Below are 57,671 nucleotides of genomic sequence, written 5' to 3'. Positions count from 1 at the left end.
CGCGAGCTCGGCGATCGCCTCGACGTGGCGCTCGCCGACGCGGGCGCGGACGCGGCGACCGCGGTGCGGGCCCTCGCGGAGGTGGCGCGGCGTTTCGCCCACGAGCATCCGCAGGGGTACGCGCTCGTGTTCGGCCCGCTGCCGGGGTCGGCGAGCCCCGATCGTGCGGCGCTCGACCACGGCGCCGCGGCGCTGCTCGAAGCCGCACGCCGCCTCGTGGGCGAGGAGCACGCCCTGAAGGCCGCTCGCACCCTCACCGCATGGATGCACGGCTTCACGAGCATGGAACTCGTGGGGGCGTTCCGACTCGGCGGCGAGGTCGATGCGGCGTGGTCGTACGGACTCGAGCGGATCGTCGCGGGCCTCGCCGCCGACGGCCGCGGACGCGCCGGCTGACCCGGTTGCGGATCTCGGTGAATCGCGGCTAACATGAATCCCGGTTAGCGAGCGTTCACCGAAGCGCTCGCGTGCACGCCACGACGGAGAGGCGGACGGGAGCGGATGCACATCCTCACGAGCGCGGTCGACGCGGCATCCGACGCCGCGCGCACCAACGCCGACGCGCACGCCGCGCTGGCCGACGAGTTGCGCGCGAAGCTCGCCCGAGCCGCCCTCGGCGGCCCCGAGGCATCCCGCGACCGGCATGTCGCGCGAGGCAAGCTGCTGCCGCGCGACCGCGTCGAGCGGGTGCTCGACGAAGGCAGTCCGTTCCTCGAGCTCTCGCCGCTCGCGGCCGACGACCTCTACGACGACGACACGCCCGCCGCGGGAGTGATCGCCGGCATCGGGCTCGTGCACGGCCGGCCCGTGATGGTCGTCTGCAACGACGCGACCGTCAAGGGCGGCACGTACTACCCGATGACGGTCAAGAAGCACCTGCGCGCACAGGACGTCGCGCTCGAGAACCGCCTGCCGTGCGTGTACCTCGTCGACTCCGGCGGCGCGTTCCTGCCCAAGCAGGACGAGGTCTTCCCCGACCGCGACCACTTCGGGCGGATCTTCTACAACCAGGCCAACCTCTCCGCACGGCGGATCCCGCAGATCGCCGCCGTCATGGGCTCGTGCACCGCGGGCGGCGCGTACGTGCCGGCGATGAGCGACGAGACCGTGATCGTCCGCAACCAGGGCACGATCTTCCTCGGCGGCCCGCCGCTCGTGAAGGCCGCCATCGGCGAGGTCGTCACGCCCGAGGAATTGGGCGGCGGCGACCTGCATGCGCGCCAGTCGGGCGTGACCGACCACCTCGCCGAGGGCGACGAGCACGCGCTCGAGATCGTGCGCGACATCGTCGCGACGCTGCCCGCGCCGACGGAACGCGCCTGGGCGGTTCGCGAACCGCGCGAGCCGGCCGTCGACCCGTCGACGCTGACCGCGGTCGTGCCCGTCGACGTGCAGCAGCCGTACGACGTGCGCGAGGTCATCGCTCGGCTCGTCGACGGCAGCGAGTTCCACGAGTTCAAGCGCGAGTACGGCGACACGCTCGTGACCGGGTTCGCGTGGATCGACGGCCACCCCGTCGGCATCGTCGCCAACAACGGCGTGCTCTTCAGCGAGTCGGCCATGAAGGGCGCGCACTTCATCGAGCTGTGCGACCAGCGCGGCATCCCACTGCTGTTCCTGCAGAACATCTCGGGCTTCATGGTGGGCCGCGATGCCGAGGCCGGCGGCATCGCCAAGCACGGCGCCAAGATGGTGACCGCCGTGGCCACGACGCGCGTCCCGAAGTTCACGGTCGTCATCGGCGGCTCGTTCGGCGCCGGCAATTACTCGATGTGCGGCCGGGCGTACTCGCCGCGGTTCCTCTGGATGTGGCCGAACGCGCGCATCTCGGTGATGGGCGGCGAGCAGGCGGCATCCGTGCTCTCGACCGTCAAGCGCGACCAGCTTGCCGTGCGCGGCGAGCAGTGGTCGCCCGATGACGAGGAGGCGTTCAAGGCACCCGTGCGCGAGCAGTACGAGTCGCAGGGCAGCCCCTACCACTCCACGTCCCGCCTCTGGGACGACGGCATCATCGAGCCGGGCGACACGCGCACCGTGCTCGCGCTGGCGCTCGAGCTCGCCAGCCGAACGCCCCTGCCCGAGCCCCGCTTCGGCCTCTTCAGGATGTGACCCGGATGACGCAGCCCCTCCACTCCACCGGCCGGAAGCCGTTCGATCGCGTGCTCGTGGCCAACCGCGGCGAGATCGCCGTGCGCGTCATCCGCACCCTCAAGCGCCTCGGGATCCACGCCATCGCCGTGTACTCCGATGCCGACGCTGCGGCACCGCACGTCGCCCTCGCCGACGAAGCCGTGCGCATCGGCCCGGCGCCGGCCGCCCAGAGCTACCTCGATCCGGCCCGGATCGTGCGCGCCGCGCTCGACACCGGTGCGCAGGCCATCCATCCCGGCTACGGGTTCCTCAGCGAGAACGCCGCATTCGCCCGTGCGTGCGCCGATGCGGGCATCGTGTTCGTCGGGCCGGGCGAACTCGCGCTCGAGGTCATGGGCGACAAGATCCGTGCCAAGCGCCACGTCGAGGCGTCAGCGGTGCCGGTGGTGCCCGGGGTGAGCGATCCCGACGCGACCGACGACGAGCTGCTCGACGCCGCACCGCTCATCGGCTTCCCGATCCTCGTGAAGCCGTCCGCCGGCGGCGGTGGCAAGGGCATGCAGGTCGCGCGCGACCAGGCCGAACTCGAGCATGCACTGCCCGCCGCGCGCCGCGTCGCACGGGCCGCGTTCGGCGACGACACCCTGCTGCTCGAGCGGTTCGTGGAACGACCGCGCCACATCGAGGTGCAGGTGCTGGCCGACGCGCACGGCAACGTCATCCACCTCGGCGAGCGCGAGTGCTCGCTGCAGCGACGGCACCAGAAGGTCGTCGAGGAGGCCCCCTCGCCGTTGCTCGACGCCGCGACGCGCGAGCGCATCGGGCGCGCGGCGTGCGACGCCGCGCGGAGCGTCGAGTACCTCGGTGCCGGCACGGTCGAGTTCCTGGTCTCGGATGCCGCTCCCGACGAGTTCTTCTTCATCGAGATGAACACGCGTCTCCAGGTCGAGCACCCGGTGACCGAGTTCGTCACCGGCGTCGACCTCGTCGAGCAGCAGCTCCGCGTCGCCGCCGGCGAGCCGCTCGCGATCGCCCAGGCGGACGTGAGCCTCGAGGGCCACGCCATCGAGGCCCGCCTGTACGCCGAGAGCCCCGAGCGCGGCTTCCTGCCCTCGACCGGCGACGTGCTGGCGTGGCGTCCGGCCGCGGGCGAGGGCGTGCGCATCGATGCGGGAATCCGCGAAGGCCAGCGGATCACCGCCGACTACGACCCCATGATCGCAAAGGTCATCGCGCACGGGCGCGACCGGGCCGAGGCCCTCGATCGCCTCGACGCCGCGCTCGCCGACACGGTCGTGCTCGGCGTCGAGACGAACACCGCGTTCCTGCGCGAGCTCCTCGCGCGCGACGACGTCAGGGCGGGTCGGCTCGACACCGGGCTCATCGACCGACTGCAGGATCCGGCCGCCGGCACGGCGATCGCGTCCGACGGCGAGCCCGACGAGACGGCGGATGGCGCGGCCACCCGCCTCGCCGAGGTCGCACGTCTCGCGCGCGACCATGCGGCACGTTCCGGGTCGGCGCACGGACACGCCTGGCAGCGCGAGCGCGGCTGGCGGCTCGGCGGCGTGGCAGCCGCCGCCGAGCGGGATGCCCGGGCGACCGCCGACCTCGAGCGCGCGACCGTCCGGATCGCCGACGACGGCACCACGTGGGTGCACCTCGACGGCCGCACGGCCGCCGTCCCGCGCGTCGACCGCCGGCAGGCGGTCGAAGCCCACCTCGCACAGCTCGAGCGCGGCGGCAGCGTCGATCCCGACCTGCGCGCTCCCATGCCGGGCAGCGTCACGACGCTGCTCCTGTCCGACGGCGACCACGTCGAGGCCGGGCAGGCGGTGCTCGCCATCGAGGCCATGAAGATGGAGCACCGCGTCATCGCGACCGTCGCCGGCGTCGTCCGCCTGCGCGTCGCCGCGGGCGAGCAGGTCGCGCGCGACCAGGTCGTCGCGCGCATCGAGCCCGCTGCGGAGCCCGCCGACGCCGGCCCCGCGGCATCCGACCACGAAGCCCCGGCCGGCGCCCACGAGGCCGCCGTCCCGAACGCATCCCACCAGGAATGAGGAGACCATGCACGACCTGACCGATGAGGAACAACAGCTCTACGACATGGTCTGCGAGTTCGCCGACACCGTCGTCGCCCCGCAGGCCTATGAGGCCGACCGCACGCACGAGCTCTCGATGGACGTCGTCGCGCAGATGGGCGAGCTCGGTCTCTTCGGACTGCCCTTCCCCGAGGAGGTCGGCGGTCAGGGCGGCGACTACATGGCGCTGTGCCTCGCGATCGAGGCGCTCGCGCGCGTCGACCAGTCGATCGCGATCACTCTCGAGGCCGGGGTCGGCCTGGGCGCGATGCCCGTCTTCCGTCACGGCACCGAGGAGCAGAAGGCCCGGTTCCTTCCCGACTTGGTGGCGGGGCGCGCGCTCGCCGGCTTCGGCCTCACCGAGCCCGAGGCGGGGTCCGACGCCGGCGCCACCCGCACGACGGCCGTGCTCGACGGCGACGAGTGGGTCGTGAACGGATCGAAACAGTTCATCACGAACTCGGGCACGCCGATCACGTCGTTCGTCACCGTCACGGCGGTGACCGGGGAACGGACGCGCCCCGACGGCTCCGTCTCGAAGGAGCTCTCGACGATCATCGTGCCGAACGGCACGCCGGGGTTCACGGTCGGGCCGGGTTACGACAAGTCCGGCTGGCGCGCCTCGGACACCCACCCGCTGACCTTCGACGACGTCCGGGTGCCGGCCGACAACCTGCTCGGCGCGCGTGGCCGGGGCTTCGCCAACTTCCTCCAGGCGCTCGACGAGGGCCGCATCGCGATCGCCGCCCTCGCGACGGGCGCGGCGCAGGGATGCCTCGACGAGGCCTTGGCCTACGCGAAGACGCGCAACGTCTTCGGCGTGCCCATCGCGAGCCACCAGTACATCGCCTTCACGATCGCCGGGATGCAGGCACGGGTGCACACCGCCCGCCTGGCCTGGCACGACGCGGCGCGGCGTGCCGACGCCGGCCTCCCCTTCAAGAAGGAGGCCGCGATCGCGAAGCTCGTGTCGAGCGACGCCGCCATGCTGAACGCGCGCGACGCGACCCAGATCTTCGGCGGCATGGGCTTCATGAACGAGACGACCGTGGCTCGGCACTACCGTGATTCGAAGATCCTGGAGATCGGCGAGGGCACCAACGAGGTGCAGCTCATGGTCATCGCGCGCGAGCTCGGGCTCGCCGGCTAGGGCGGCTCGACCGCCGGGGAGGAGGAGCGTCATGACGGATGCCCCCATGCGCGAGGTCGTTCAGCGCGGACTCTGGTTCGAGGAGTTCGAGGGGGGCGTGCGCTACCTGCACCGTCCGGGGCGCACGGTGACGGAGGCCGACAACGTGCTCTTCACCACGCTCACCATGAACCCGCAGCCGCTGCACCTCGATGCGGCGTGGTCCGCGCGGCAGCCGTTCGGCCGGGTCCTCGTGAATTCGCTCTTCACGCTCTCGACGCTCGTCGGCCAGTCCGTGGGCCAGCTCACCCAGGGCACCCTGGTCGCGAACCTCGGGTTCGGGGCCGTCGCGTTCCCGAACCCCGTGTTCGTGGGCGACACGCTCTACGGTGAGAGCGTCGTGGAGTCGAAGCGCCTGTCGTCGTCGCGCCCCGGGGAAGGCATCGTGGTCCTCGCGCACACCGCGCGCAACCAGGACGGCGTTGTGGTCGCCACCGCGTCGCGCACCATGCTCGTCTGGACGCGCGAGGCGGGGGAGCGGCACTCGAACGCGGTCGCGGCGGAAGGGGGCGACGGATGACGCATCCGCCGTTCCCCTTCGGGCCCGCGCTGCTCTTCTGCCCGGCCGACCGGCCCGACCGCTACGCCAAGGCGGTCGAGCGCGCCGACGCGGTGATCCTCGACCTCGAGGACGCCGTGGCCGACGTCGCGAAGTCGGCGGCGCGCGAGTCCCTCGTGGCGAACCCGCTCGACCCCGCGCGCGTCATCGTGCGCGTGAACCCCGCCTCCACGCCGCATCTCGCCGACGACCTCGCGGCGCTGCGGCGCACCTCGTACCGCACGGTCATGCTCGCCAAGTGCGAGGGCACCGCAGACCTGGTCGCGCTCGAGGACTTCGCGGTCATCGCGCTGTGCGAGACCGCTCGCGGCGTGCTCGCCGCGTCCGACATCGCGTCGGTGCCGATCGTGTCCGCGCTCATGTGGGGCGCGGAGGACCTCGTCGCCTCGGTCGGCGGTTCCTCCAGCCGGTACCCCGACGGGCGATACCGAGATCTCGCGCGACACGCCCGGTCGCAGGTGCTGCTCGCGGCGGGGGCGCACGGCGTGGCGGCGATCGACGCGGTGCACCTCGATCTCGCCGATGCCGCTGGCCTCCGCGACGAGGCCGAGGATGCGGCCGCGCTCGGCTTCGCGGCCACCGCGTGCGTGCACCCCGGCCAGGTCGAGGTCGTCCGGGCGGCGTACGCACCGAGCGACGAGCGACTGGAATGGGCGCAGGCGCTGCTCGCCGAGGCGGCCGTGCGCGAGCGCGACGGCGTGTTCGCCTTCCGCGGGCAGATGGTCGACGCGCCGCTCATGCACCAGGCCGAGGCGGTCGTGCGACGGGCACGCCTCGACTGACAGGATTCCGGTGAGCCCCTCGGCTCGCCGAACATGGGAAAGGACTCGGGCCCGATGAAGATCATCGTCCTCGTGAAGGAGGTCCCCGACACGTACGGGGAGCGCAAGCTCGACCTCGATACCGGGCTCGCCGATCGCGCCGCGAGCGAGGCGGTGCTCGACGAGATCGGCGAGCGGGCCCTCGAGGTCGCGCTCTCCTATTCAGACGCGCACGACGGAACCGAGGTGGTCGTCATGTCGATGGCAGCCGACGGCGCCGCGACGACGATCCGCAAGGGACTGGCCATGGGAGCCGCGTCGGCCGTGCACATCGCCGACCCGGGCCTCGCCGCCGCCGACCTGGGCCTCACCGCGCGCACCCTCGCCGCAGCCATCCGACGCACCGGATTCGACCTCGTCATCACCGGCAACCTCTCGACCGACGGCAGCGGCGGCGTGATGCCCGCCATGCTCGCCGAGCTGCTCGAGGTGCCGAACGCGACCGCCCTCGCATCCGTCGAGATCGCAGAGGGTTCGGTGGCGGGAACCCGCAGCATCGACGGCGGCACCATGCGCGTGAGTGCGCCGCTGCCGGCGGTGATCTCGATCACCGAGTCGCTTCCCGACGCCCGCTTCCCCAACTTCAAGGGCATCATGGCCGCGAAGAAGAAGCCGTTCGAGACCGTGAGCGCCGCCGACCTCGGCATCGACCCCGAGGACCTCTCGGTACCGTGGTCGATCATGACCGCCATCGCCGAGAAGCCCCCGCGGTCGGCCGGCGTCAAGATCACCGACGACGGCGACGGCGGCACGAGGATCGCCGAGTTCCTGATCGAGAACCGGCTGGTCTGAGAGGACGACGATGACCGACTACCCTGCAGACCCCATCCTCGTCGTGCTCGAGGCGACGCCGAGCGGCGAGCTTGCGACGAGCGCCGGCGGCCTTCTCGCGGCCGCCTCCGGGATCGGCACTCCCGTGGCGCTCGCCGTCACCGCGCCCGGACAGTCGCGGTCGCTCGCCGAGCAGGCGGCTGCGCTCGGAGCCGAGCGCGTGTTCGCCGTCGAGACGACCGCCGCGCAGTCCGAACTCACCGTGCCGCACGTCGACGCGCTCGCCGCGGCTGCGGCGCTCGTCGCGCCCGACGCGGTCCTCGTCTCGAACTCGATCGATGGTCGCGACATCGCCGGTCGATTCGCCGCTCGCACCGGCGCGCCCATCGCGGTCGACGCGATCGGCGTCTCGCGCGATGAGGAGGGCGTCGTCGCGCACCACTCCGTGTACGGCGGCGCGTACAACGTCGACTCGGCGGCCACCTTCGGACCGCTCGTCGTCACCGTGCGGCAGGGCGCCATCGACGCGCGCGTCGAAGCGCGGCCCGTCGCGCTCGAGTTGCTCGACGTGCCGGCCTCGGGTGCGGCGTCGGCCGCCATCGAGTCCGTCGAGGCCGTGACCGAGACGTCCAGCCGGCCCGAGCTGCGGGGAGCCAAGCGGGTCGTCTCGGGCGGTCGCGGCCTCGGCTCGGCCGAGAAGTTCGCGCTCGTCGAGGAGCTCGCCGACGTGCTGGGCGCTGCCGTCGGCGCGTCGCGCGCGGCGGTCGACGCCGGCTACGTTCCGGCGAACCACCAGGTCGGCCAGACCGGCGTCTCCGTCTCGCCGCAGCTCTACGTCGCCCTCGGCATCTCGGGTGCGATCCAGCACAAGGCCGGGATGCAGACGGCCAAGAACATCGTCGCGATCAACAAGGACCCCGACGCGCCGATCTTCGAGGTCGCCGACTTCGGCGTCGTCGGCGACGTCTTCACCGTGGTCCCGCAACTGATCAGCGCGCTCGTCGAACGGAAGCGCTGACCCGTGGCTGCGGTGCGGAACCTGCGCAGGGGACTGCCTCGACGGCGCGGCGGCGAACCCTGGCCGCCGGCGGTCGAAGCGCCCGGCGACTTCGTCGCCCCGTCGGGCGAAGCGCCGGCCGAGCCGGCGGCGCGAGTGTCGGCGAGCCCCTCAGGATCCGCCTCGTCGGCGCCGACGGGTTCGGCGCCGGCCGCTGCAGCATCGGCGGCTTCGGTGGTGACGGCGGAGACGCCGGGCGCGTCGTCCACGGTGGCCTCCGACGTGGTGCCCGCCGCGTCGGCGTCCGTTCGCCGGCTCCGCAGCGGACTCCCGCGCGTCCGGGGCGGCCGCTCGTGGCCCGAGGTCATGGACGCGAACGCTGGTGCGAGCGTTGCGGCCACGGATGTTGCGACCGCTGCACCGCCCGCCGCTCCCACTTGGCCGGCGGCTGCGCCGGCGTCCCCGGTCGTGGAGCGGGCGCCGGCCCCGGCCCCGGCCAACGCAGCACCCGCCGCGGCGTCGGCGACGGCGACCGGTAGCGGACTTCGCCGGGGGCTCCCGCGGGTCGCCGGGGGAGACCCGTGGCCGCCGGCGTCGGCGGTCGCACCAGCCGCCGAGACCGCCGTGCCGGCGTCGCCGCCGCCGGCATCCGCGCCGCGGGTCGAGCCCGTGCCCGCGGCGCCGGTCGCGGCATCCGTACCGCCTGCCGAGGCCCTCGTTTCGCCGCCGGCGGCAGGGGCGCCCGCAACCCTGCCCGCGGCACCGGCGCCCGCGACCCCGCCTGCCGCAGCCGAGCCGACGGCGGCGGAAGCGCCGATTCGACCCGCCGCACCCTCGGAGCCGGTGGCGCGGACCGCCTCACCCAGCGCACCCTCCAGCGAAGGCCCGAGGCGGTACGGGCCGCTCACGGCGAGGCAGTGGGTCGGCGCCACCGTCGTCGGCGTGCTCGCGATCATCGGCGCCGCCACTATCGTCGTCCAGCTCACGAGATGGTTCCTCGGGCTGGACTTCATGCAGGACTTCATGGCGACCTACCCCGGCCAGACGCCCCTGCCCGAGGGTGCGCCCGTGGGCCTGCCGGCGTGGCTCGGCTGGCAGCACTTCTTCAACGTCTTCCTCATCGTGCTGATCATCCGCTCGGGCCTGCAGGTGCGCACCGAGCGGCGGCCACCGGCGTACTGGACCGCGCGCTGGTCGAAGGGCGGAGGGCGGAGGATCAGCCTCACCCTGTGGTTCCACCAGTCGCTCGACATCCTCTGGTTGGCGAACGGCCTCGTCTTCGTCGTGCTGCTGTTCGCGACCGGGCAGTGGATGCGCGTCGTGCCGACGAGCTGGGAGGTCGTGCCGAACGCGATCTCGGCCGGCCTGCAGTACCTCTCGCTCGACTGGCCGCTCGAAGACGCCTGGGTCAACTACAACAGCCTCCAGGTGCTCGCGTACTTCGCGACGATCTTCATCGCGGCGCCGCTCGCCGCGATCACCGGGGTTCGGATGTCGGGGTTGTGGCCGAAGGACGCCCCGACGCTCAACCGGATCTACCCAGTCGAGTGGGCCCGTGCGGTGCACTTCCCGGTCATGCTGTACTTCGTGGCGTTCATCGTCGTGCACGTCGCCCTCGTCTTCACGACCGGCGCGCTCCGCAACCTGAACGCGATGTTCGCCGCGCAGGACGCCGACACGTGGCTCGGCTTCTGGATCTTCGTCGCCTCGATGGTCGTCATCGCGGCCGCATGGATCGCCGCCCGCCCGACGGTGCTCGCGCCGATCGCGGGACTGTTCGGCAAGGTCGGTCGATAGACCGGGCCACACCCTTCGCCGAGGATTGTTCACCAACGATTCGGTAACGCTTCACCGGATCCGGCACGAGCCGGTTCCCGCGCGCGCATACGCTCGATGCCAATCCTGGGGAGGAGGAGGCGTGGCACGGAAGCACGCACAGTACGGTGCACGGCGCGCCGCGGAGGCCACGGCGGCCCCGCGAACCGCGACCGTGGAGATCGAGCTGCCCGCGCAGGCCGAGGCGGCCGAGTCGTTCGGCGCGCGCACGCCGACGACCGAGGAGATCGAGACCAACACGTTCTCCGGCCCGATCACCGTGCCGCGACGCGAGCCGCTCGGCGATGCCGGCTTCGGCGTGCACCCGCTGGCGCTCGGCACCGGCGCGTTCGGGTGGACCCTCGGCCGCGAGGCCGCTGCCGAGATCCTCGACCGATTCGCCGGCGTCGGCGGCAACCTCGTCGACACGGCCGACAGCTACGCCGCCGGCCGCAGCGAATCCATCCTCGGCGACTGGATGGCCTCACGCGGTGCCCGCGACCGCATGCGCGTGATCACCAGGATCGGCCGGCACCCCGACCACCGCGGCCTCGCACCGCGCACGATCGCGGCCGCGGTCGACGACTCGCTCGCGCGGCTCGGAACCGACCGGATCGACCTGCTGTGCTTCCACGGCGACGACCCGACCGTGCCGCTCGAAGAGAGCCTCGGGGCGGTCGACGCGCTCATCGGCGCGGGCAAGGTGCTCGCGATCGGCGCGTCGGACTTCTCACCCGAGCGGCTCATCGAGGCGCGCGTGCTCGCCGCGAACGGGCTGCCCCGGTTCCAGGCGCTCACCACGCGGTACAACCTCCTCGAGCGGCGCGCCTTCGAGGGTGCGCCCGAGCTCGTCGCGCACGCGCAGGGCCTCGCCGTGCTGCCCCACGTCGCGCTCGCGAACGGATTCCTCGGCGGCGGCGTGCGCCGACGCAGCGACATCCGCCGCGATGCTCGGGGCGAGCGCCAGGCGCGTCACCTCGGCCGTCGCGGGCTCAGGGTGCTGCGAGCGCTCGACGAGGTGGCCGCCGCGCACGGCTCGGTCCCGGCCGCGGTCGCCATCGCGTGGCTGCTGGCGCGGCCGACGGTCGTCGCGCCGGTCGCGAGCGCGAGCCGTCCCGAGCAGGTCGACGCCCTCGTCACCGCCGCCAACCTCGTGCTGCACCGCTCCGAGATCGTCGAGCTCGACCGCGCCTCCGCGTGACCGACGTCCCCCGGGCGGGTGGCATAGGCTGGAGCGCGTGAACGGCGCCGTCGAACTGCCCTTGGGCCAACCCGAGCTGGAGTTCCGAGCCGCCGGCGACACCCTCGTCCGTCGATCCGTGCTGCCGTCCGGCATCCGCGTGCTCACCGAGCGCGTCCCGGGCAGCCGGAGCGCGACGATCGGGTTCTGGGTCGCCGTCGGCTCACGCGACGAACATGCGGCCGGAAGCGGTCATCCGGCCACGCACGGCTCCACGCACTTCCTCGAGCACCTGCTCTTCAAGGGCACCGAGACGCGCAGCGCCCTCGACATCGCGGTCTCCTTCGACGCGGTGGGCGGCGAGCACAACGCCGTCACGGCCAAGGAGTACACCTGCTACTACGCCAAGGTCCAGGACCGCGACCTCGCGATGGCGGTCGAGGTCCTCGCCGACATGTTCACCTCCTCGGTGCTCGATCCCGAGGAGTTCGAGAGCGAGCGCCGCGTCATCCTCGAGGAGCTGGCCATGGCCGGCGACGACCCGGCGGATGTCGCGAACGAGCGCTTCTTCGAAGCCGTGCTGGGGAGCCATCCGCTCGCCCGGCCCATCGGCGGCGACCCGGCCGCGATCGACGCCGCGACGCGTGACGCGGTATGGGAGCACTACCGTGCGAACTACCGGCCCAACGACCTCGTCGTCACGGCAGCCGGCGCCGTCGACCACGACGACCTCGTCGCGGGGCTGACCGCCGCGCTCGGCGGGGCCGGATGGCAGCTCGACCAGCCCGCCGCACCCGTGGAACGGCGTCCGACGGAGACCCCGCTCCTCGACGGCACGTCCCCGCTGACCGTCGTCGAGCGGCCGGGGGAGCAGGTGAACCTCGTGCTCGGCGTGCCCGGGCTCGTGGCGACCGACGAGCGCCGCGCGGTGCTGAGCGTGCTCAACACCGTCTTCGGCGCCGGGATGTCGTCGCGCCTGTTCCAGCAGATCCGCGAGCGCCGCGGCCTGGCCTATTCCGTGTACTCCTTCGCTCCCGGCTACTCCGACGCGGGCGTGTTCGGCATGTACGCCGGATGCGCCCCCAAGAACGCGCCCACCGTCGCCGCGCTCCTGCGCACCGAGCTCGAACGCCTCGCCCACCACGGCGTGACCGCCGACGAGCTCGCGCGAGCGGCGGGCTACCTCGGCGGCGCGTCCGCGCTGGCGCTCGAGGACAGTGACACGCGGATGTCGCGACTCGGCCGCGCCGAACTCGCGCTCGGCGAGTTCGCCGACCTCGACGAGGCGCTCCGCCGCGTCGCACGCGTCACCGTCGACGACGTGCAGGCGCTCGCCGCCGACCTCGCGGACCGGCCCTTCTCGCTCGTGGCCGTCGGCCCGGTCGAGCAGAGCGCGTTCCGCTCGGTCGTCGACGCATCCGAACCCCGCACCGACGTCGCCTGAGCGACGCCCGACCCCGAACCAGGACACGACGTGCCCCACCACCTGTACCTCGTCCGCCATGGCGAGCAGATCGATGCCGAGCACGGGATGCGCGACGGCGGGCTCTCACCGCGCGGCCGGCGCCAGGCCGAGCTGCTCGGCGAGCGCCTCGGCGGAATCCCCTTCGACGCGGCCTACCACTCGCCGCTGCAGCGTGCGGCCGAGACGGCCGACATCATCGCGACGAAGATGCCGGCGCTCGAGCCCGAGCCGTCCGCCCTGCTCTTCGACTGCGTGCCCTCCGGTCCGGCCCCCGAGACCCCCTCGGCCTACGCGCCGTTCTTCGGGTCGTTCACCGAGCTCGACTTCGAGGCCGGCCGCGCGCAGATGGCCGACGCCAACGCCGAGTTCCTGCGCTCGCATCGCGAGGACCGGCACGACCTGCTCATCACGCACAACTTCGTGATCGGATGGTTCGTGCGCGAGGTACTGGGCGCGCCGGAGTGGCGGTGGGCGACCATCAACCAGGCGAACTGCGGCCTCACCGTGCTGACGCAGCGCGCCCCCGGACGACCGTGGACGCTGCTCGTGCACAACGACCTCGCGCACCTTCCGCCCGAGCTGCGCACGGGCCTGCCCGAGCCGTTCGCGTTCTGAGTCGAGCGGCCGCCCACCGGCTCTCACATCTGCTTGCCGTACCAGTGCGTCGCGTTCGGGTTCGCGTTGTACGGCTCGATCTCGACGTAGCCGCTCGACCGGTAGAGCCCGCCTGCGGCCTCGAGGCTCGCGTTCGTGTCCAGCACGACCTCCTCGGCGCCGAACTCGGCCGCGCGCCGCTCGAGCTCCTGGAGCAGTCGGCGTCCCTCGCCGTGCCCGCGGCCCTCTGGCGCGAGCCACAGGTGCTTGACCTCGAACCTGATGCGATGCTCGGGGGAACGCTGGATGCGCCGGACGCCGCCGCAGCCGACCGCACGCCCCTCGTCGTCCTCGAGCACCAGGAACACGCCGGCCGGCGGCGTGAACTGGGCAGCGTCGGGCCACGTCGGCCGGTACTCGCCCTGTTCCGCGGGGAACCCGGCGGCGCGCTCGGCGAAGTAGTCGTCGAGCAGGCGGTGCGCGTCGGGGTCGGTCACGGAGGCATCGCGGAAGCGCAGCATGCGTTCCAGCGTAGAGGGGACGGCGCGGGGCGCCATCCGGCCCGGTTGCTAGGGTTGGCGTCGTGACGATCAGGGTCGCGGTGGCCGGAGCCACGGGGAAGATGGGGCGCCTCGCCGCGCGGTTGATCGACGAGGCCGACGACCTCGAACTCCACGCAGGGCTCGACTCGAGGTCGAACCTCGACGAACTCGAAGGCGCCGACGTCGTGCTCGACGTGACGCATCCGGCGGCGAGCCCGGCGATCGTCGAGGCCGCGATCGACGCGGGCATGGCGGTGGTCGTCGGCACGTCGGGATGGTCGCGCGAACGCATCGCCGACGTCGAGCGGCGACTGCGCGACCTCGACGATGCGCCCGGCGTGATCTTCGTCCCCAACTTCTCCGTCGGGAGCGTGCTCGGCTCGGCGTTCGCGGCGCTCGCGGCCGACCACTTCGACTCCATCGAGATCGTCGAGGCCCATCACGCCGGCAAGGTCGACTCGCCTTCCGGTACCGCGGTGCGCACCGCCGAGCTCATCGCCGCCGCACGCGGCGAGGACGGCCCGGTGGCGGCTCCGCACGCCGACCAGCGTGCGCGCGGTCAGCTCGTGTCGGGCGTTCCCGTGCACAGCATGCGGATGGCAGGACTGCTCGCCGACCAGCGCGTCGTGCTCGGCGGGGAGGGCGAGACCCTCACCATCCAGCACACGACCATCGCGCCCACCGCGTATGAGAAGGGCATCCTCCTCGCGCTGCGACGGGCGGCGACCGCCGAAGGCGTGACCGTCGGACTCGACGCCCTCCTCGGTCTCCACCTGCCCGGGACGCGATGAGCGGCGCCAAGGTCGGCGCCGTCGTCATGGCGGTGCTGCTCGCGCTCTACCTCGTGCTCGTGGGATGGCGCGCGGTGCAATTCGTCCAGACGGGCGAGCCGATCGCGGTCGTGCTGGGCGTGGCGCTGATCGTCCTGCCCCTGCTGGCGGCCTGGGGCATCTGGCGCGAACTGCAGTTCGGGATGCGGTCGCAGCTCCTGGTCGAACGACTCGGCGCCGAGGGCGCGCTCGATCTCGGGCTCCCCGTGCGTCCGAGCGGCCGAGCCGATCGGGCGGCGGCTGATGCCGCGTTCCCCCGGTTCCGTGAGGCCGTCGAAGCCGAGCCCGAGTCGTGGCGCGCATGGATGCGGCTCGGCCTGGCGTACGACGCGGCGGGCGACCGACGTCGCGCCCGACGCGCGGTGCGGACGGCTATCGAACTGGAGCGGACTCGACGTTGAACATCGCGTCGAGCGCCGCCTCGACCGTCGGGTGCGCGAAGCGGTAGCCGTCGTCGATGAGCCGCTGCGGGCGGACCTTCTGGCTCGACAGCAGCAGGTCCTCGGCGGCCGCGCCGAGACCGAGCTTGAGCAGCGGCGCGGGGACCTGGAACGCGTACGGGCGATGCAGGCGCTCGGCGACGGCGGACATGATGCGGTCGGCGGTCGCCGGTGTGGGGCCGACGAGATTGACGGGGCCCGAGATCGACGAGCCGAGCAGGTGCACGATCGCGCCGACCTCGTCGTCGAGCGCGATCCAGGGCCAGTGCTGCCCGCCCGTGGAGAGACGCCCTGAGGCCCCGGTCCTGGTCAGCCGCGTGATGGGCTTGAACGCGCCGCCGGGGCCGACGATGATGCCCGTTCGCAGCAGGACGGTGCGGGTCTCGTGGGGTGCGAGCTGCGCGGCGGCCTCCCATCGCCCGACCACGTCGGCGAGGAATCCCCGTCCGGGCACCGAGTGCTCGGTGAGCAGCTCACCCGGCCGGTCGCCGTAGATGCCCACAGCCGAACCGCTCAGGAACGCCTCCGGTGGCGACGAGGCCTTCCGCATCGCGTCGGCGAGCGTTCGCGTTGCCGCCACGCGCGATTCGAGGATCTCGTCGCGGTAGCGGCGAGTCCACGGCAACCGGGTGAGCGAGGCGCCGGAGAGGTTGAGGACCGCGTCGACGCGGTCCATGACGGTGAAGTCGATGATGCCGGACGCTGGTGACCAGCTCACCTCGTCGTGCGCGTGCGCGCGACGCCGCACGAGGCGCAGCACCTCGTGGCCCTCCTCGACGAGTCGCGAGGTGACCGCGGTGCCGATGAAGCCGGAGGCGCCGGCGACGAGGACGCGCACTGCTAGGCGAGCTCGGCTTCGATGGTGATGGGGGTGCCGCCGAGCGCCTTCGAGATCGGGCAGTTCGTCTTCGCCTCGTCGGCGAGGCGCTCGAACTCCGCCTCGCTGATCCCCGGGACGCGGCCGCTCACGAGCAGGTGGCTGCCGGTCACGCCCTCACCCGGCTGGAACGTCACGGCGGCCGTGGCCTGGATGCTCTCGGGCGGATACCCGGCCTCGGCCAGCGCGAGCGAGAAGGCCATCGAGAAGCACGCGGAATGGGCGGCGGCGAGCAGTTCCTCGGGGTTCGTGACCCCGGCCTCGCCCTCGGCGCGTGCCTTCCAGTCGAGGTCGAACTCCGCGACCTTGGACGAGTCCAGGCGCGTGTGGCCCGATCCTTCGAACAGGGTGCCGGTCCAGACGGTGGTCGATTCGCTCGTCAGTGCCATTCGGCTTCTCCTCCTCGAGTCGGGGCCTTCAGCCTAGCGAGCGGATGTCGCGCGCGGGAGGCGTCGGAAGTGCGCGTCTGGCCGGGCGGAGGCGGCGCCTCGGTACCTCCGGTCAGGCGGCGCGGATGACGCGCGCCCTGACGAGCAGCAGGTAGAGCTGGCAGCCGAGGCAGAAGCCGAACGCGGCGTTGAGGAACGCGGCGACGAACGCGAGCGCGGCCGCGATCGGCACCGCGGCGGTGACGCCGACGAGCCCCAGCACCACGCCCGTTCCGGTGACGAGGAAACCCACCAGCTGCGCGAACGTCGGAGGGCGGGGGTCCTCGAGCTCGGACGGCGGCGCGAGCCGCGGACGGATGAGCGCGCGGAAGACCAGCCCGAACGGATTGCGGGCCACGCCGGCGACCGCGCTCCACGCGAAGACGGCCGTGATCGCCGTGAGCAGGAGGAGGGCGGCGAGATCGAGCCCGCCGAAGCCGAGGACGGCCGTCGCGAGGAGCAGCACGGCGGTGATCGCCGCCGTGAAGCGCGGACCACGCGCGTCGATCCCCGAGCGCGCGCGTTCAGGCGTGGTGGGCGACACGGTTCCTCCCGGTCAGGTCGTCGATGAGTCGGCGGAGCTCCGCGGTGCGCGGGACGCCGGCGATGCGCCCCGCGGCACGGCCGTCGGCGTCGAGCACGAGGACGGTCGGCGTCTGCGTCACGCGGAACCGATCTGCGAGCGCAGGGTCGCGCGTGAGGTCGACCTCCACATGGCGCACGCCCTCGTACCCGCGGGCCAGGTCCTCGAGGGCCTTGGCCGTCGAGGGGCACCGGCTGCAGAATTCGGTGGAGAACTGCACGAGCGTCGCCTCGGCGCCGAGCCGATCGCCGCCGAGGCCCAGGTCCGCGGCGTCCCGGCGTGCGACGGACGCGGTCGACGGCGGCTCGCCGGTGACCCGGCGAACGCGCCCGTCGCGCGACTTCCACGCGAACCCGGCTGCGAGCGCCGCGAGCGGCAGCCCCACTCCGGCCACGAGCGCGGCAAGGACATCCATGCTGCGGATGCTACGCGCGCCCCGGATCCGCCCGCCCCGTTGTGACGCCGGGTGACGGGGCGCGCCTGTCGTCGACGCCGTCGGCCGGGCGTAGCCTTGACGCCGTGGCCAGCGCGATCCCCACCCCGTACGAAGACCTGCTCCGCGACGTGCTCGAGCACGGCACGCCGAAGTCCGACCGCACCGGGACCGGCACCCGCAGCGTGTTCGGCCGGCAGATCCGGTTCGACCTGTCACAGGGCTTCCCGCTCATCACGACGAAGCGCGTGCATTTCAAGTCCATCGCGTACGAGCTGCTGTGGTTCCTGCGCGGCGAGTCGAACGTGCGCTGGCTGCAGGAGCACGGCGTGACCATCTGGGACGAGTGGGCCGACGCCAAGGGCGAACTCGGCCCCGTCTACGGCGTGCAATGGCGGTCGTGGCCCACGCCGTCGGGCGAGCAGATCGACCAGATCGCTCAGGTCATCGAGCAGATCCGCACGAATCCCGACTCGCGTCGGCTCATCGTGTCGGCGTGGAACCCGGCCGACATCCCCGACATGGCGCTCGCCCCGTGCCACGCGCTGTTCCAGTTCCATGTCGCCGACGGGCGGCTGTCGTGCCAGCTGTACCAGCGCAGCGCCGACCTGTTCCTCGGCGTCCCGTTCAACATCGCCTCGTACGCCCTGCTCACGCACCTGATCGCCCAGCAGGCCGGGCTCGAGGTCGGCGACTTCGTCTGGACCGGCGGCGACTGCCACATCTACGACAACCACGTCGAGCAGGTGACCGAGCAGCTGTCGCGCGAGCCGTACGCGTACCCGACCCTGCGCCTGGCGCGCCGCCCCGACTCGATCGACGACTACCGGTTCGAGGACTTCGAGGTCGTCGGCTACGAGCACCACCCCGCCATCCGCGCGGCCGTCGCCGTATGAGCCCCGACCGGGCCGATGACGCGGCGCCCCGAATCGGGCTGATCTGGGCCGAGGCGCGCGGCGGCGTGATCGGGGCAGGCGGCACCATGCCCTGGCACGTCCCCGAGGACCTCGCGCACTTCAAGCGCACGACGCATGGTGCACCCGTCGTGATGGGTCGCCGCACGTGGGAGTCGCTTCCGCCGCGATTCCGCCCGCTGCCCGGCCGCGCCAACATCGTCGTGACACGCCAGGCCGTTTGGGCGGGGGAGGGCGCGGTGCGTGCCGGGTCCGTCGACGAGGCGCTCGCGCTCGCGGCATCCGATGCCGATGACTGGATCTGGGTCATCGGCGGCGCCGAGCTCTTCGCGCGGACGATCGACCGGGCCGATCGCCTCGTCATCACCGAACTCGACCTCGACGTCGAGGGCGACACCTTCGCGCCCGAGCACGGCTCCGACTGGCGCGTCGTCGCCGTCGATCCGCCCGAGGGATGGCACGCGTCCCGTACCGGAATCCGCTACCGCACCGTCGTCTTCTCCCGTCACTCATCCTGATCGCCGCCCGACCCGGGACGATCCTCCGGCGAACCGCGTGGTCTCGGTCGCGAGCTCATGCTTCCCAGTTGCGCCACTCCTGAAAACAAGGACGCTGTCTCCACACCGAGCCCTCGCATTCGCTCGGCTCGGTGGTCGGCGCACCGTGCGGCGTCCCGTCCTTCGTTTCAGGAGGTTGGGGAGTGGGGCGTCGGGGGCCTGTGGGCTCGCCTGGCGTCCGTTCTTCGTTTCAGGAGGTTCGGGGAGTGGGGGCGTCGGAGGCCTGTGGGCTCGCCTGGCGTCCGTTCTTCGTTTCAGGAGGTTCGGGGAGTGGGGCGTCGGGGGCCTGTGGGCTCGCCCGGGCGTCCGTTCTTCGTTTCAGGAGGTTCGGGGAGTGGGGGCGTCGGGGGCCTGTGGGCTCGCCTGGCGTCCGTTCTTCGTTTCAGGAGGTTCGGGGAGTGGGGCGTCGGGGGCCTGTGGGCTCGCCCGGGCGTCCGTTCTTCGTTTCAGGAGGTTCGGGGAGTGGGGCGTCGGGGGCCTGTGGGCTCGCCCGGGCGTCCGTTCTTCGTTTCAGGAGGTTCGGGGAGTGGGGCGTCGGGGGCCTGTGGGCTCGCCTGGCGTCCGTTCTTCGTTTCAGGAGGTTCGGGGAGTGGGGCGTCGGGGGCCTGTGGGCTCGCCCGGGCGTCCGTTCTTCGTTTCAGGAGGTTCGGGGAGTGGGGCGTCGGGGGCCTGTGGGCTCGCCCGGGCGTCCGTTCTTCGTTTCAGGAGGTTCGGGGAGTGGGGCGTCGGGGGCCTGTGGGCTCGCCCGGGCGTCCGTTCTTCGTTTCAGGAGGTTCGGGGAGTGGGGCGTCGGGGGCCTGTGGGCTCGCCCGGGCGTCCGTCCTTCGTTTCAGGAGGTTCGGGGAGTGGGGCGTCGGGGGCCTGTGGGCTCGCCCGGGCGTCCTGTCCTTCGTTTCAGGAGGTGCGGCGAGGGGACGGGGCGATGGGGCTCGTGTGGCGTCCTTGGATTCAGGAGGCCGGCTGAGGATCACGATGATCCGGTGAGCGGGTGATCGATCTCGGGCGGGGCCTGTCCTCCACAGATGGCGCACCGCGTCGGAACCTGCGGAATCGTTCGCGCGCGCATCCCTTCGGGATCGCATCGGTGAGGCTCGTCCCATGAAGTATGCGCGGGACGTCGCCGCCCTCGGCGGGATCGCACGACGCTCCGACCTGCGGCGAATGGGGCTCGACGACCAGATGGTACGCATCCTCGTCGCATACGGCGATCTGATCCGGGTCCGGCAGGCCTGGTACGCCCTGCCGGGCACGCAGATCGACGCCATGCAGGCGTGCCGCATCGGCGGCCGTCTCGCATGTGCCAGCGCACTCCGCTTCCATGGCGAACCCATCGCGGACGACGGCGTCCTCCACGTCGAGATGCCGGCGAATGCGACGGCCCGGGAGCTCGAGCGCGGGTTGGGGACCGTTCGGCTGCATTGGTCGCGGCATCCTTCGGCGGGCAATCGGGCAGTGGTCGACGTGCGGGCCGCGAGGCGCCAGTGGGAGCGATGCGATCCGCGGAGCGGTGCGGCATCCGCCCATACCGATACCCTGTAGTGCGTGAGTGCTGAGAACCCCTTCGGACAGGTGCTGGTCGCGCTCGTCACGCCCATGACGGCGGACGGCGAGGTCGATTGGCCCGGGGTCGAGAAGCACATCGACGACGTCATCGACGCAGGCGCCGACGGCATCGTCGTGACGGGCACGACGGGCGAGACGTCGACGCTCACCGACCCCGAGAAGATCCGGCTCGTCGAGGTCGGCAAGGATGTCGCGGGCGGCCGCGCGAAGATCATCACGGGCGGCGGTTCGAACGAGACCGCGCACGCGATCGAGCTGTACAAGCACAGCGAGCAGGCCGGTGCCGACGGCATCATGATCGTCACGCCGTACTACAACAAGCCCACGCAGGCGGGCATCCTCACGCACTTCAGGCTGGTGGCGGATGCCACGGACCTGCCGGTCATCCTCTACGACATCCCGGGGCGCACGGGCGTGCCGATCATGTACGAGACGATCCTGCGCCTCGCGAAGCACCCCAACATCCTCGCGGTCAAGGACGCCAAGGGCGACTTCTCCGAGGTCAGCCGCGTGCTCAACCAGACCGACCTCATGTACTTCTCGGGCGACGACGCGAACGTGCTGCCGCACCTCGCCATCGGCGCGACCGGTCTCATCGGCGTCACCGCGAACATCGCCCCGGCGCCGTACCGCACGATCGTCGACGCCGTGAACGCGGGCGACCTGACCACGGCCACGGCCGAGCACCAGCGGCTCGAGCCGCTGGTCCGCGCGGTCATGACGCACGTGCCGGGTACGGTGGCGGCGAAGTACATCCTGCACGGCCTCGGCCGGATCGGGAGCCCGCGGGTGCGTCTGCCGCTCGTCGGCCCCGAGGAATGGGAGGCTGCTCGCATCGAGGACGAGATCGACCTCGTGCAGGGCATCCCCGGCGTCGACTTCCACAACTTCCGCCCCGACCGCAACGCCGCCGCGGGCGGCGCGCTGCCGAAGGTGGCCGGCACGACGCGCTGATCGCGACGCACCGGGGCGCCGTGAAGGGCGCCACGCGGGCCCCCGCCGGGCGGCCCGCCCCGAGACATCCGCGGCCATGAGGGTCGCACCGAACTGAACACTGAACGTGAGGAGGGCGCATGCCCGACGAAGTCATCGACCCCGCACCGCTGGAACCCGGCACGCTCCGGGTCATCCCCATCGGCGGCCTCGGCGAGGTCGGCCGCAACATGACGAGCTTCGAGATCGACGGCAAGCTGCTCATCGTCGACTGCGGCGTGCTCTTCCCCGAGGAGCACCAACCGGGCGTCGACCTGATCCTGCCCGACTTCGGGTTCCTGCGCGACCGCCTCGACGACATCGTCGCGGTCGTGCTCACGCACGGCCACGAGGACCACATCGGCGCCGTGCCGTACCTCCTGAAGCTTCGGGCCGACATCCCGCTCGTGGGCTCGCAGCTCACGCTCGCGCTCGTCGAGGCGAAGCTCAAGGAGCACCGCATCCAGCCGTACAGCCTCACCGTCAAGGAGGGGCAGCGCGAGAAGCTCGGGCCGTTCGAACTCGAGTTCGTCGCGGTCAACCACTCGATCCCCGACGCCCTGGCGGTCGCCATCCGGACGAGCGCGGGCACCGTGCTCGCCACGGGCGACTTCAAGATGGACCAGCTGCCGCTCGACGGGCGCCTGACCGACCTGCGCGAGTTCGCGCGACTCGGCAAGGAGGGCGTCGACCTGTTCCTCGTCGACTCCACGAACGCGGATGTGCCGGGCTTCACGCCGCTCGAGCGGTCGATCGGCCCCGTGCTCGACGAGGTCATCGCGCGCTCGCCGCGTCGGGTCATCGTCGCGAGCTTCTCGAGCCACGTGCATCGCGTGCAGCAGGTGCTGCACGCGGCGCACCAGAACGGGCGTCGCGTGGCGCTGCTCGGCCGCAGCATGGTGCGCAACATGACCATCGCGGCCGACCTCGGGTACCTCGACGTGCCGTCGGGCGTGCTGGTCGACTTCAAGAAGGCCGGCGACATCCCCGACGACCGCATCGTCTACATGTCGACCGGGTCCCAGGGCGAGCCGATGGCCGTCCTGAGCCGCATGGCCAACCGCGACCACCAGATCGAGATCGGCGAGGGCGACACGGTCATCCTGGCCTCGAGCCTGATCCCGGGCAACGAGAACGCGGTGTACCGCGTCATCGACGGCCTCACCAAGCTCGGCGCCAACGTCGTGCACAAGGGCAACGCGAAGGTGCACGTCTCGGGCCACGCCGCCGCGGGCGAGCTGCTCTACTGCTACAACATCCTGCAGCCGCGCAATGTCCTGCCGGTGCACGGCGAGTTCCGCCACCTCGTCGCCAACGCCCGTCTCGCGCAGGACACGGGCATCGCGCCCGAGCGCACGTTCCTCGCCGAGAACGGCACGGTGCTCGACCTGAAGGACGGCCGAGTCGACGTCGTCGGCCAGCTCGACCTCGGATTCGTCTACGTCGACGGCTCGACCGTCGGCGAGATCACCGACGCCGACCTGAAGGACCGCCGCATCCTCTCGGAGGAGGGCTTCATCTCGGTGATCATCGTGGTCGACGCCACGACGGGCAAGGTCATCGTCGGCCCCGAGATCCACGCGCGCGGCTTCGCCGAGGATGACGCCGTCTTCGAGGACGTCAAGCCCAAGATCGTCGCCGCGCTCGCGGATGCCGCCCACCACGGCGTGCGCGACCCGCGCGCGCTGCAGCAGACGGTGCGCCGCACGCTCGGCAGCTGGGTGAACCGGCGCCTCCGCCGCCGGCCCATGCTGGTGCCGCTCGTCATCGAGGCGTAGCGGCCGGCTTCGCGGGCGAGCGGATGGCGCGCCATCCGCTCGCCCGAAACACCGCCGTAACACCGCGCGCGTACCCTCCGCGCATGGCGGACTTCTCCATCCGACCCGCCCACCCGGCGGACGGCGGCTTCCTCGCCGACATGGTCGTCGAGGCCGCGAACTGGCGCGCGGGAAGCACCCGCCCGCGTCCGGCGATCCTCGCCGACGCCCGCCACGGCGGCTACGTGGCCGGTTGGCAGCGCCCGGCCGACCGCGGCGTCGTCGCGGTCGACCCCGACGGCCGTTCGATCGGGGCCACCTGGTTCCGCCTGTTCGGCGCCGACCGTCCCTCGATGGGGTTCGTCGCCGCAGGGGTGCCCGAGCTCATCATCGGCGTGCGCCCGATCTGGCGCGCGCAGGGCGTCGGCCGCGCGCTGCTGCGGGCGCTCGCCGATCGCGCGCGCCTCGAGGGATACGCGCGGCTCGCCCTCTCGGTCGAGCACGGGAACTTCGCCCACGAGCTCTACCGCTCGGAGGGATTCACGGTCGTCGCGTCGTCGGGCGACCGCGACACGATGGTCCGCGCGCTGCGCTGACGGGCGGATGTCGCGACCACCGTCGCAACCGCCGTCGTGACGCGTGCGCCGACACTCGCCCGGCCTGCGGCCCCGTGCGGGTGGTGAGCCGTAACGTGGGACGCATGGCTACGGGCACCAGGTCGAACGGGCGCGCCTCGGGCGCGTCCGGGCGCGGCTCGTCCACGCGGACCGCACCCACCAAGAAGCTGCCGGCGCAGCGCGGATCGACGCGCACGTCGAAGGCCGCGCCCGCGTCGAAGCAGGGACCCGGACTCCTGGTCCGCGCATGGATGGGGCTCGCGCACCTCACGGGCGGCGCCGCGCGAGCGCTCGGCCCCGAGACGCTGGCGAAGGAGGAGCGGCGCGACGGACTGCCGTTCTTCCTCGTGCTCATGGCGATCACGGGCGCCGTGGTCGAGTGGTTCCTCATCAACGACCCCGTGGCCCAGACGCTCGACGCCTACACGTTCGGTGGGCTCTTCGGCCGAGTCGCCTTCGCGCTCCCGGTCGTCATGCTGATGTTCGCGGTCTGGCTGTTCCGCCATCCGAGCTCGGTGCACGACAACACGCGCATCGGCATCGGGCTCGGGATGCTGCTGCTCACGATCTCGGCGTTGTGCCACCTCTTCGGCGGCCAGCCGTCCCCGAGCGAGGGCATGACCGTGCTCGCGCAGGCGGGCGGCATCCTCGGCTGGATGCTGGCGCAGCCGCTCATCCTCCTCATCACCGAGGTCGGCGCGGCGGTCGTGCTCGTCCTCCTCGGCCTGCTGTCGCTGCTCATCCTCACGAAGACGCCGCCGAACCGGATCCCGCAGCGGTTCCGGGAGCTGTACGCGTGGCTGTTCGGCGCGCTCGAACCCGCCGACGACGATGCGGCCGGTGCGGACGGTGCCGCCGACGCGAAATCCAAGCGCCGGTCGCGTCGCGAACGCGCCGAGCAGGTCGAACTCGACGGCGTCGACGACGATGCGCAGGGCGGCGGGCTGCTGCCGTGGTGGCGGCGCAACGCGTCGAGCCGCGAGGAGGACCCCGAGTACACCGCAGGGGGTGCCGAGGGCATCACCGAAGTGTTCGGCCCGGGTTCGGCCGCCGGCAGCTTCGAGACGCCGCTCGAGGGCGCGCGTCCCGCCGACGCGTACGGGGCCGGCGTCATCAGCGAACTCGAGCGCGCCGAGTCGGCGCTGCAGCGCTTCACGGGCGAGGTGCCGCACGGCGGTACAGGCCTCCAGGGCGACGACCCGGATGCCACGACCGTGCTCGGCGCGGCCGGTGCCGGTGGGGCGGCGGGCGCGGCCGGCTCGACCGGGGTCGCGGCGGGCGCGCCATCCGTCGACGGCGACGCACCCGCCGAGCCCGAGCGCCCGTACCACCTGCCCGCGTCGTCGACGCTCGCGGCCGGCGCGCCCGCGAAGACCCGCTCGGCCGTGAACGACGACGTCGTGCGCCAGATCACGGGAGTGCTCGAGCAGTTCGGCGTCGACGCGAAGGTCACGGGGTTCTCGCGCGGTCCGACCGTGACGCAGTACGAGATCGAGCTCGGTCCCGGCGTCAAGGTCGAGCGGGTGACGGCGCTGTCGAAGAATCTCGCGTACGCCGTCGCCTCCAACGAGGTGCGCATCCTCTCGCCGATCCCGGGCAAGAGCGCGATCGGCATCGAGATCCCGAACGCCGACCGCGAGATCGTGACGCTCGGCGACGTGCTTCGCTCGGGCGCCGCGGTGAACGCCAAGCACCCCATGACGATCGGCGTCGGCAAGGACGTCGGGGGCGGCCACGTCGTCGCGAACCTCGCGAAGATGCCGCACCTGCTCGTGGCCGGATCGACCGGCTCGGGCAAGTCGAGCTTCGTGAACTCGATGATCACGAGCCTGCTCATGCGCGCCAGGCCGTCCGACGTGCGGATGGTGCTCATCGACCCGAAGCGCGTCGAGCTCGCGCCGTACGCCGGCGTGCCGCACCTCATCACGCCCATCATCACGAATCCCAAGAAGGCGGCCGAGGCGCTGCAGTGGGTCGTGAAGGAGATGGACATGCGGTACGACGACCTCGCGTCGTTCGGGTTCCGCCACATCGACGACTTCAACAAGGCGGTCGTGGGCGACGAGATCGTGCTGCCGTCGGGGAGCGAGCGCAAGCTGAAGCCGTACCCGTACCTCCTGGTCGTGGTCGACGAGCTCGCCGACCTCATGATGGTCGCGCCGCGCGACGTCGAGGACTCGATCGTGCGGATCACGCAGCTGGCGCGCGCCTCCGGGATCCACCTCGTGCTCGCCACGCAGCGCCCGTCGGTCGACGTCGTCACCGGCCTCATCAAGGCGAACGTGCCGTCGCGCCTCGCGTTCGCGGTCACGAGCGTCACGGACTCCCGGGTCATCCTCGACCAGCCCGGCGCCGACAAGCTCATCGGCCAGGGCGACGCACTGTTCCTGCCGATGGGCGCGTCGAAGCCGATCCGCGTGCAGGGCGCGTGGGTCAGCGAGGGCGAGATCGAGAAGGTCGTCAAGCACGTCACCCGACAGGCGCGGCCCGAGTACCGGCAGGACGTCGCGGCCGCCGTCGAGAAGAAGGAGATCGACTCCGACATCGGCGACGACCTCGAGCTGCTGCTCGCTGCGGCCGAGCTGGTCGTCTCGACCCAGTTCGGATCGACCTCGATGCTCCAGCGCAAGCTGCGCGTCGGCTTCGCGAAGGCGGGCCGCCTGATGGACCTGCTCGAGTCGCGCGAGATCGTGGGTCCCTCCGAGGGGTCGAAGGCACGCGACGTGCTCGTCACGCCCGAGCAGCTTCCGGGCGTGCTCGCGAAGCTGCGCGGCGAGGAGCCGGCGGGCACGTCCGCGCCGACGGCTGCGGCGGCATCCGGCGCCCCGTCGCACCCCGCGCCCGCCACGACTGCGCCCCCCGCCGACGACCGCTACGACGACCCGGTCGGTCGCATCCCCGACGACCTCGAAGAGGTCGAGGCCGACTCCGACGAGGACGCCTGGGGGCTCACCGGCCGCGACTGACGGCGGGACCATCGACCGCTGCGGGCGACCGGCCCGTCGATAGGCTGTGGCCATGACCTCACCCGCGGGCCGCACGCACTCGGCGAACAACTGGAACCTGCCGAACGCGATCACGGTCGTGCGGATCATCATGGCGCCGGTGTTCTTCTGGCTGCTCCTCGCCGACGCCGGCGCCGACGGCCCGATGCGCTGGTGGGCGGCGGTCATCTTCATCGTCGCGATCTCGACCGACTGGGTCGACGGGTGGCTGGCGCGCTCGCGCGGTCTCGTGACCGATGTCGGCAAGATCCTCGACCCCATCGCCGACAAGCTGCTCACGAGCGGCGCGCTCGTGTGCCTGTCGATCCTCGGCGAACTGCCGTGGTGGATCACGATCGTCATCGTCGTGCGCGAGGTCGGCATCACCGCGTGGCGGTTCGTCGAGCTGGGCCGCGGCACGGTCGTTCCCGCCTCGTCGGGTGGCAAGCTCAAGACGCTCACGCAGGCGATCGCGATCTCGCTGTTCCTGACGCCGCTCTGGACGATCGTCGGCGACTGGATCGTCTGGGTGAACTGGGCGTTCATGATCCTGGCCCTCGTGCTCACCGTCTGGTCGGGCCTGCTCTACGTGCGCGACGCGTTCCGGCTCGCGCGCGAGCACCGCAGCGAGGCCGCGTGAGCGACGAGCGGATGGCGCCGGCCGACGGCCCCGGCACCGATCCGACAGCCGAGCTGATCGCCGAGCTGACCCGCCGCGGCCTGCGCATCGCGGTCGCCGAATCCCTCACGGGTGGGCTCGTGGTCGGCGAGCTGACCCGGATCCCCGGCGCCTCGCTCGCGGTGAACGGCGGCGTCGTGGCGTACGACACCGGCGTGAAGCACTCGGTGCTCGGAGTGCCGGCCGACCTGCTCGCCGCCGAGGGCGCCGTGCATCCCGACGTCGCGCGGCACATGGCCGACGGCGCCCGCCGCGCGCTCTCGGTCGACGGTCGCCCGGCCGACCTCGGCCTCGCGACCACGGGGGTCGCGGGCCCCGATCCGCAGGACGGCCGGCCCGTCGGGACCGTCTTCGTCGGTCTCGCGGACGCCGAGGGCACGGAGGCCGTCGCGCTCGAGCTCGCGGGCGATCGCGACGCGATCCGGCGCGCGACGGTACGCGCCGCGGTCGATGCGGCGCTCTCGCGCCTGCGCCGGCACGCGACCGCCTGACGCGGCCGGCCGACGCCCGGGCGTGCGCGGCCCTCAGCGCCGCGGCATCCGGTATCGATGCTCGGGTCGGCCCGCACTGCCGTACCGGGGAGCGACCTCGGCGGCGCCGGTCGCGACGAGGTGCTCGAGGTAGCGGCGCGCGCTCACGCGCGACATGCCGAGCGCCTCGGCGATCTCGGCCGCCGACGCATCGGCGGGGCAGTCGGCGAGCCCGGCGGCGACCCGCTCGAGGGAGACCGGCGACAGGCCCTTCGGCAGCGCGACGCGGCGGGCGGTGATCGTGCCCGCGCTCGCGCCGAGCACGCGATCGATACCGCGCTGGTCGAGCGCGGCTCGGGGCGCGGCGCGCTCGGCGGCGATGCCGCGGCGTACGTCGTCGAGCCGCTCGACGAGGCTCGCGCCGGAGAACGGCTTCACGAGGTAGTGGCGCACGCCGAGCTGGCGTGCCCGTCGCACGGTGTCGAGGTCGCGCGCGGCGGTCACCGCGATCACCTCGACGTCGTCGCCCTCGGCGCGCAGGCGCCGCAGCACGTCGAGACCGCCGAGGTCCGGCAGGTACACGTCGAGCAGTACGAGTTGGGGCCGGTGGCGTTCGATCGCCGCGAGTGCGGCCTCGCCGGTGTGGGCCTCGGCCACGACGGCGAAGCCGGGCTGGGCGTCGACGAACGCCCGGTTGACCTGGGCGACGGCGAAGTCGTCGTCCACGATGACGACGCGGATGTCGCTCATGCGCGCCCTCCGGACCCGGAGGCCGCGGTCGCGGCATCGGTGCGCGGAACCCCCGCGCCGTGCCAGGGCAGGTTCACCACGAACCGGGCCCCGCCCGCGGGCGACTCGGCGACGAGGACGCTGCCGCCGAGGCGGTCGGCGACCCGCTGCACGATCGTCAGGCCGATGCCGCGCCGCGCCTTGCCCGGCGCGGGCGCCTTGCCGCTGACGTCGGGCTCGAAGATGGCCGCACGCCGCTCCGGCACGATGCCGGGCCCATCGTCGTCGACGCGCACGACGACCCGACCCGTCTCGAGGTCGTCGCGGATGGACACCACCACGCGCCCGCCCAGGATGCACGCCTCGATCGCGTTGTCGACGAGGTTGCCGACCACGGTGACCAGGTCGGTTCGCTCGCGCGCGTCGGCCGCCTGGTCGAGGTGCGACTCGGGTTCGAGCTCGAGCGAGACGCCGAGCTCCTGGGCGCGCGAGCGCTTGGCGAGCACGAGCGCCGCCGTCTCGACGTCGGCGATGCCGTCGTGCTCGTCGAGCGACGAGAGCGCGCCGCCGCTGCCGACCCGCTGGATGAACGCGATGGCCGCGTCGACGTGGCCGAGCTCGAGCAGGCCGCTCACGACGTGCAGCTTGTTGGAGAACTCGTGCGACTGTGCGCGCAGCCCCTCGGCGAGGCCCTGCGCGCCCTCGAGTTCGCGCAGCGTCGTCTCGAGCTCGGTGCGGTCCCGGAGGATCGCGATGGAGCCGACCTCCCGCCCCTCGACGCGCACGCGGTCGCCGTGCACGAGGAGCACGCGTTCGCCCGAGAGCACGGGCGTCTCCCGGTCCTCGCCGGACGCGATGAACCGTGCGAGCTCGGGGTCGAGCACGTCCTCGACGGGCAGCCCGAGCATGCGCCCGGGCTCCTCGACGTCGAGCAGCCGTGCGGCCGCGTCGTTCATGAGGACGATCCGGCCACGGTCGTCGACCGCCACGAGTCCCTCGCGGATGCCGTGCAGCATCGCCTCGCGCGTCTCGAGCATCGCGCGGATCTCGTCGGGCTCGAGCCCGTAGATGCGGCGCCGGATGAGCCGGCCGATCCATGCCGACCCGACGACGCCGACGAGCGCCGCGACCGCGAGCGCCGCGAGCAGCCCGCCGAGGCCGCCGAGGAAGTCGGCGCGCAGCTCGGACTCGAGGATACCCACCGAGACCTGGCCCATCACCTCGCCGCGCTTGTCGAAGATCGGCACCTTGACGCGCCAGGACTCGCCGAGCGTGCCGGTCTGCGTGCCGACGTAGACCTCGCCCGACAGGGGGATGGCCGGATCGGTCGACACCCGCTCGCCGATGCGGTCGGGGTTCGGGTGCGAGTAGCGCATGCCCTCGTCGTTCGCCACGACCACGTACGTCACGTCGGACGCGTGCCGGATGACCTCGGCGACCGGCTGGATCGTCTCGGAGGGATCAGGATCGTCGAACGCCTCGAGGATCACGGGCAGCCCGGCCACGGACTGGGCGACCGCGATCATGCGGTCCTGGTAGCCCTCGCGCAGCTGGCGCTCCTGGATGAGCATCGCCGTGACGCCGGTGCCGACGACGGTCGTGAGCACGATGGCGACCTGCAGCAGCAGCAGCTGCATGCCCAGCGTCATCCTCGACCGGCTCACCCGTCAAGTGTGCCCCACGCGCGGGGGGCGGTCGGCCGGACGGTCGTGACCAATACGACCGAATCGACCGAAACGACCAGTACGACCCTTGCGACCGCAACGTTCCGGTGCGGCGCGACGGCGACCTAGCGTCATCCGAACCGACGATCGTCGGCCCGGCGCTGGTGCCGGGCACTCAAGGAGGAGCATTGCGATCACACAGCCGGCCGACCCCCTCGGCCACCCCTGACCGGATGCGGGCCGCCGCCGTGCGCGCCGCGCTCGCGGGCCTCGGCGTCACCGCCCTGGTCGGACTCGCGGGGTGCAGCACGTCCGCCACCGCGGGCGGCGACGCGGATGACGCGACCGCCGCGGCATCCCTCGACGCCGTCAGCCTCATCGCCCCCGCCGACCCGGGCGGCGGCTGGGACCAGACCGCGCGGGCCATCTCGCAGGTGCTGACCGACGAGGACCTCGTCGGCTCGGCACCCGTCGAGAACATCGGCGGGGCGGGCGGCACCGTGGGCCTCGCGGCGCTGGCCAACGAGAAGGACCCCGCGACGCTCATGGTCACGGGCCTCGTCATGGTCGGCGCCGTCGAGACCAACGCGTCGCCCGTGCGCATCGAGGACATGACGCCCATCGCCAAGCTGACCGAGGAGGCGCTGGTCCTGGTCGTCCCGGCGGACTCGCCGTACGAGACGGCCGAGGACCTCGTGGACGCCATCGTCGACGAGGGCGCGGCGATCTCGGTCACGGGCGGCTCGGCCGGCGGCGCCGACCACATCCTGGCGGGCATGCTGCTGACCGAGGCCGGCGTCGACCCCGCCGACATCCCGTCGACACTCAACTACATCCCGAACTCGGGCGGCGGCGAGGCCGTGACCATGCTGCTCGGCAACACCGTGCAGGCCGGCATCTCGGGCGTCGGCGAGTTCGTCGAGCAGATCGAGGCGGGCGAGCTGCGCGCGCTCGCGGTCTCGTCGCCCGAGCCGGTCGAGCTGCTGCCCGACACGCCCACCCTGGTCGACGAGGGCTACGACGTCACGCTCACCAACTGGCGTGGCCTCCTCGCCCCGGCCGACGTGGACGAGGCCGACGCCGAGGCGCTGCGAACGCTCGTGACCGACCTGCACGACTCGGGTGCGTGGGCCGACACGCTCGAGGAGAAGGGCTGGGCCGATGCGTTCCTCACGGGCGAGGACTTCGAGTCCTTCCTCGACGGCAACATCGACGAGGTCGCCCGGACGCTGCAGTCGATCGGCCTGGTCGCACCGTGACCGAGCCCACCCCGGTTCCCCTCGACGCTGCGGCGTCGGGGGGAACCCCCGCCCCGGGCCCAGCGCGCGCGGGCGCCCGCGCGCCGATCGGCGAGTACGCGTTCGCGGCGGTCTGCGCCGCGCTCGGCGCGTACGCGATCGTGGGCGCCGGCTTCATCCGGGTCCCGCCCGGCTCGGCGAGCGTGCTCGGGCCCCGCGTGTTCCCGTACGCCGTCGGGGTGCTGCTCGTCGCGGCATCCGTCGCCGTCATCGTGCAGATCGCACGCGGCCACCGCGGCGTGCCCGATGACGGCGAGGACGTCGACCCCGACGCCCCGACCGACTGGCTCACCGTCGCCAAGCTCATCGCGATCCTCCTCTCGCAACTCCTGCTCATCGAATGGGCCGGCTGGCCGATCGCCGTCGCGGTCGTGTTCGGCGGCGCTGCGATCATCCTGGGGGCCAAGCGGTGGTGGACGGCGCTGCTCGTCGGGCTCGGCCTCGGGCTCGTCACCCAACTCGTCTTCGGCGCCTGGCTCGGGCTCTCGCTGCCAGCCGGCCCGCTCCTCGACTGGATCCCGATCTTCCATGGATAGCCTCACCGCACTCCTCGAGGGCTTCGCCACCGCGCTGCAGCCCCAGTACCTGCTCTACGCGCTCTTCGGCGTGTTCATCGGCACGGCCGTCGGCGTGCTGCCCGGCATCGGCCCGGCCATGACCGTCGCGCTCCTGCTGCCCCTGACGTACTCGCTCGACCCGACCGGCGCGCTCATCCTGTTCGCCGGCATCTATTACGGCGGCATGTACGGCGGCTCGACGACCTCGATCCTGCTGAACACGCCGGGCGAGTCGTCCTCGATCGTGACGGCGCTCGAGGGCAACCGGATGGCGAAGGCGGGCCGGGGCGCGGCCGCGCTCGCGACCGCGGCCATCGGCTCCTTCGTCGCGGGCACCGTGGCGACCGTGCTGCTGACCTTCCTGGCGCCCGGCATCGCGAAGCTCGCGGTGCAGCTCGGGCCCGCCGACTACTTCGCGCTCATCGTCGTGGCGTTCCTCACCGTGGGCGCGCTGCTCGGCTCGAGCGTGCCGCGCGGGCTCGTGTCGCTCGGCCTCGGACTGCTGCTCGGGCTCGTGGGCACCGAGGTGCTCTCGGGCCAGCAGCGCTACACGCTCGGCGTCCCGAGCCTGGCCGACGGCATCGACGTCGTGCTCATCGCCGTCGGCCTCTTCGCGCTCGGCGAGACCCTGTACGTGGCCGCGCGACTGCGCCATGGCCCGGTCCGGGTGATCCCGGTGTCGAGCGGATGGCGCAGCTGGCTCACGCGCGAGGACCTGCGCCGCTCGTGGAAGCCGTGGCTCCGCGGCACCGCGATCGGCTTCCCGATCGGCACGATCCCGGCGGGCGGGGCGGATGTCGCGACCTTCCTGTCGTACGCGAGCGAGCGCCGGCTCGCGAGGGGACCGGCCCGCGCGCAGTTCGGGCGCGGCGCGATCGAGGGCGTCGCGGGACCCGAGGCGGCCAACAACGCCGCAGCGGCCGGCGTGCTCGTGCCGCTGCTCACGCTCGGCCTCCCGACGACCGCGACGGCCGCGATCATCATCTCCGCGTTCCAGTCGTACGGCATCCGGCCGGGACCGCTGCTCTTCGAGAACCAGTCCGGACTGGTGTGGGCGCTCATCGCGAGCCTCTACATCGGCAACGTGCTGCTGCTCGTGCTCAACCTGCCGCTCGTGGGCATGTGGGTGAAGGTCCTGCGGATCCCGCGGCCCTACCTCTACGCCGGAATCCTCGCGTTCGCGGGGCTCGGGGCGTACGCACTGCACTTCAACGTGTTCGACACGCTGACGCTGCTCGTCGTCGGCGTCGTCGGGTTCCTCATGCGCCGCTACGGCTACCCGGTCGCGCCGATGGTCGTCGGCGGGATCCTCGGGCCGATGGCCGAGGAGCAGCTGCGCAAGTCGATGGCCATCAGCCAGGGCGACCTCGCCTACCTCGTGCACAGCCCGTTCGCGATCGCCGCGTACGGCACGCTCGCGGTGATCGTGGTGACCGGCATCTGGCTGAAGCGGCGCAAGGCGCGGCTCGAGGCGTCGCCGACGCTCGTGCCGACGGCTGCGATCGCCGCGATCGACGTGCCCGAGCCGGAGCCGGCGGAGCCGCCGGCGTCTGGCGCACGCGGCGGGGAATAGCCCACGTGAACACCCTGTTACAGGTGTCGGGTTCACAAGAAAACTCCAGTGACCACCGATAGGCTCGGTGAACGGGACGAGGCGCTAGACTGACCTCCCCGAACCGGCCGCCGCAAGGTGGTCGCAGGCAGAGAGGGAGGTTCCGATGGTTCTGGTTCGACAGGAGATCGGCGACGTGCTGAGGGACTTCCGCCTGCAGAAGGGTCGCACGCTCCGTCAGGTCGCGAGCAAGGCCAGCGTCGCGCTGGGCTACCTCAGCGAGGTCGAGCGCGGTCAGAAGGAGGCCTCGAGCGAGATCCTCGCCTCGGTGGCCGACGCCCTCGACACGCCCATCTCGGTGATCATGCACGAGGTCGGCGACCGCATCGCGGTCCTCGAGGGGCTCTCGGCGCCGTCGGTGCCCGACAGCCTTCCCGACGAGCTCGTGGCGGAGTTCGACGCGGACATGATGGTTCGCTGACCCACCCACGTCGCAGCGCTCGGCCGGTCCTCGGACCGGCCGTTCGCATGTCCGGAGGATTGCCGTGAAGCGCAGTGAGTTCGACCTCGCGGTCGAGGAGGAGTTCGGCGCGGGATACGCGAGCGTCGTCGTCGACGACCTCGTGCTCGGCGCGCTCGACGGACGGACCGCCCGCCAGGCGCTCGCCGCCGGCGTGGCGCCGCGCACGGTCTGGCTCGCGATCTGCGAGGCGACCGACGTGCCGGCGTCGCGACGGCACGGCGCCGGTCTGCGGGCGCCGCGCGACGACGCGTGAACCCGCCGAAGATCCGTTCGACACGCCGCGTGTCGCGTCGAACATCCGTTCGGGTCGCGGAGTAGGCTCCTCAACAGCGGGAGGGATGTCGCATCCATCCACATGCGCGGGTCGCTCGGCCCCGGATGTCGGTGGCCGATCATACGGTCGGAGCGTCGGAACACACCGCCACCGCCTTGTCGCGAGACGTGCCGGGTCACGGCCTGGCACGCGGAACGACAGCCTAGAGGCAGCCGAACCCACCACGAAGGAGCACCGATGCCATCACCCGCAGACCGCGAGAAGGCCCTCGAGACCGCACTCGCGCAGATCGACCGACAGTTCGGCAAGGGATCGGTGATGCGCCTCGGCAGCGAGGAACGCGCCCCGGTCGAGATCATCCCCACCGGTTCCATCGCGCTCGACGTGGCGCTCGGCGTCGGCGGCCTGCCCCGTGGCCGCATCATCGAGATCTACGGTCCCGAGTCCTCCGGCAAGACCACGCTGACCCTGCACGCGATCGCCAACGTGCAGCGCGCCGGCGGCATCGCGGCGTTCATCGACGCCGAGCACGCGCTCGACCCCGACTACGCCAAGAAGCTCGGCGTCGACATCGACTCGCTGCTCGTGTCGCAGCCCGACACGGGCGAGCAGGCGCTCGAGATCGCCGACATGCTGATCCGATCGGGCTCCATCGACCTCGTCGTCATCGACTCCGTCGCGGCGCTCGTGCCGCGTGCCGAGATCGAGGGCGAGATGGGCGACTCGCACGTCGGCCTGCAGGCGCGCCTCATGTCGCAGGCGCTCCGCAAGCTCACCGGTGGCCTGAACCAGACCAAGACCACGGCGATCTTCATCAACCAGCTCCGCGAGAAGATCGGCGTGTTCTTCGGCAGCCCCGAGACCACGGCGGGTGGCAAGGCGCTCAAGTTCTACGCCTCGGTCCGCCTCGACATCCGTCGCATCGAGACGCTGAAAGACGGCACCGAGGCGGTCGGCAACCGCACGCGCGTCAAGGTGGTCAAGAACAAGATGGCGCCGCCGTTCAAGCAGGCCGAGTTCGACATCCTCTACGGCGTCGGCATCTCGCGCGAGGGCAGCCTCATCGACTACGGCGTCGACCAGGGCATCGTGAAGAAGTCGGGCGCCTGGTACACGTACGACGGCGACCAGCTCGGCCAGGGCAAAGAGAACGCACGCAACTTCCTCATCCAGAATCCCGACATCGCGGCCGACATCGAGCAGAAGATCCTCTCGAAGCTCGGCATCGGGCAGCCGGTCGGCGGTGCGACCGCCGCGCCGGGCGTGGCGCCGGTCGAGTCCCTCGCCGCGAAGCGCAAGGGCGCCTGAGCCGGCGGCACGCCAGATGAGCGACCAGCCCAGCGAGCGCCTCGCGCCCGTCGCCTACTTGCCGTGGGTGGCGCCGTCGTCCGAGCAGGCCGACGACGGCGCGGCCCCGGCGCCGCAGTCCAGCCGGCACCCCGCCGGGCGCGGGCTCCGAGCAGGACGGCCGGCGCGGCTGGTCGCAGTGGGCCGCGAGCGCGATCACGACGACGAGCCGGTCGAGACCGGAGTCGAGCGCGATGAGCGCATCGATCGACTCATCGTGTCGCGGTTGCGGCGCTCCTCCCTGTCGATCGCCGAGGTTCGCGGTGCCCTCGTCGAGCACGGGCTCGACGACCACGAGGTCGAGGAGTGGATCGAGCGGTACGAGCGGCTCGGATACCTCGACGACCGCCGGCTCGCCGATCAGCTCGTGCACAGTCACGGAGTGCGGCGCGGGCGGGGGAGCGGTGCGCTCCTGCACGAGCTCGGTCGTCGCGGCATCGACGCCCAGCTCGCGCGCGACGCGCTCGACGCGCTCGACCCCGAGCTCGAGCTCGAGCACGCCACCGAGGTGGCGTCTCGCCGCGCACGTCAGCTCGCCGGACTCGACCGGACGACGGCAGAACGGCGGCTGAGCGCCTTCCTCCTGCGTCGGGGATACGGCAGCGACCTCGTCCGGCGTGCCGTGGCGAGCGCGCTGGCGAGCGATCCCGCCGAGTGAGCCGGGCGGCAGCCCGCGCATCGTTTCGTAGACTGGTCGGATCATGACCATCATCCACGAGGCGACCGCCGTGCCAGTCGGCGACGCCGCCGAACCGGCCGCGCCCCGCACCTACGAGGTGCGCACCTTCGGGTGCCAGATGAACGTGCACGATTCCGAGCGGCTGAGCGGCTCGCTCGAGGCCGCCGGGTACGTGCCGGCCGACGGCGCCGAGCCCGACGTCGTCGTCATCAACACGTGCGCCGTGCGCGAGAACGCCGACAACAAGCTCTACGGCAACCTCGGCCACCTCGCCGGAGTCAAGCGGCGCCACGCGGGCATGCAGATCGCCGTCGGCGGCTGTCTCGCCCAGAAGGACAAGAACGTCATCCTCGAGAAGGCCCCGTGGGTCGACGTCGTCTTCGGCACCCACAACATGGGATCGCTCCCGAGCCTGCTCGACCGCGCCCGGCACAATGACGAGGCGCAGCTCGAGATCCTCGACGCGCTCGAGGTCTTCCCGTCCACGCTGCCCACCAAGCGAGACTCGACCTACTCGGGCTGGGTGTCGATCTCGGTCGGCTGCAACAACACCTGCACCTTCTGCATCGTTCCCGCGCTGCGCGGCAAGGAGAAGGACCGCCGGCCCGGCGAGATCCTCGCCGAGATCCAGGCCCTCGTCGACGACGGCGCCGTCGAGGTCACCCTGCTCGGCCAGAACGTCAACTCCTACGGCGTCGAGTTCGGCGACCGTCAGGCATTCGGCAAGCTGCTCCGCGCCGCCGGGCAGATCGACGGGCTCGAACGGATCCGGTTCACGAGCCCGCACCCCGCCGCCTTCACCGATGACGTCATCGATGCGATGGCCGAGACGCCGAGCGTCATGCCGCAGCTGCACATGCCGCTGCAGTCCGGCTCCGACCGCATCCTCAAGGCCATGCGCCGGTCGTACCGGTCGGCGAAGTTCCTCGGCATCCTCGACCGCGTGCGCGCGCGCATCCCGAATGCGGCGATCTCGACCGACATCATCGTCGGCTTCCCGGGCGAGACCGAGGCCGACTTCCAGGAGACGCTCCGCGTCGTCGAGGCCGCGCGTTTCGCATCCGCGTTCACGTTCCAGTACTCCATCCGCCCCGGCACGCCCGCGGCCACGATGGAGGAGCAGGTGCCGAAGGAGGTCGTGCAGGATCGGTACGACCGTCTCATCGCCCTCCAGGAGCGCATCTCGTGGGAGGAGAACCAGAAGCTCGTCGGCACCGCCGTCGAGGTGCTCGTCTCCACCGGCGAGGGCAAGAAGGACGCCGAGACCCATCGCCTGAGCGGCCGCGCCGAGGACAGCCGCCTCGTGCACTTCGAGGTCCCCGCCGGGTCCGAGCTGCCCCGTCCGGGCGACGTCGTGTCGGTCGTGATCACGCAGGCAGCTCCGTTCCACCTGCTCGCCGACTCGCTCGACGGCGCGCCGCTGCGCATCCGTCGCACGCGTGCGGGCGACGCGTGGGACCGCGCGCAGGCCGAGAGCTGCGGCGTGCCCGCGACGGCGGGCGCGACCGCGCCGGCGTCGGGTCCGGTCTCCCTCGGCCTTCCGACGATCCGGATCGGCTCCGAGCCGCTCACGTCGCCGGGTGTCGGCACCATGCCGATCTACGACCCGGGCGACGGCCAGCGCTGACGTGACCCTGATCGCGATCGTCGGGGCGACCGGCACGGGCAAGTCGCGGTTCGCTCTCGACCTCGCGCACGCGATCGCCGCGAGCGGTCGGCCCGCGGAGGTCGTGAACGCCGACGCCATGCAGCTCTACCGCGGCATGGACATCGGCACCGCCAAGCTCGCGGCGGAGCAACGCGAGGGCGTGCCGCACCACCTGCTCGATGTGCTCGACGTGACCGACGAGGCCTCCGTCGCGGCGTACCAGGCCGACGCTCGGGGCTCCGTCGACGAGATCGAGGCGCGCGATGGCGTGGCGCTGCTCACGGGAGGGTCTGGCCTCTACGTGTCGAGCGTCATCCACGACCTCCGGTTCCCGGGCACGGATGCCGCGATCCGCGCGCGGCTCGAGCACGAGCTCGAGCGGGTGGGCCCGGGCCTGCTCCATCGACGCCTGCGCGAGCTCGACCCCGAGACCGCCGCGAGCGTCGATCCGCAGAACGGGCGCCGAATCGTCCGTGCGCTCGAGGTCATCGAGCTCACCGGCGAGCCCAAGGCCGCCCGACTGCCCGACGAGCCGGTGCCCTGGCGTCCGCACCGCATCGTCCACCTGCGCTCCGAGCGCGCCACCCTCGTCGAGCGGCTCGATGCGCGCGCCGCGGCGATGTGGCGCGAGGGGCTCCTCGACGAGGTGCGCGCCCTCATCCCAGCAGGGCTGGAACGCGGGGTCACCGCGCGCAAGGCCATCGGCTACGCGCAGGGGCTCGCCCAGGTGCGCGGTCGCATGGCCGAGTCCGACGCGATCGCCGAGACGCAGGCGCTGACCCGCACCTATGCGAGGCGCCAGGTCGGCTGGTTCAAGCGGTACGCCGCGGCATCCGTCGTCGACGCCGACGACCGTGCGGCGGTCGCGGCCGAGGTCGCGCGGCAGGCCGCGCTCGCCTGACCCGGCGCGTCCGGAGCGGCCTCGCGCCATCCCTAGACTGATGGGATGGCGTTCGATCTGCGCTTCACCAAGGGCCACGGCACGGGCAACGACTTCGTGCTCTTCAGCGACCCCGAGGGCGACGTGCAGCTCACGCCCACGCAGATCGCGGCGGTGTGCGACCGGCACTTCGGCGTGGGCGGCGACGGGCTCATCCGCGCGGTCCGATCCGACCGGCTCGTCGACGGCGCGGCGGCGATCGCCGAGGACCCGGATGCCGCGTGGTTCATGGACTACTGGAACGCCGACGGCAGCCCTTCCGAGATGTGCGGCAACGGCATCCGCGTGTTCACGCGGTACCTGATCGACCAGGGCCTCGTCGCGCTCGCCGATGGCGAGTGGATCCCGATCGGCACGCGTGCGGGCGTCCGCCGCGTGCGCGAGCTGGGGAGCGGCAACTTCGAGGCCGACCTCGGCGTGTGGCGACTCGACGGCGGCGAGCCGCTCGTGCGTGCCAAGAACCTGCACGCCGCGCGGCCGGGCCTGGGCATCGACGTCGGCAACCCGCACGTCGTCGTCGCGCTGGCCGACGACGACGAGCTCGACGGCCTCGACCTCGCGTACGTCCCGATCCTCGAGCCCGAGCCGCAGGCGGGTGCGAACGTCGAGTTCGTCGTGCCCGCGGAACCGCTCGTCGAGGCCGGTCGCGGCCGCATCCGCATGCGCGTGCACGAGCGCGGCTCGGGCGAGACGCTGTCGTGCGGCACGGGCGCGGTCGCCTCCGCGCTCGCCGTCCGCTACTGGGCCGGCGAGGGTGCGCCCGACGAGTGGGTCGTGCAGGTGCCCGGCGGGGTCGTCGGCGTCCGCATGCGGACCGAGCCCGACGGCGAGCACGTGCTGCTCTCGGGCCCGGCAGAGCTCGTCTTCGACGGCGTGCTGAGCCTCGCCTGACCGGCCGCCCCCGAGCTCAGCGCTCGCGGGTGACCGCCAGCAGGCGGAAGCCCTTCGCCGACGAAGCGCGCTCGACGCGCCATCCGTTGCCGAGTTCGTCGGCGAGCCACCGCTGCAGCGAGTCGGCGCCGAGGTTCTTCTGCACCACGAGCCACGCCGTCGCCCCCACCTCGAGGCGCGGCAGCCAGCGCCGCAGCAGCGCGTGCAGCTCGGCCTTGCCGATGCGGATCGGCGGATTCGACCAGATCGTGGCGAATCGCACGTCGTCGGGAACATCGTCGGGCAGCGCGGCGTTGACCTGTCGTAGGCCCAGGCGGGCGGCGTTCCGGCGCACGAGGTCGAGTGCCCGCTCGTTCACGTCGACCGCCCACACCGTGGCCTCCGGTGCGTCGAGGCCGAGGGTCAGCGCGATCGGCCCCCACCCGGCCCCGAGGTCGAGCAGGTGTCCGGTCGCCGGTGGCTGCGGCACTGCGTCGAGCAGGACTCGGGTGCCGAGGTCGACGTGGGCGGGGCTGAACACGCCGCCGGCGGTGAGCACGTCGAGCTCGCGGCCGGCGAGGCGCACCGTCACCGTGCGGAGCGCGTCGTCGTCGGCGGGTTTCGACGAGAAGTAGTGCTCCTGCGGCATACAGGGGAACCTATCGCACGAACGGAAGTAGGCTGGTCGAGATGAACGACGCGGAACACGACACCCACGACGACGCGGTCGCGCGAGTGCTCCGGAGCGCGGACGTGCGCGCGGGCGTGTCCCGGTTCGGGGCGTCCGAGGCCGCGTCGATCCAGCGCGACGGCCTCGAGGTCGACGGCGACGGCGGCTTCGACGGCGAGCAGTACGACCGCGAGGCGCGCGCGGGGCTCCGGCGCGTCGGCGGACTGTCGACCGAGCTCGAGGACGTCACCGAAGTCGAGTACCGGCAGCTCCGGCTCGAGAACGTCGTGCTCATCGGCGTCTACCCGCAGGGCTCCCTCGAGGACGCCGAGAACTCGCTGCGCGAGCTCGCCGCCCTCGCCGAGACGGCCGGTGCCCGCGTGCTCGACGGGGTGCTGCAGCGCCGCCCGCACCCCGACCCGTCGACCTACCTCGGTCGCGGCAAGACCGAGGAGCTCCGCCACATCGTCGCGGCGCTCGGCGCCGACACGGTCGTCGCCGACACCGAGCTCGCGCCGAGCCAGCGCCGTGCGCTCGAGGATGCGGTGAAGGTCAAGGTCATCGACCGAACCGCAGTCATCCTCGACATCTTCAGCCAGCACGCCAAGAGCCGTGAGGGCAAGGCGCAGGTCGAGCTCGCGCAGCTCGAGTACCTCCTCCCGCGCCTCCGCGGCTGGGGCGAGTCGATGTCGCGCCAGGCCGGTGGCCAGGTCGGCGGCGCCGGCGCCGGCATGGGTTCGCGCGGACCCGGTGAGACGAAGATCGAGCTGGACCGCCGTCGCATCCACTCGCGTATGGCGCGGCTCCGCAAGCAGATCGCCGGCATGAAGCCGGCGCGAGACGCCAAGCGCGCGAACCGCAAGCGCAACGCGGTTCCGTCCGTGGCGATCGCGGGGTACACGAACGCGGGCAAGTCCAGCCTGCTCAACCGCATCACGGGTGCGGGCGTGCTCGTCGAGAACGCGCTGTTCGCCACGCTCGACGCCACCGTTCGGCGCAACACCACGCCCGATGGGCGCGTCTACACGATCGCCGACACGGTCGGCTTCGTACGCAACCTTCCGCACCAGCTCGTCGAGGCCTTCCGCTCGACGCTCGAAGAGGTCGGCGACGCCGACCTGATCGTCCACGTCGTGGACGCCGCGCACCCCGACCCCGCCGCGCAGATCGCCACCGTTCGCGACGTCATCGGCGAGGTGGGCGCGCGCGACGTGCCCGAGCTCGTGGTGTTCAACAAGGCCGACCTCATCACGCCGGAAGACCGGCTCGTGCTGCAGGGCCTCGAACCGAACGCGGTGTTCGCGTCGGCTCGCACCGGCGCCGGCGTCACCGAGGTGCTCGACGCGATCACGCGCCTGCTGCCCGACCCCGCCGTCGAGGTCGACCTGCTCGTGCCGTACGACCGCGGCGACGTCATCTCGGCGCTGCACGAGTCCGGACGCGTGCTCTCGACCGACTACGTCGAGGACGGCACGCGCATCCGCGCGCTCGCGTCGCCCGAGCAGGCCGCGCAGCTCCGGCAGTTCCAGGCGGCCGCGGTCGCATAGGGCGCGCCGCGGTCAGCCGGTCCCGTCATCCGGCGTAAACGTCGTTCCGGATGGCGCGCCCGCCGCGTATCGTCGCACCTGATCGTGGCGAGCGGCCGGATGCCGCCCGCCTGGAGCGACCGCCGAGCCCGGCACCCGCCCGCGAGACCCGCCAGCCGTGACGGCCGGCCGGGCGCGGCGTGCCGTGCCCGAAGCCACCGTCGCGGCATCCGCACCCAGGAGCACCATGACCGGAAGCGCGCCCGTCGGCGACGCCGTTCGGCCGAGGCCGCCGATCTCGTTCGAGCTCTTCCCGCCTCGGACGGACGCCGCCGCGCTCGCGCTCGGGCGGACGATCGACCGGCTCGCCGAGGTCGACCCGGCGTTCATCTCGGTGACCTTCGGGGCGGGCGGATCGTCGCGTGACCGCTCGCTCACGGTGCTGCGCTACATGCTCGAGCACACCGACGTCGAGCCGATGGCGCACCTGACCTGCGTCGGTTCGAGCCACGCCGAGGCGAACCGCCTCGTGCGCGAGTTCCTCGACGCGGGGATCACGAGCTTCCTCGCCCTGCGCGGCGACCCGCCCGAGGGCGCCGACCCGGAGGCGGGTATCGGCGACCTTCGCAGCGCCGCCGAGCTCGTGCAGCTCATCCACCGGGTGCAGGAGGAACGGGAGCCGTACGGGCAGGCCGGCATCCCCGGCATCCCGGGCGCGACGCGGATCCGCGAGCGACCGCGCCCCGAGCGCGTCGCGGTCGCGGCCTTCCCGACCGGACACCCGCGTTCGCGCGGGTTCGGGCAGGACATCGACGTGCTGCTCGCGAAGGAGGTCGCGGGCGCCAATCTCGCGATCACGCAGCTGTTCTGGCACGCCGACGACTACCTCGGCTTCGTCGAGCGCGCCCGCGCGGGCGGCGTGACCATTCCCATCCTGCCGGGGATCATGCCCGTGACGACGCCGGCGCGTCTCGCCCGCCTCGAGCAGCTCACCGGCGTGCCGGCGCCGAGCGAGCTCGCGATCCCGCTCGAGATCGAGCCCGACGCCGACGCGCTGTTCGAACTCGGCGTCGACTTCGCCGCCGCGCTCGCCGCCGAGGTCCTCGCGGACGCACCGGGACTCCACCTGTACACCTTCAACCGCCACGAGGCCGTGCTCGCCGTCCTGGACCGGCTCGGCCTGCGCACCATCCCCGCCCACGCGGGCACCGAGAGGAACACGAGAACACGATGACCGCATCCGCCTTCCCCGCCGGAACCATCCTCGGCTACCCCCGCATCGGGCGCCGCCGCGAGCTCAAGCACGCCGTCGAGGCGTTCTGGGCCGGGCGCATCGACGCGGCAGAGCTCGAGCGCACCGCGGCCGACCTGCGCGCCGCGACCCGCGAGCGCCTCGCGACGCTGGGCCTCGACCGCACCGACTCGGCGATCCCCGAGAGCTTCTCGTACTACGACCAGGTGCTCGACGCCGCGGTCGCGGTCGGCGCGATCCCGACGCGGTTCGCGAGGCTCCTCGACGCCGACGGACGCCTCGATCTCGCCGGGTACTTCACGGTCGCGCGCGGCGAAGGGGCGGACGCGCCGCTCGAGATGACCAAGTGGTTCGATTCGAACTACCACTACCTCGTCCCCGAGATCGGGCCCGACACCGCGTTCGCCGCGCACGCCGAGGCGGTCGTCGCCCAGGTGCGCGAGGCCCGCGAGGCCGGCTTCGTCACGCGTCCGGTCCTCGTCGGCCCGGTCACCTTCCTGCTGCTGGCCAAGGCGGCGGACGGCGCGCCCGAGGGCTTCCGCCCGATCGACCGCCTCGCCGACCTCGTGCCCGTCTACGCCGAACTCCTCGCAGCACTCCGCGATGCGGGTGCGGAGTGGGTGCAGCTCGACGAGCCGGCGCTCGTGAGCGAGAGCATCGACGAGTCGCGTGAGCGCGTGCTCGACGCCGTCGGCGCGGCGTACGACGCGCTCGGCGCGGCCGAGGAGCGGCCTGCGATCTTCGTCGCCGCGCCCTACGGCTCGCTCGACGACGCCCTGCCGGCGCTCGCGGCGACGCCCGTCGAGGCGATCGGCCTCGACCTCGTCCGCGGCGCGGCGCCCGAGCAGCTCGACCCCGTGACCGAGGAGGCGCTGGCCGCCAAGACGCTGGTCGCCGGCGTGGTCGACGGCCACAACATCTGGCGCGGCGACCTCGAGCGCGCGTTCGCGCACGCCGAGGCGCTCCGCACGTTCTCCGGCGACGTCGCCGTGTCGACGTCGACGTCGCTCCTGCACGTGCCGCACGACGTCGAGGACGAGACGGCCCTCGACGCGCGGCTCGTGAGCTGGCTCGCGTTCGCCGACCAGAAGGTCGCGCAGGTCGCGGTGCTGGCCCGCGGGCTCGCCGAGGGCCGCGAGGCGATCGCGACCGAGCTCGACGCCGCATCCGACGCCCTCGCCGACCGCGCCGCCGCTCCCGGGGTCCGGGTCGCCGGGGTCCGCGACCGCCTCGCCGGCCTCGACGCGTCGGCCTTCTCGCGTGCCGCCTACGACTCCCGCGTGGCCGCCCAGGAGGATCTCGACCTGCCCGCGCTGCCGACCACGACGATCGGCTCGTTCCCGCAGACCGCCGACATCCGTCGCGCGCGTGCGCGCCTCGTGAAGGGCGAGCTCACGGACGAGGCGTACCGCGAGCTCATGCGCGAGGAGATCGCCCGAGTCATCCGCCTGCAGGAGGACCTCGGCCTCGACGTGCTCGTGCACGGCGAGCCCGAGCGCAACGACATGGTGCAGTACTTCGCCGAACTGCTCGACGGTTTCGCGGTGACCCAGCACGGCTGGGTGCAGTCGTACGGTTCGCGCTGCACGCGTCCCTCGATCCTCTGGGGCGACGTGTCGCGTCCGGCGCCCATGACGGTCGAGTGGTCGCAGTACGCGCAGTCGCTCTCGGACAAGCCCGTCAAGGGCATGCTCACGGGTCCGGTCACGATCCTCGCGTGGTCGTTCGTGCGCGACGACCAGCCGCTCGGCGACACCGCGCGCCAGGTCGCCCTCGCGCTGCGCGACGAGATCGCCGACCTCGAGCGGGCCGGCATCCGGGTCATCCAGGTCGACGAGCCGGCGCTGCGCGAGTTGCTGCCGCTCAAGCGCGCCGACCAGCCCGCCTACCTCGACTGGTCGGTCGGGTCGTTCCGGCTCGCGACCGGCGGCGCGGCCTCCGCCACCCAGGTCCACACGCACCTCTGCTACTCGGAGTTCGGCGTCGTCATCGACGCCATCCGCGAGCTCGACGCCGACGTCACGTCGATCGAGGCCGCCCGCAGCCGCATGGAGGTGGTGGACGACCTGTCGGCCAGCGGCTTCGACCACGGCGTCGGCCCGGGCGTGTACGACATCCACTCGCCGCGCGTCCCGAGCGTGGAAGAGGTGCAGGCGCTCCTCGAGCGCGCGGTGGGGGAGATCCCCGCCGGACGGCTCTGGGTGAACCCCGACTGCGGGCTGAAGACGCGCGGCTATGACGAGACGGTCGCCTCGCTGGCGAACATCGTGCAGGCGACGCAGGCCGTGCGTGCCGGTGCGGCGGCGGTCGCGACCGCGGGCTGACCGGGGCTGCGAACGAGGGGCGGATGTCGCGACGCGAGTCGCGGCATCCGCCCCTGTCGTACCCGCCGACGTGCCCCCGCGCGTCAGACGGTGCGGAGCACCGCGACGACCTTGCCGAGCACCTCGGCCTCATCGCCGAGGATGGGCTCGAACGCGGTGTTCCGGGGGAGCAGCCAGGTGTGGCCGTCGCGCTGGCGGAAGACCTTGACCGTGGCCTCGCCGTCGAGCATGGCCGCGACGATCTCGCCGTTCTCGGCGGTCGGCTGGGATCGCACCACGACCCAGTCGCCGTCGCAGATCGCGGCGTCGATCATCGAGTCGCCCACGACCTTGAGGATGAAGAGCTCGCCCTTGCCGACCAGCTGGCGGGGGAGCGGGAAGACCTCCTCGATCTGCTGCTCGGCGGTGATCGGGACGCCCGCCGCGATGCGGCCGACGAGCGGGACCATCGCGGCGTCGCCGACCGGCGCCGGCTCGGCGGTCGACGTGCGGGGCTCGCTGCCCGGGACGTCGATGAGCACCTCGAGCGCGCGCGGGCGGTTGGGGTCGCGCCGCAGGTAGCCCGCGAGCTCGAGCTGGTTCAGCTGGTGCGTGACGCTCGAGAGCGAGGAGAGCCCGACGGCGTCGCCGATCTCGCGCATGCTCGGCGGATAGCCGCGTTCGGAGACCGATCGGCGGATCACCTCGAGGATCGACAGCTGCTTCGGGCTGAGCGTCTTGCGTCGACGGGACCGGCCGCCGGCTCCGCGTGCCTGATCGATGTCGATGCTCACGGTGTCGCCTCTCGTCGCGGCCGCCGTCGGCCTGATCGTGATGTCGGTGGTCGATGTTCGACTGTCCTCGGACATTCGAAACTGTATCCGCCTCGCACGCGCACGACAAACATCCGTTCGAGTGTGTCGCGGAATCGGCGCCGGAATCTCCCACTTCCGGTCCTTGCAGGTGCGAACGTTCGAAGATATATTCGGAACACAGCTTCGCATCCGGTCCTCCCGGCCGAGGACCGGATGCGGGCTCACCGAGGAGGTGCGGAATGAGTGCAGTGCTGATGGCGACCCCGTTGACGCGGCCCACCCTCGCGAGCCCGCCCGCGCCCGGGCCCGCTCGGCCGGAGCCGCAGCGCACCCGGCTGCGGCTCACGCGCCGCGGCCGTGTCGTGTTCACGGCGCTCGCGGCGCTGCCGATCATCGTCGGCGTGCTCATCGGCTCGCTCGCCTCCGGGGGAGCGATGGCCGGCATCGACGACGGCCGGGTGGCGGTGCTCGACACCATGGTGGTCGGCGCCGGCGACACGCTCTGGGGCATCGCCGAATCGATCGCGCCGACCGCCGACCCGCGCGAGGTGATCCACGAGATCATGCGGCTGAACGGCCTGCGCGACGCGGTCGTGCAGCCGGGGCAGCGGCTCGCCCTGCCCGTCGTCGAGTAGCGGCATCCGTGGTCGACGCCGGCCGAAACGTGCGGCCGGCCGCGGATAGCATTGATCGGTGACGAGTCTCGACGATCTGCCCCTCCGTGACGACCTCCGGGGCAAGTCCCCGTACGGTGCGCCCCAGAAGGTGGTGCCCGTGGCGCTGAACGTCAACGAGAACACGCATCCGATCCCCGAGGACGTCGCACACGACATCGTCGCGCGTGTCGCGGCCGCGATCATCGGCCTCAACCGCTATCCCGATCGGGAGTTCACGCAGCTCCGCACCGCGCTGGCCGGCTACCTCGGACACGGGCTCGTCCCCGAGCAGCTGTGGGCGGCGAACGGCTCCAACGAGGTGCTCCAGCACATCCTGCAGGCGTTCGGCGGCCCCGGCCGCCGCGCGCTCGGGTTCGCGCCGACCTACTCCATGTACGGTCTGCTCTCGGGCGGCACGGGCACGGAATGGGTCACCGCCGAGCGCGACGCCGACTTCGAACTGGCCCCCGGGACGGCCGTGGCCGCCGTCGAGCGGCACGACCCCGACGTCGTGCTGCTCTGCGCCCCCAACAACCCCACGGGCACCCCGCTGTCGCTCGACACGATCGCCGCGGTCGCCGATGCGGCGCGCGGCGTGGTGGTCGTCGACGAGGCGTACTTCGAGTTCGCCGACCCGGGCACGCCGAGCGCGCTGACGCTGCTCGAGGGCCGCCCGCGCCTGCTCGTCTCGCGCACCATGAGCAAGGCCTTCGCGTTCGCCGGGGCACGGGTCGGCTACCTCGCCGCCGACCCGGCCGTGATCGACGCGCTGCGCCTCGTCCGCCTGCCGTACCACCTGTCGGCGCTGACGCAGGCGGCCGCGCTCGGCGCCCTCGCCCACGCCGACGAGATGCTCGCGATGGTCGACGAGATCCGCTCGCAGCGCGAGCGCATCGTGCGCGAGCTCGCCGCGCTCGGATACCGCCCGTACCGGAGCGGCGCGAACTTCGTGCTCTTCGGGGGCGTCGATGACCCGCACGCCGTCTTCGAGGCGCTGCTCGAGCGCGGCATCCTGATCCGCGAGATCGGATTGCCCGGATGCCTCCGAGTCACCGCGGGCACCGAGGCCGAGACCACTGCGTTCCTCGAGGCGATGGCGGCGTTCGCGCCCGCGCGCACCGCCGCCGGCGCCTGACGCGCCCAGGATCCCGCCGAACCGCCCGAATAGGATGACCGCATGACCACCGATCGCCCCGCGCGCACGGCGCGCGTGCAGCGCGAGACCAGCGAGTCGAGCATCGACCTGTCGATCGACCTCGACGGCACGGGCACGAGCGATATCGAGACGAGCGTGCCGTTCTACGACCACCTCCTCACGGCCTTCGCGAAGCACTCGCTGACCGACCTGACCGTCCGCGCGAAGGGCGACATCGAGATCGACGTGCACCACACGGTGGAAGACGTCGGCATCGCGCTGGGCCGGGCCATCCGCGAGGCGCTCGGCGACAAGCGCGGCATCTCGCGCTACGGCGACGCGCTCGTGCCGCTCGACGAGGCGCTCGCGCAGGCCGTCGTCGACATCTCGGGACGGCCGTACCTGGTGCACGGCGGCGAGCCTGCGGGGTTCGAGTTCCACCTCATCGGCGGGCACTTCACCGGATCGATGGTGCGCCACGTGTTCGAGGCCATCACGTACAACGCGGGGCTGACGGTGCACGTCAACGTGCTCGGCGGTCGCGACCCGCACCACATCGCCGAGGCCGAGTTCAAGGCGTTCGCGCGCGCGTTCCGCCAGGCCAAGGCGTACGACCCGCTCGTCACCGGCATCCCGTCGACGAAGGGCGCCTTGTGACCGCGGTGCGCCGCGTGGCCGTGCTCGACTACGGATCGGGCAACGTGCACTCTGCTGCGAAGGCGGTCGAGCGCGCGGGGGCCGAGGTCGAGCTGACGGCCGATCGCCGTGTCGCGATGGAGGCCGACGGCCTCGTGGTGCCCGGTGTCGGCGCGTTCAAGGCCGTGATGGACCAGCTGCGCTCCGTCCGCGGCGACGAGCTCATCGACCGGCGACTCGCGGGAGGCCGGCCCGTGCTGGGCATCTGCGTCGGGATGCAGGTGATGTTCGAGCGCGGCGTCGAGCGCGGCGTCGACACCGAGGGGCTCGGCGAATGGCCGGGCACGGTCCGCGAGCTCCCGAGCGACGTGCTCCCGCACATGGGATGGAACACCGTCGATCCTGACCCGGGCTCCGTGCTGTTCGAGGGCATCGAGGACGAGCGGTTCTACTTCGTCCACTCGTACGCGGCGCAGGAGTGGCAGCTCGACGTGATGCCGCCGTTCCCGCAGCCCGCGCTCACGTGGGCCGAGCACGGCGGACGCTTCCTGGCCGCCGTCGAGAACGGCCCCCTCTCGGCCACGCAGTTCCACCCCGAGAAGTCGGCGGAGGCCGGCATCCGCCTGCTGTCGAACTGGATCCGCTCGCTCGGGTGACGCCCGAGGACCTCCGGTTCGTCACGACCGGCACGGTGCGGACTAGGATGCTGTGACTGTGCCGAAGCCGCGGTCGCGGCATCCGATTCGAGGACAGTGATGAGTGAGTTCAGCAAGACCCCCCGCCTGGTGCTGCTTCCCGCGGTCGACGTCGCCGGCGGCAAGGCCGTCCGCCTGACGCAGGGCGAGGCCGGCACCGAGACGAGCTACGGCGACCCCGTCGACGCGGCGAGCGACTGGGCCGACCAGGGCGCCGAGTGGATCCACCTCGTCGACCTCGATGCGGCATTCGGGCGCGGCTCGAACGCGGGCGTGCTCAAGAAGGTCATCCGCCAGGTGCGCGGCGTCAACGTCGAGCTCTCGGGCGGCATCCGCGACGACGCCTCGCTCGAGCACGCGCTCGACATCGGCGCCAAGCGCATCAACCTCGGCACCGCCGCGCTCGAGAATCCCGAGTGGGCCGCCTCGGTCATCGCCCAGTACGGCGAGGCCATCGCCATCGGACTCGACGTCCGCGGCACCACGCTCGCCGCGCGCGGCTGGACCAAGGACGGCGGCGACCTCTGGCAGGTCATGGACCGGCTCGAGGAGGCCGGCGCCGCGCGCTACGTCGTGACCGACGTCACGAAGGACGGCACGCTGCAGGGGCCCAACCTCGACCTGCTCCGCCAGATCATGGATCGCACCCACCGGCCGGTCATCGCGTCGGGCGGTGTCTCGAATCTCGACGACATCGCCGCACTGCGCGAGCTCGTCCCGCAGGGCCTCGAGGGTGCCATCATCGGCAAGGCCCTCTACGCGGGCGCGTTCACGCTGCCCGAGGCGCTGGATGTCGCATCCCACTGACCCCGCCGCCGACTCCGCCGGCCGCCCGTGGGCGGGTCGGTCCTTCCAGGCCAACCCGCACGCCGCCGACGACGGCCGCATGCCGGCTGAACTGGGTGCGGCGCTCGCCCGGTTCCGCTCCGGCGACGGGGGACAGGCCGACGTCGTGGCCGCCTTCGGTCGGTCGCGCCTGCTGATCCCGCTGCTCGCCGAGCTCGGCGACGGCGGCACGGAGATCGGCGCGCACGGCCACGCCGTCGACAAGAGCCAGGAGCTCTCGAACGTGACGGTCGAGGGGCCCGACGGTCGTCGCGTGCTCCCGGTCTTCGGGTCCGTCGAGGCCATGTCCCGGTGGAACCCGGAGGCGCGCCCCGTACCCGCCGACGGCGTCCGCGTCGCGCTCGCGGCGGCCGACGACGGCACCGAGCTCGTGGTCTTCGACCCGGCGTCGGAGACCGAGTTCGTGCTGCGGCGCCCTGCGGTCTGGGCGGTCGCGCAACAGCTCGCGTGGCGCCCGCCGTACGAGTCCGACGCCGTGCGCGACGCGTTCGAGCGATCGGTCGCAGGCGAGCTCGCGGTGCTCGGCGTCGACCTCGAGGCGGGCGACCCCGACGCCAGCCTTGCCGGACCCGAGCTCGTCGTGCGCCTCCGGCTCGTCGCAGGACTGACACGCGGCGAGCTCGACGCCACCACGGCCCGGCTCGCGCGCCGCTGGTCCGAGGAGGACGCGATCGCGACGGGGGTGGACTCGCTCGTCGTGCGACTCGTCGCCGACACCGCCTGAACGGGCCGCCGTTGACGCGCCCGGCTCCGCGAGCACAGGATCGGGATGCGCGAGGGCGCGCGGAATGCAGGTGGAACATGCTCGAGCGATCCGACGAGGCCGAACCGGCTCCCTCCCTCCGACCCCATGATCCGGGTCTGCTCGACCTCGCGCGGCGCCACGCCGACGCCTGGCTCGCGGCCCTGCCCGAGCGTCCGATCCCGCCGCGCGCGACGATCGACGAGATGCTGGACGCGCTCGGCCGCGACCTGCCCGAACGCGGCGAGCCGGCGGATGCCGTGATCGAACGACTGACCGAGCGCATCGAGCCCGGGCTCATGGCGATGGGGTCGCCGCGGTTCTACGGCTGGGTCATCGGCGGGACGCAGCCTGTGGCGCTCGCCGCGGACTGGCTCGTCTCGACGTGGGACCAGAACACGGTGCTGCGGTCGGTCACGCCGGGCGTGATCGCCGCCGAGGAGATTGCCGGGGACTGGGTCCTCGACCTGCTGGGCCTGCCGGCGGGCAGCAGCGTGGGGTTCACGACCGGGGCGACGACCGCGCAGACCGCGAGCCTCGCCGCGGCGCGCGAGGAGGTGCTCCGACGCGCCGGCTGGGACAGCGCGCGGCAGGGGCTGGCCGGCGGGCCGAGGGTGCGGTTCATCGTCGGCGAGGAGCGGCACGGCACCGTCGACCTCGCCGGCCGGTACCTCGGCCTCGGGGAGCCGACGATCGTGCCGAGCGACGACCAGGGACGCATCCGCGTCGATGCATTGCGCGCCGAACTCGCGGCAGGCGAGGGGCCCGCGATCGTGCTGCTCCAGGCCGGGAACATCCACTCGGGAGCGTTCGACGACCTCGGCTCGGCCACCCAGGTCGCCCACGAGTCGGGTGCGTGGGTGCACGTGGACGGCGCATTCGGCCTGTGGGCCGCCGCCTCGCCGCGACTCCGGCATCTGGCGACGGGCCTCGAGCAGGCCGACTCCTGGTCGACCGACGCGCACAAGACGTTGAGCGTTCCGTACGACTGCGGCATCGCGATCGTGCGCGACGTGAACGCGGTGGCCGGTGCCCTGAGCATGCACGCGAGCTACCTCCAAGCCGACGGCGTCGTGGCCGACCCGCACGACAAGGTGCTCGAGCTCTCCCGTCGGGCACGCGGCGTCCCCACGTGGGCCGTCCTGCGGCACCTGGGGCGGCAGGGCGTCGCCGACCTCATCGAACGCCTCGCGGACGCGGCGCGGCTCATCGCCGAAGGGGTCGGAGCGCTTCCCGGCGTCGAGGTGCTGAACGACGTGGTGTTCACGCAGGTGTGCCTCGCACTCGAGGACGACGCCGCGACCGAGGCGCTCAGCGCGCGCCTCTGGGCCGACGGCGAGGTGCTGGCGATGACCTCGCGCTGGCACGATCGCGCCGTCGTCCGCTTCTCGGTGAGCAACTGGGGCACGGATGCCGCGCAGGCGCGCCGCACCGTCGCCGCGGTCGATCGCGCACTCGCCGCGGTGCGCGCGGGCGGGGCGTGACGCCCGCGGGCCGGCCGGTCGAGGGATGGCGCAACCCGGTGACGATGTCGGTGGCATCCGCTTGGATGGGAGGATGACCGGGGCGCTCGATTCGTTCGCGCCCGCGACGCGGGCGTGGTTCACCGAGTCGTTCCGCGACCCCACACCCGTGCAGGATGCGGCATGGCGCGCGATCTCGCAGGGCGACCACGCGCTCGTGGTCGCCCCGACCGGCTCGGGCAAGACGCTCGCCGCGTTCCTGTCGGCCATCGACCGGCTGCACCACGGTCCGACGCCGATCGTCGACGCGGCAACCGGCGAGGTCGTCGAGGCGACGACCCCGCGGGCCACGCGCGTGGTCTACCTCTCGCCGCTCAAGGCGCTCGGCGTCGACGTCGAGCGCAACCTCCGCGCGCCCCTCGTGGGCATCGGACGCACGGCGGCGGCGCTCGGCGTCGAGGTCCCCGAGGTCACGGTCGGCGTGCGGTCCGGCGACACGTCGTCCACCGATCGGCGTGCGCTGGTCAAGCGCCCGCCCGACATCCTCATCACGACGCCCGAGTCGCTGTTCCTCATGCTCACGTCGCAGGCGCGCGAGACCCTGGCCGGCGTCGAGACCGTGATCGTCGACGAGATCCACGCGCTCGCGGGCACGAAGCGCGGCGCCCACCTCGCGCTCTCGCTCGAGCGCCTCGACGAGTTGACCGCGACGCCGGTGCAGCGCATCGGGCTCTCGGCGACCGTGCGTCCCCACGAAGAGGTCGCGCGGTTCCTGTCGGGCACGCGCCCGGTGACGATCGTCGCGCCGCCGTCCGGCAAGAGGTTCGACCTCACCGTCACGGTGCCCGTCGACGACCTGGCCGATCTCTCGGGCGAGCCGGGCGGCTCCGTCTGGCCGCACGTCGAGGAGGCGATCCTCGACGAGGTGCTCGCGCACCAGTCGACCATCGTGTTCGCGAACTCGCGCCGGCTCGCCGAGCGGCTCACGGCCCGACTCAACGAGCTGTGGGCCGAGCGCACCGCCCCCGACGACGGTGGCGGCGATGGCGATGGCGCCGAACTCGTCGCCGCAGCCGCGGTCGATGCGGTCGCACGGCGTCCGGCGAACGCGGCCGCGAGCGCGGCCGGATCCCCGCCCCTCGCGGTCCGCCGCCCGCCCGCCGAGCTGGCCGGCGCCTCGGGCATCACCGCCGGCGCCGAACCGATCATCGCGCGGTCGCACCACGGTTCCGTGAGCAAGGAGGAACGTGCGCTCGTCGAGGCCGACCTCAAGGCCGGTCGGCTGAAGTGCGTCGTCGCCACCTCGAGCCTCGAGCTCGGTATCGACATGGGCGCGGTCGACCTCGTCATGCAGGTCGAATCGCCGCCGTCGGTCGCGAGCGGCCTGCAGCGCATCGGCCGCGCGGGCCACCAGGTGGGCGAGGTCTCGAAGGGCGTGCTCTTCCCGAAGCACCGGGCCGACCTGCTGCACTCGGCCGTCGTCGCCGAGCGCATGATCGCAGGCGGCATCGAGCCGATGCGCATCCCCACCAACCCGCTCGACGTGCTCGCGCAGCAGACCGTCGCGGCGGCGGCGATCGACGAGTGGGACGTCGAGCACTGGTTCGACGTGGTCCGCCGCGCGGCGCCGTTCCACACGCTGCCGCGCTCGGCGTTCGATGCGACCCTCGACCTGCTCGCCGGGCGCTATCCATCCGACCGGTTCGGCGAGCTGCGCCCGCGTCTGGTCTGGGACCGCGACGCCGGCACCATCACGGGCCGCCGCGGTGCGCAACGGCTCGCGGTGACGAGCGGCGGCACCATCCCCGATCGCGGTCTGTTCGGCGTCTTCATGATCGGCGAGGCAGGTCCCGGTCGTCGTGTGGGCGAGCTCGACGAAGAGATGGTGTACGAGTCGCGCGTGGGCGACGTCTTCGCGCTCGGCGCCACGAGCTGGCGCATCCAGGAGATCACGCACGACCGGGTCCTCGTCTCCCCGGCGGTCGGCGAACCCGGGCGACTCCCGTTCTGGAAGGGCGACGGCATCGGCCGGCCGGCCGAGCTCGGCGAGGCGATCGGCGGGTTCATCGGCGAACTGGCGGGCGCCGAGCCGTCCGCCGCCCTCGAGCGCTGCGAGGCGGCCGGGCTCGACGAGCGCGCGGGCGCGAACCTCGTGCGCTTCATCGCCGACCAGCGCGACGCCACGCGAATCGTGCCCGACGCGGTGAACCTCGTGGTCGAGCGCTTCCGCGACGAGCTCGGCGACTGGCGCATCGTCCTGCACTCGCCCTACGGCATGCGCGTGCACGCGCCGTGGGCACTGGCCGTCGACGCGCGCGTGCAGGAGCGCTTCGGCATCGAATCCCACGCGGTCGCGAGCGACGACGGCATCGTGCTGCGCCTGCCCGACACGGCCGACGAGCCGCCCGGGAGCGAGCTGTTCGAGTTCGACCCGGCCGAGCTCGCCCAGCTCGCCACCGAGCGCGTGGGCGATTCGGCGCTGTTCGCCTCGCGGTTCCGCGAATGCGCGGCGCGAGCGCTGCTGCTGCCGCGGCAGAACCCCGGCAAGCGGTCCCCGCTCTGGCAGCAGCGGCAGAAGGCGTCCCAGTTGCTCGAGGTCGCGCGCGACTTCCCCGACTTCCCCATCGTGCTCGAGGCCGTCCGCGAGTGCCTGCAGGACGTCTACGACCTGCCCGCCCTGACGGCCATCGCCGAGCGCATCCGCGCGCGGCGCGTGCGATTCGTCGACGTCACGACCGAGACGGCGAGCCCCTTCGCCGCGAGCCTGCTCTTCGGCTACGTCGGCGCGTTCATGTACGAAGGCGACGCACCGCTCGCCGAGCGTCGTGCGGCGGCCCTCTCGCTCGATCCGGGACTTCTGGCGGAGCTTCTCGGCACCGTCGAGCTGCGAGAGCTCCTCGATCCCGGCATCGTCGACGAGACCGAGCGGATGCTGCAGCGAACCCATCCCGATCGGCGCGCGAAGGGCGACGAGGGCGTGGCCGACCTGCTGCGCGAACTCGGTCCGCTCACCCTGGCCGAGGTGGGCGAGCGCGTCGACGAGCAGACCGATCCCGCGGCCGCGGTCGACGCGCTGGTCGCCGCCCGGCGCGCCGCACGCGTGCGGTTCGCGGCGTCCGAATGGATCGTCGCCGTCGAGGACGTGAGCCGGCTGCGCGACGCGCTCGGCGTGCCGGTCCCGCCCGGACTTCCCGAGGCGTTCGGCGAGGCGGTGCGCGATCCGCTCGGCGACCTCGTGGGCCGCTACGCGCGCACCCACGGCCCGTTCACGACGCACGCCGTCGCCGAGCGCTTCGGCATCGGCGTCGCGGTCGCGCACGGCGCCCTCGGCCGGCTCGCGGGCGAGCGACGGCTCGTCGAAGGCGCGTTCCTGCCGCACGGATCGGGTGCCGAGTGGTGCGACCCCGAGGTGCTCCGTCGGTTGCGGCGTCGTTCGCTCGCCGCGCTCCGCGAGGAGGTCGAACCCGTCGCACCGCGCGAGTTCGCACGGTTCCTGCCCGATTGGCAGCACGTCGGCGGCCGACTTCGCGGGGTCGACGGCGTGGCCGCCGTCATCGAGCAGCTCGAGGGCGTCCGCATCCCGGCCTCCGCGTGGGAATCGTTCGTGCTCCCGGCCCGGGTCGGCGACTACCGGCCCGACCTGCTCGACGAGCTCACCGCGAGCGGCGAGGTGGTGTGGGTCGGGCAGGGATCCCTCTCCGGCGACGACGGCTGGGTCAGCCTCCACCTGGCCGACACCGCGAAGCTCACGATGCCGGCGCCAGTCGACCAGCCGCTCGATGCGATGGAGACCGAGCTGCTCACCGCGCTCGGCGGTGGGGGCGCCTACTTCTTCCGGCAGCTCGTCGATGCCGTCGGCGCGACCGATGACGCACCCGTCCTCGAGGCGCTCTGGCGGCTCGCCTGGGCGGGCCTCGTGACCAACGACACGTTCGCCCCCGTCCGCGGGCTGCTCCTCGGCGGCGGTGCGCACAAGACCAAGGCGGCCACTCCGCGAGCACGACTGCGCGGCCGGTCGCTGTCGCGACGCGCGCTGGCCGCTTCGGTGACCGCCGACGGTGCACGCGCGACCCGCGCGGTACCGCCGCGCGCCGCCGGACGCTGGTCCATCCTCCCCGTCCCGAGCGACGCGGCGACCCCGCGGGCACACGCCCTCGGCGAGACCCTGCTCGAGCGGTACGGCGTCGTGACGCGTGGATCCGTGGTCGCCGAGGACATCCTGGGCGGATTCGCGCTCGCCTACCGCACGCTTGCGGGGTTCGAGGAGACGGGTCGCGTACGGCGTGGCTACTTCATCGACGGGCAGGGCGGTGCGCAGTTCGGCACCAGCGCCGCCGTCGACCGCCTTCGACAGGCGCCGGCGGGCGGAGCGGTCGCGCTCGCCGCGACCGACCCGGCGAACCCGTTCGGCGGGGCGCTCGAGTGGCCCGAGCCGACGGCCGAGCTCGGTCACCGTCCGGCCCGCAAGGCCGGCGCCCTCGTGGCGATCGTCGACGGTGAGGCGGTGTTCTACCTCGAGCGCGGCGGTCGCACCGCGCTCGTCTTCACCGACGACGACGAGGCGCTCGCGGCGGGGGCGACGGCGCTCGCCGAGTCGCTCGCGCGGGCGCGTGGCGCGAGGTTCCGGGTCGAGTCGGTGAAC

53 protein-coding genes (2 of these 53 running past the window's edge) are annotated in these 57,671 nt (G+C 72.6%); 44 read left to right on the top strand and 9 right to left on the bottom strand.

The window, feature by feature from the left end; genetic code table 11:
• The 12 genes from BLT99_RS07535 to BLT99_RS07480 all read left to right on the top strand — a co-directional run.
• Positions 1–396, top strand: the 3' portion of a protein-coding gene (locus tag BLT99_RS07535; RefSeq protein ID WP_092670642.1) for a TetR-like C-terminal domain-containing protein. Its footprint begins 189 nt before the window's first position; only the last 396 of its 585 coding nucleotides appear in the window; the start codon falls outside the window, past its left edge; it ends in the stop codon at positions 394–396.
• A gap of 105 nt (positions 397–501) precedes the next feature.
• On the top strand, positions 502–2,109 hold the full coding sequence (locus BLT99_RS07530; RefSeq protein WP_092670640.1) for a carboxyl transferase domain-containing protein: 1,608 nt from the start codon (positions 502–504) through the stop codon (positions 2,107–2,109).
• 5 nt (positions 2,110–2,114) lie between these two features.
• Entirely contained in the window at positions 2,115–4,151 is a 2,037-nt protein-coding gene (locus tag BLT99_RS07525) for an acetyl/propionyl/methylcrotonyl-CoA carboxylase subunit alpha (RefSeq protein ID WP_092670638.1), read from the top strand.
• A 7-nt stretch (positions 4,152–4,158) separates the two neighbouring features.
• A complete protein-coding gene (locus BLT99_RS07520; protein WP_092670636.1) occupies positions 4,159–5,322 on the top strand; it encodes an acyl-CoA dehydrogenase family protein in 1,164 nt (387 codons plus the stop codon).
• 31 nt (positions 5,323–5,353) lie between these two features.
• Positions 5,354–5,881, top strand: coding sequence for a MaoC family dehydratase (locus BLT99_RS07515; RefSeq protein ID WP_092670634.1), 528 nt, complete (start codon positions 5,354–5,356; stop codon positions 5,879–5,881).
• Positions 5,878–6,702 (top strand): HpcH/HpaI aldolase/citrate lyase family protein, encoded by an 825-nt coding sequence (locus BLT99_RS07510; RefSeq protein ID WP_092670632.1) that lies wholly within the window; start codon positions 5,878–5,880, stop codon positions 6,700–6,702. The genes BLT99_RS07515 and BLT99_RS07510 overlap by 4 nt, the downstream gene beginning before the upstream one ends.
• A gap of 54 nt (positions 6,703–6,756) precedes the next feature.
• Positions 6,757–7,533 (top strand): electron transfer flavoprotein subunit beta/FixA family protein, encoded by a 777-nt coding sequence (locus BLT99_RS07505; protein WP_092675818.1) that lies wholly within the window; start codon positions 6,757–6,759, stop codon positions 7,531–7,533.
• 10 nt (positions 7,534–7,543) lie between these two features.
• Positions 7,544–8,530: an electron transfer flavoprotein subunit alpha/FixB family protein gene (locus BLT99_RS07500; protein ID WP_092670630.1), complete on the top strand. Its 987-nt coding sequence runs from the start codon at positions 7,544–7,546 to the stop codon at positions 8,528–8,530.
• An 822-nt stretch (positions 8,531–9,352) separates the two neighbouring features.
• Positions 9,353–10,306, top strand: coding sequence for a cytochrome b/b6 domain-containing protein (locus tag BLT99_RS18015; protein ID WP_231945700.1), 954 nt, complete (start codon positions 9,353–9,355; stop codon positions 10,304–10,306).
• Between the two features lie 121 nt (positions 10,307–10,427).
• Positions 10,428–11,525: an aldo/keto reductase gene (locus BLT99_RS07490; protein WP_229724772.1), complete on the top strand. Its 1,098-nt coding sequence runs from the start codon at positions 10,428–10,430 to the stop codon at positions 11,523–11,525.
• A 37-nt stretch (positions 11,526–11,562) separates the two neighbouring features.
• Entirely contained in the window at positions 11,563–12,948 is a 1,386-nt protein-coding gene (locus BLT99_RS07485; protein ID WP_092670626.1) for a M16 family metallopeptidase, read from the top strand.
• A 30-nt stretch (positions 12,949–12,978) separates the two neighbouring features.
• Positions 12,979–13,584, top strand: coding sequence for a histidine phosphatase family protein (locus tag BLT99_RS07480; RefSeq protein ID WP_092670624.1), 606 nt, complete (start codon positions 12,979–12,981; stop codon positions 13,582–13,584).
• 23 nt (positions 13,585–13,607) lie between these two features.
• On the opposite strand, the gene BLT99_RS07475 is transcribed toward BLT99_RS07480, so the two are convergent.
• Positions 13,608–14,084 (bottom strand): GNAT family N-acetyltransferase, encoded by a 477-nt coding sequence (locus BLT99_RS07475; RefSeq protein ID WP_092670622.1) that lies wholly within the window; start codon positions 14,082–14,084, stop codon positions 13,608–13,610.
• A 62-nt stretch (positions 14,085–14,146) separates the two neighbouring features.
• Here BLT99_RS07475 and dapB point away from each other — a divergent pair, with 62 nt between their 5' ends.
• Together dapB and BLT99_RS07465 are read left to right on the top strand one after the other, a co-directional pair.
• Complete coding sequence (dapB, locus tag BLT99_RS07470; RefSeq protein WP_092670620.1) at positions 14,147–14,896, top strand: 4-hydroxy-tetrahydrodipicolinate reductase; 750 nt, start codon at positions 14,147–14,149, stop codon at positions 14,894–14,896.
• A complete protein-coding gene (locus BLT99_RS07465; protein ID WP_092670618.1) occupies positions 14,893–15,336 on the top strand; it encodes a hypothetical protein in 444 nt (147 codons plus the stop codon). Before dapB ends, BLT99_RS07465 begins: the two co-directional genes overlap by 4 nt.
• Here the strand turns inward: BLT99_RS07465 and BLT99_RS07460 are convergent.
• The 4 genes from BLT99_RS07460 to BLT99_RS07445 all read right to left on the bottom strand — a co-directional run bounded on the left by BLT99_RS07460 (position 15,308) and on the right by BLT99_RS07445 (position 17,678).
• Complete coding sequence (locus BLT99_RS07460) at positions 15,308–16,213, bottom strand: TIGR01777 family oxidoreductase (RefSeq protein ID WP_092670616.1); 906 nt, start codon at positions 16,211–16,213, stop codon at positions 15,308–15,310. The genes BLT99_RS07465 and BLT99_RS07460 overlap by 29 nt on opposite strands.
• A 2-nt stretch (positions 16,214–16,215) precedes the next feature.
• On the bottom strand, positions 16,216–16,641 hold the full coding sequence (locus BLT99_RS07455) for an OsmC family peroxiredoxin (RefSeq protein ID WP_092670614.1): 426 nt from the start codon (positions 16,639–16,641) through the stop codon (positions 16,216–16,218).
• 112 nt (positions 16,642–16,753) lie between these two features.
• Entirely contained in the window at positions 16,754–17,224 is a 471-nt protein-coding gene (locus BLT99_RS07450; RefSeq protein WP_092670612.1) for a DUF4395 domain-containing protein, read from the bottom strand.
• Entirely contained in the window at positions 17,205–17,678 is a 474-nt protein-coding gene (locus tag BLT99_RS07445; protein WP_092670610.1) for a thioredoxin family protein, read from the bottom strand. The genes BLT99_RS07450 and BLT99_RS07445 overlap by 20 nt, the downstream gene beginning before the upstream one ends.
• 104 nt (positions 17,679–17,782) lie before the next feature.
• Here BLT99_RS07445 and BLT99_RS07440 point away from each other — a divergent pair, with 104 nt between their 5' ends.
• The 9 genes from BLT99_RS07440 to BLT99_RS07400 all read left to right on the top strand — a co-directional run bounded on the left by BLT99_RS07440 (position 17,783) and on the right by BLT99_RS07400 (position 28,230).
• Positions 17,783–18,592: a thymidylate synthase gene (locus BLT99_RS07440; protein ID WP_092670608.1), complete on the top strand. Its 810-nt coding sequence runs from the start codon at positions 17,783–17,785 to the stop codon at positions 18,590–18,592.
• Positions 18,589–19,128: a dihydrofolate reductase gene (locus tag BLT99_RS07435; protein ID WP_092670606.1), complete on the top strand. Its 540-nt coding sequence runs from the start codon at positions 18,589–18,591 to the stop codon at positions 19,126–19,128. Before BLT99_RS07440 ends, BLT99_RS07435 begins: the two co-directional genes overlap by 4 nt.
• A gap of 1,200 nt (positions 19,129–20,328) precedes the next feature.
• Entirely contained in the window at positions 20,329–20,706 is a 378-nt protein-coding gene (locus tag BLT99_RS07430; RefSeq protein ID WP_133988561.1) for a hypothetical protein, read from the top strand.
• 3 nt (positions 20,707–20,709) lie between these two features.
• Positions 20,710–21,684 (top strand): 4-hydroxy-tetrahydrodipicolinate synthase, encoded by a 975-nt coding sequence (gene dapA / locus BLT99_RS07425; protein WP_092670602.1) that lies wholly within the window; start codon positions 20,710–20,712, stop codon positions 21,682–21,684.
• A 119-nt stretch (positions 21,685–21,803) separates the two neighbouring features.
• Positions 21,804–23,480, top strand: a complete 1,677-nt coding sequence (locus BLT99_RS07420; RefSeq protein ID WP_092670600.1) for a ribonuclease J — start codon at positions 21,804–21,806, stop codon at positions 23,478–23,480.
• Positions 23,481–23,563: 83 nt separating this feature from the next.
• Complete coding sequence (locus tag BLT99_RS07415; protein WP_092670598.1) at positions 23,564–24,055, top strand: GNAT family N-acetyltransferase; 492 nt, start codon at positions 23,564–23,566, stop codon at positions 24,053–24,055.
• A 104-nt stretch (positions 24,056–24,159) separates the two neighbouring features.
• Positions 24,160–27,042, top strand: coding sequence for an FtsK/SpoIIIE family DNA translocase (locus BLT99_RS07410; RefSeq protein WP_092670596.1), 2,883 nt, complete (start codon positions 24,160–24,162; stop codon positions 27,040–27,042).
• 52 nt (positions 27,043–27,094) lie between these two features.
• Positions 27,095–27,700 (top strand): CDP-diacylglycerol--glycerol-3-phosphate 3-phosphatidyltransferase, encoded by a 606-nt coding sequence (gene pgsA, locus BLT99_RS07405; RefSeq protein WP_092670594.1) that lies wholly within the window; start codon positions 27,095–27,097, stop codon positions 27,698–27,700.
• The gene (locus BLT99_RS07400; protein ID WP_371874289.1) at positions 27,697–28,230 is read left to right on the top strand and encodes a CinA family protein; all 534 of its coding nucleotides are present in this window, start codon (positions 27,697–27,699) and stop codon (positions 28,228–28,230) included. The genes pgsA and BLT99_RS07400 overlap by 4 nt, the downstream gene beginning before the upstream one ends.
• Before the next feature lie 33 nt (positions 28,231–28,263).
• On the opposite strand, the gene BLT99_RS07395 is transcribed toward BLT99_RS07400, so the two are convergent.
• Positions 28,264–28,959 carry a response regulator gene (locus BLT99_RS07395; RefSeq protein WP_092670590.1) on the bottom strand — a complete coding sequence of 232 codons (696 nt, stop codon included), beginning with the start codon at positions 28,957–28,959 and terminating at the stop codon, positions 28,264–28,266.
• Positions 28,956–30,602, bottom strand: a complete 1,647-nt coding sequence (locus tag BLT99_RS07390) for an ATP-binding protein (protein ID WP_229724882.1) — start codon at positions 30,600–30,602, stop codon at positions 28,956–28,958. The genes BLT99_RS07395 and BLT99_RS07390 overlap by 4 nt, the downstream gene beginning before the upstream one ends.
• Before the next feature lie 233 nt (positions 30,603–30,835).
• Between BLT99_RS07390 and BLT99_RS07385 the strand changes: the two genes are divergently transcribed.
• The 10 genes from BLT99_RS07385 to dapF all read left to right on the top strand — a co-directional run bounded on the left by BLT99_RS07385 (position 30,836) and on the right by dapF (position 40,311).
• Complete coding sequence (locus BLT99_RS07385) at positions 30,836–31,861, top strand: Bug family tripartite tricarboxylate transporter substrate binding protein (RefSeq protein ID WP_092670586.1); 1,026 nt, start codon at positions 30,836–30,838, stop codon at positions 31,859–31,861.
• The gene (locus BLT99_RS07380; protein ID WP_092670584.1) at positions 31,858–32,436 is read left to right on the top strand and encodes a tripartite tricarboxylate transporter TctB family protein; all 579 of its coding nucleotides are present in this window, start codon (positions 31,858–31,860) and stop codon (positions 32,434–32,436) included. Before BLT99_RS07385 ends, BLT99_RS07380 begins: the two co-directional genes overlap by 4 nt.
• Positions 32,429–34,030: a tripartite tricarboxylate transporter permease gene (locus BLT99_RS07375; protein ID WP_092670582.1), complete on the top strand. Its 1,602-nt coding sequence runs from the start codon at positions 32,429–32,431 to the stop codon at positions 34,028–34,030. The genes BLT99_RS07380 and BLT99_RS07375 overlap by 8 nt, the downstream gene beginning before the upstream one ends.
• Positions 34,031–34,175: 145 nt before the next feature.
• A complete protein-coding gene (locus BLT99_RS07370; protein ID WP_092670580.1) occupies positions 34,176–34,490 on the top strand; it encodes a helix-turn-helix domain-containing protein in 315 nt (104 codons plus the stop codon).
• 64 nt (positions 34,491–34,554) lie between these two features.
• Positions 34,555–34,785: a DUF3046 domain-containing protein gene (locus BLT99_RS07365; protein WP_092670578.1), complete on the top strand. Its 231-nt coding sequence runs from the start codon at positions 34,555–34,557 to the stop codon at positions 34,783–34,785.
• Positions 34,786–35,043: 258 nt separating this feature from the next.
• Positions 35,044–36,114 (top strand): recombinase RecA, encoded by a 1,071-nt coding sequence (gene recA / locus BLT99_RS07360; protein ID WP_092670576.1) that lies wholly within the window; start codon positions 35,044–35,046, stop codon positions 36,112–36,114.
• A 16-nt stretch (positions 36,115–36,130) separates the two neighbouring features.
• Positions 36,131–36,811, top strand: coding sequence for a regulatory protein RecX (locus tag BLT99_RS07355; protein WP_092670574.1), 681 nt, complete (start codon positions 36,131–36,133; stop codon positions 36,809–36,811).
• A 43-nt stretch (positions 36,812–36,854) separates the two neighbouring features.
• Entirely contained in the window at positions 36,855–38,459 is a 1,605-nt protein-coding gene (gene miaB, locus BLT99_RS07350; RefSeq protein WP_092670572.1) for a tRNA (N6-isopentenyl adenosine(37)-C2)-methylthiotransferase MiaB, read from the top strand.
• A 1-nt stretch (position 38,460) separates the two neighbouring features.
• Positions 38,461–39,381, top strand: coding sequence for a tRNA (adenosine(37)-N6)-dimethylallyltransferase MiaA (gene miaA, locus BLT99_RS07345; RefSeq protein ID WP_229724881.1), 921 nt, complete (start codon positions 38,461–38,463; stop codon positions 39,379–39,381).
• 45 nt (positions 39,382–39,426) lie between these two features.
• Positions 39,427–40,311 carry a diaminopimelate epimerase gene (gene dapF, locus BLT99_RS07340; protein WP_092670568.1) on the top strand — a complete coding sequence of 295 codons (885 nt, stop codon included), beginning with the start codon at positions 39,427–39,429 and terminating at the stop codon, positions 40,309–40,311.
• Positions 40,312–40,327: 16 nt separating this feature from the next.
• Here dapF and BLT99_RS07335 read toward each other — a convergent pair whose 3' ends face one another.
• The gene (locus tag BLT99_RS07335) at positions 40,328–40,939 is read right to left on the bottom strand and encodes a class I SAM-dependent methyltransferase (protein ID WP_092670566.1); all 612 of its coding nucleotides are present in this window, start codon (positions 40,937–40,939) and stop codon (positions 40,328–40,330) included.
• Between the two features lie 41 nt (positions 40,940–40,980).
• Between BLT99_RS07335 and hflX the strand changes: the two genes are divergently transcribed.
• The 3 genes from hflX (at position 40,981) to metE (ending at position 46,062) form a co-directional block, all read left to right on the top strand.
• On the top strand, positions 40,981–42,507 hold the full coding sequence (gene hflX, locus BLT99_RS07330) for a GTPase HflX (protein WP_092670564.1): 1,527 nt from the start codon (positions 40,981–40,983) through the stop codon (positions 42,505–42,507).
• A gap of 226 nt (positions 42,508–42,733) precedes the next feature.
• A complete protein-coding gene (locus tag BLT99_RS07325; protein ID WP_092670562.1) occupies positions 42,734–43,720 on the top strand; it encodes a methylenetetrahydrofolate reductase in 987 nt (328 codons plus the stop codon).
• On the top strand, positions 43,717–46,062 hold the full coding sequence (gene metE / locus BLT99_RS07320) for a 5-methyltetrahydropteroyltriglutamate--homocysteine S-methyltransferase (protein WP_092670560.1): 2,346 nt from the start codon (positions 43,717–43,719) through the stop codon (positions 46,060–46,062). The genes BLT99_RS07325 and metE overlap by 4 nt, the downstream gene beginning before the upstream one ends.
• Positions 46,063–46,145: 83 nt before the next feature.
• On the opposite strand, the gene lexA is transcribed toward metE, so the two are convergent.
• Entirely contained in the window at positions 46,146–46,835 is a 690-nt protein-coding gene (lexA, locus tag BLT99_RS07315; protein ID WP_371874286.1) for a transcriptional repressor LexA, read from the bottom strand.
• A 260-nt stretch (positions 46,836–47,095) separates the two neighbouring features.
• On the opposite strand from lexA, the gene BLT99_RS07310 reads away from it, so the two are divergent.
• The 8 genes from BLT99_RS07310 to BLT99_RS07275 all read left to right on the top strand — a co-directional run.
• Positions 47,096–47,491 carry a LysM peptidoglycan-binding domain-containing protein gene (locus tag BLT99_RS07310; protein WP_229724880.1) on the top strand — a complete coding sequence of 132 codons (396 nt, stop codon included), beginning with the start codon at positions 47,096–47,098 and terminating at the stop codon, positions 47,489–47,491.
• Between the two features lie 58 nt (positions 47,492–47,549).
• Complete coding sequence (locus tag BLT99_RS07305; protein WP_092670556.1) at positions 47,550–48,647, top strand: histidinol-phosphate transaminase; 1,098 nt, start codon at positions 47,550–47,552, stop codon at positions 48,645–48,647.
• A gap of 42 nt (positions 48,648–48,689) precedes the next feature.
• Complete coding sequence (gene hisB, locus BLT99_RS07300) at positions 48,690–49,304, top strand: imidazoleglycerol-phosphate dehydratase HisB (protein ID WP_092670554.1); 615 nt, start codon at positions 48,690–48,692, stop codon at positions 49,302–49,304.
• On the top strand, positions 49,301–49,939 hold the full coding sequence (hisH, locus tag BLT99_RS07295) for an imidazole glycerol phosphate synthase subunit HisH (protein ID WP_092670552.1): 639 nt from the start codon (positions 49,301–49,303) through the stop codon (positions 49,937–49,939). The genes hisB and hisH overlap by 4 nt, the downstream gene beginning before the upstream one ends.
• A 99-nt stretch (positions 49,940–50,038) precedes the next feature.
• Positions 50,039–50,785 (top strand): bifunctional 1-(5-phosphoribosyl)-5-((5-phosphoribosylamino)methylideneamino)imidazole-4-carboxamide isomerase/phosphoribosylanthranilate isomerase PriA, encoded by a 747-nt coding sequence (priA, locus tag BLT99_RS07290; protein ID WP_092670550.1) that lies wholly within the window; start codon positions 50,039–50,041, stop codon positions 50,783–50,785.
• Positions 50,769–51,548 (top strand): SseB family protein, encoded by a 780-nt coding sequence (locus BLT99_RS07285; protein WP_092670548.1) that lies wholly within the window; start codon positions 50,769–50,771, stop codon positions 51,546–51,548. Before priA ends, BLT99_RS07285 begins: the two co-directional genes overlap by 17 nt.
• A gap of 77 nt (positions 51,549–51,625) precedes the next feature.
• Positions 51,626–53,050: a pyridoxal phosphate-dependent decarboxylase family protein gene (locus tag BLT99_RS07280; protein WP_092670546.1), complete on the top strand. Its 1,425-nt coding sequence runs from the start codon at positions 51,626–51,628 to the stop codon at positions 53,048–53,050.
• Positions 53,051–53,123: 73 nt separating this feature from the next.
• Positions 53,124–57,671, top strand: the 5' portion of a protein-coding gene (locus BLT99_RS07275; RefSeq protein ID WP_092670544.1) for an ATP-dependent helicase. It continues 96 nt past the right edge of the window; 4,548 of the gene's 4,644 nt are visible here — the first part of the coding sequence; the start codon lies at positions 53,124–53,126; the stop codon falls past the right edge of the window.

This window comes from Agromyces flavus (assembly GCF_900104685.1).
Lineage (GTDB): Bacteria > Actinomycetota > Actinomycetes > Actinomycetales > Microbacteriaceae > Agromyces > Agromyces flavus.
This window is presented reverse-complemented; position numbering and strand designations above follow the sequence as displayed.

Coding starts and splice junctions, on each gene's coding strand:
- BLT99_RS07530 (WP_092670640.1), top strand. CDS start 502: ATGCACATCCTCACGAGCGCGGTCGACGCGGCATCCGACGCCGCGCGC.
- BLT99_RS07525 (WP_092670638.1), top strand. CDS start 2,115: ATGACGCAGCCCCTCCACTCCACCGGCCGGAAGCCGTTCGATCGCGTG.
- BLT99_RS07520 (WP_092670636.1), top strand. CDS start 4,159: ATGCACGACCTGACCGATGAGGAACAACAGCTCTACGACATGGTCTGC.
- BLT99_RS07515 (WP_092670634.1), top strand. CDS start 5,354: ATGACGGATGCCCCCATGCGCGAGGTCGTTCAGCGCGGACTCTGGTTC.
- BLT99_RS07510 (WP_092670632.1), top strand. CDS start 5,878: ATGACGCATCCGCCGTTCCCCTTCGGGCCCGCGCTGCTCTTCTGCCCG.
- BLT99_RS07505 (WP_092675818.1), top strand. CDS start 6,757: ATGAAGATCATCGTCCTCGTGAAGGAGGTCCCCGACACGTACGGGGAG.
- BLT99_RS07500 (WP_092670630.1), top strand. CDS start 7,544: ATGACCGACTACCCTGCAGACCCCATCCTCGTCGTGCTCGAGGCGACG.
- BLT99_RS07475 (WP_092670622.1), bottom strand. CDS start 14,084: ATGCTGCGCTTCCGCGATGCCTCCGTGACCGACCCCGACGCGCACCGC.
- BLT99_RS07465 (WP_092670618.1), top strand. CDS start 14,893: ATGAGCGGCGCCAAGGTCGGCGCCGTCGTCATGGCGGTGCTGCTCGCG.
- BLT99_RS07455 (WP_092670614.1), bottom strand. CDS start 16,641: ATGGCACTGACGAGCGAATCGACCACCGTCTGGACCGGCACCCTGTTC.
- BLT99_RS07445 (WP_092670610.1), bottom strand. CDS start 17,678: ATGGATGTCCTTGCCGCGCTCGTGGCCGGAGTGGGGCTGCCGCTCGCG.
- BLT99_RS07435 (WP_092670606.1), top strand. CDS start 18,589: ATGAGCCCCGACCGGGCCGATGACGCGGCGCCCCGAATCGGGCTGATC.
- BLT99_RS07430 (WP_133988561.1), top strand. CDS start 20,329: ATGGGGCTCGACGACCAGATGGTACGCATCCTCGTCGCATACGGCGAT.
- BLT99_RS07420 (WP_092670600.1), top strand. CDS start 21,804: ATGCCCGACGAAGTCATCGACCCCGCACCGCTGGAACCCGGCACGCTC.
- BLT99_RS07415 (WP_092670598.1), top strand. CDS start 23,564: ATGGCGGACTTCTCCATCCGACCCGCCCACCCGGCGGACGGCGGCTTC.
- BLT99_RS07410 (WP_092670596.1), top strand. CDS start 24,160: ATGGCTACGGGCACCAGGTCGAACGGGCGCGCCTCGGGCGCGTCCGGG.
- pgsA (WP_092670594.1), top strand. CDS start 27,095: ATGACCTCACCCGCGGGCCGCACGCACTCGGCGAACAACTGGAACCTG.
- BLT99_RS07395 (WP_092670590.1), bottom strand. CDS start 28,959: ATGAGCGACATCCGCGTCGTCATCGTGGACGACGACTTCGCCGTCGCC.
- BLT99_RS07385 (WP_092670586.1), top strand. CDS start 30,836: ATGCGGGCCGCCGCCGTGCGCGCCGCGCTCGCGGGCCTCGGCGTCACC.
- BLT99_RS07375 (WP_092670582.1), top strand. CDS start 32,429: ATGGATAGCCTCACCGCACTCCTCGAGGGCTTCGCCACCGCGCTGCAG.
- BLT99_RS07370 (WP_092670580.1), top strand. CDS start 34,176: ATGGTTCTGGTTCGACAGGAGATCGGCGACGTGCTGAGGGACTTCCGC.
- recA (WP_092670576.1), top strand. CDS start 35,044: ATGCCATCACCCGCAGACCGCGAGAAGGCCCTCGAGACCGCACTCGCG.
- BLT99_RS07355 (WP_092670574.1), top strand. CDS start 36,131: ATGAGCGACCAGCCCAGCGAGCGCCTCGCGCCCGTCGCCTACTTGCCG.
- miaB (WP_092670572.1), top strand. CDS start 36,855: ATGACCATCATCCACGAGGCGACCGCCGTGCCAGTCGGCGACGCCGCC.
- dapF (WP_092670568.1), top strand. CDS start 39,427: ATGGCGTTCGATCTGCGCTTCACCAAGGGCCACGGCACGGGCAACGAC.
- BLT99_RS07335 (WP_092670566.1), bottom strand. CDS start 40,939: ATGCCGCAGGAGCACTACTTCTCGTCGAAACCCGCCGACGACGACGCG.
- hflX (WP_092670564.1), top strand. CDS start 40,981: ATGAACGACGCGGAACACGACACCCACGACGACGCGGTCGCGCGAGTG.
- BLT99_RS07325 (WP_092670562.1), top strand. CDS start 42,734: ATGACCGGAAGCGCGCCCGTCGGCGACGCCGTTCGGCCGAGGCCGCCG.
- metE (WP_092670560.1), top strand. CDS start 43,717: ATGACCGCATCCGCCTTCCCCGCCGGAACCATCCTCGGCTACCCCCGC.
- BLT99_RS07310 (WP_229724880.1), top strand. CDS start 47,096: ATGAGTGCAGTGCTGATGGCGACCCCGTTGACGCGGCCCACCCTCGCG.
- hisB (WP_092670554.1), top strand. CDS start 48,690: ATGACCACCGATCGCCCCGCGCGCACGGCGCGCGTGCAGCGCGAGACC.
- priA (WP_092670550.1), top strand. CDS start 50,039: ATGAGTGAGTTCAGCAAGACCCCCCGCCTGGTGCTGCTTCCCGCGGTC.
- BLT99_RS07285 (WP_092670548.1), top strand. CDS start 50,769: ATGTCGCATCCCACTGACCCCGCCGCCGACTCCGCCGGCCGCCCGTGG.
- BLT99_RS07280 (WP_092670546.1), top strand. CDS start 51,626: ATGCTCGAGCGATCCGACGAGGCCGAACCGGCTCCCTCCCTCCGACCC.